The organism is Labrenzia sp. THAF82 (assembly GCF_009363435.1).
Lineage (GTDB): Bacteria > Pseudomonadota > Alphaproteobacteria > Rhizobiales > Stappiaceae > Roseibium > Roseibium porphyridii.
The window spans coordinates 4,765,555-4,823,225 of sequence record NZ_CP045354.1 but is presented as its reverse complement, the minus strand read 5'-3'; the positions used below and the strand labels follow the sequence as shown (position 1 = coordinate 4,823,225).

Sequence of the window (57,671 nt, the reverse complement as noted above, 5' to 3'; positions counted from 1 at the left end):
CCTCGGCCAACGGTCTGACCTCGACAACGCAAACTGACAGCGACGGCGATGGTGAGATCGACACCACGGCGGAAACGAAAACCGTCTTCAACGCTGACGGCTCTTCCACCACGACCAGCCGGGACTGGCATGACGACGGCACTTTGCGGTCCAGCTATGCCGAGACCGTCAGCGCCGATGGCCGCACCATCGTCGAGACTTTTGACTTTGACGGCAACTCCGTCACCGACAAGACCGTCGTGAGTGAAGTCGCAGCAGACGGCGGCCGGGAGGTGACCGAAACTGGCTTTGGCGCAAACGGCGTTCAAAAGCGCATTGTCACCAAGACCTCGTCCGATGGATTGACGACAACGGTGCTGCGCGATGGTGTGAGTGAGGTTCTGTCCCGTTCCGCTGTCGGCAACGGCAGCTATGACTGGGACAATGGTGTCAGGGCCTCGTCTTCGAAGGCCCATATTTTTGTCACCCACAAGATCGACGGCCAGGGCCTTGAAACCTGGGAGATGACCTCCACACAGAACGGCGTTGCCACCACGCATAGCGAGCGCTTTGACATGGCGGCCAAAGACCGGCTGCTGGCGGAAGCAGCCCGTCTTTATGATGCTGTTCTTGACCGGGCGATGGACAACTCGGAAATCGAGGTTCTGGTTCAATACGCGTCCAACAGCCAGCTGAATCTCACCGCTCTGGCAAATGCTTTGCTGTCATCGGGCGAATACGCTGCGCGCTATGGCAGCTTGAGCGACACGGGCTTCATTGCCCGGGCCTATCAGAACACCTTTGGCCGCGAACCGACACTTGGGGAACTGGGCGAGCACCTTGCTGAGCTTACCTCCGGCACCAGCCGCGCCGTTCTCATCGCTGGGCTCTCTGAAAGCGCCGAACACATCGTTGTCGGAAACGGCCACGGCAAGACAAACAACTATGACGTCTTCCTGCTGCCGATCGTCAAGGAAGACGATCTCATCGCCTCGTTCGGTGTCGAAGGGTTCGACCTGAACACAAGTGATGACAGTGCTCTTGTCGGCACAAACGCAAGCCAGACCTTGAACATTGGCAGTCACGAGGCCGTCTTCGGCCTGGGTGGCAATGATTCTTTGAACGGAGGCAATGGATCCGACATTCTGGTGGGCGGCACCGGCAATGACGGCCTGCGCGGCGGTGCTGGAGATGATGTCTACATCGTCAACCGCGACGAGGGCGATGATGTCATCATTGACACGGGCAGCGGTACCAACGGCGACACGCTGGTCTTCGGCGAAGGCATAGACATCGAAGATCTGAACATGATCCGCTCCGGCGATCATTTGCGGATCGAGTTCCATGCGGAAAGTGCGGCTGAAGCTGCAGCGGCCGCTGCCAGAGGGTTGGCCCCTCTGACTGGTTCGGTCACCATTCGATACTGGTTCTCCGACAACAATCTTCGCGTCGAACGCCTTGCTTTCGACAACGGTGAAAGCTACTGGATCGGGCACATCTCCTCATTCTCGTCCGAACCCGGTGTCAACTACAACATGTGGCGCCGCCGATCCGACAGCAACGACACCTTCACCGCAGACCCCGGCCACGACATCATCCTCGGGGCAGGCGGGAATGACACGCTCAATGGCTCAGACGGAAATGACGTGCTGCTGGGTGGAAAAGGTGATGATCGCCTCTATGGGGGGGATGGGAATGACTACCTGAAAGGTGACAAAGGCAACGACACATTGCGCGGAGGTGCCGGTCGCGACGAGATGTATGGCGGTGCCGGCAATGACACCATTTACTATGGGGATGGCGACTACTTCTGGACCGATGGCATAGCACGTGACGTCGGTGGAGTTGGACGCGACAAACTAATCATCGAGACGGGTTCTCACTTCAGCACAAACGGGCTTTCGTGGTATGGCATCGAAAGTTTCCAGGGTGCAGAAAAGAATGACCGGGTCGTCGGCAATGACGGCTCCGTAGACTATTGGATGCATGGCGGTTCCGGCGATGACTACCTGAAAGGTCACAATGGCAACGACACATTGCGCGGAGGTGCCGGACGCGACGAGATGTATGGCGGTGCCGGCAATGACACCATTTACTATGGGGATGGTGACTACTTCTGGACCGATGGCATAGCGCGCGACATTGGTGGAGCTGGACGCGACAAACTTATCATTGAGGCTGGGTCTCACTTCAGTACAGACGGGCTTTCATGGTATGGCTTCGAAAGTTTCCAGGGTGCAGAAAAGAATGACAGGGTCATCGGGAATGATGGTTCCGCAGACTACTGGATGCACGGTGGCGCTGGAAATGATGTTCTCGTCGGGAACAGCGGCGACGATACGCTTATCGGAGGCGCAGGAAGCGATACGCTTACTGGTGGTGCAGGCAATGACACCATTTACTATGGTTACGGCGATATCGTCAAAATCGCAGGCACCAACAATGCACGTGACGTTGGTGGTGCCGGAATAGACACGATGATTGTCGAGGCTGGTTCGCATTTCCAGACGGGCGGTCTGTCCTGGTATGGTTTCGAACGCTTCATTGGAGCTGAGAAAGACGACACCGTCCATGGGAACTATTCAAATGTCGACTATTACCTAAACGGTGGTGCCGGAAATGATGTTCTCGTCGGGAACAGCGGCGACGATACGCTTATCGGAGGCGCAGGAAGCGATACGCTTACTGGTGGTGCAGGCAATGACACCATTTACTATGGTTACGGCGATATCGTCAAAATCGCAGGCACCAACAATGCTCGTGACGTTGGTGGTGCCGGAATAGACACGATGATTGTCGAGGCCGGTTCGCATTTCCAGACGGGCGGTCTGTCCTGGTATGGTTTCGAACGTTTCATTGGAGCTGAGAAAGACGACACCGTCCATGGGAACCATTCAGATGTCGACTACTATTTTGACGGCGGTGCCGGTGATGATTTGTTCAAGGGCAATGCAGGTAACGACACATTTATCGGCGGTCTCGGCAATGATATCCTTACTGGCGGAACAGGCTCAGACACCTTCGTCTTCAATGATGCCAGTGGCAATGATTACATTACCGATTTCACGGACGGCGAGGACCTAATCCGAATTGAGAGTGGTGCCACTTCATTCGCCGATCTTATTCTGGAAGCTGTGGGCTCAGACGCCCATATTCTTTTTGGAACAACTGAAATCTCCATGAAAAGCGTGCAACTGTCATCACTTGATCAGGATGACTTCCTATTCGTCTAAGCTGCTGATTAAGATCACAGGCTCCGCCGCACTATTAGTTCGGCGGGGCAGATTTTTTTGCTGAAAAACAAACCAAAAAGACAACGCTCTTCTTGCCGAAACAGCGCAAGAAGCAGCTGATGCGGCTGCGCGCGGTCTTGCTCCTCTAACCGGTTCCATCGTTCTAGCAGACTTCTTCTAGCAAGAAGGCGACCGCCTCGAACGTCTCTCTTTTGCCAATGGCGAAAGCTACTGGCTCGCTGATATCTCCTCATTCTCGTCCGAACCCGGCGTCAACTACAACATTTGGCGCCGCCGATCCGACAGCAACGACACCTTCACCGCAGATCCAGGCCACGTCATCATCCTCGGGGCAGGCGGAAACGACACGCTCTATGGCTCAGATGGAAATGACGTGCTGCTGGGGGGAGAGGGAGATGATCAGCTCTATGGAGGCGGCGGAGATGACGTTCTCAAGGGCATCGGCGGCATAGACACATTCATCTTCTCTGACGACAGCAGTAATGACCATATAACCGACTATACAAACGGTGAGGATCTCATTCAGATCGAAAACGGTGCCACGGCGTTCGCCGACCTGTCGATCTCGGTTTCCGGATCGGACGCCTTGATTCAGTTTGGTGGCACAACGATTACTCTCGATGGCGTGTCGGTGCTCGACTTGGATCAAGGAGACTTCCTGTTTAGCTGAGGAAGTTGGTTTAGTGTCTTGACCAATTGCGCCTGGACCTCACGGGGGTTCAGGTGGCAATTTGGTCGGTCTCGCCAAGAGGCTCGATTGCATGCGTAAAGGCGCGGTGCTGATTGGGAGTTGGTCTATTGCGGTCGCCGGCTGCGTTGTAGCTTGGAACTCGCTTCCAAACACTGACTTTGCCGGATCCAAGGTATCTCTGGTTCGATGACAATCTTCCCGCACCATCAGTTTACGTCGGAGAGCCGGAAATCGTCACGTTGCAAAGAGTGTTGCCGGGCCATTGGAGTTCTAGTCGTCTGACCTGGCAAATTTTGTAATAGGAACTTTTGGTTTTCCGAGGAGCCAATGAATCGAAGGCACGAAGGAGCTCGTTGTCAATTGCAAGAGGGAACAGAGTAGCTTCTCTTTGCGTTGGCAACGAGGTTTTAGCGGTCTATGCCGGGTATCTTGACCGACGCACCTTCAGGCCTACACGGTGCAAAGGTGATCGCCAGCGAAAAACTGCTATCCTTCCTCTCGTCGGCAATGTGAGCTTGTTGCAGACCTTAGAAAAGGCCAGCAACTCGATATAGATCCGGAGGTATTCGAGTTGGAACAAACCCTGCACAAAACTGTATGGGTTTTGTTCGAGAAATGCCGCATACAGGCGTTTGTTCCTTGCATGTTCTTGCAAGAAGTTGCACGGCGCTAGATTGGAAGTTTACGCTAAGTGTTTATTTTATTTGGGTTTTAATGGTGCTGCCGGAGAGATTTGAACTCTCGACCTCTCCCTTACCAAGGGAGTGCTCTACCCCTGAGCTACGGCAGCGTGTGCGCGTCAAACTGGACGGGCTGTGCGTCTGGGAGATCTTTGAAAGATCCACATGAGAAAAGACGCAGTTTTTGTTGCCGATCAGCGGTGCCGACCGGAATGAGGGCGCTTTTGCCATAAGAGTATCGGGGACGCAAGCTGTGTTTTGGTTTTTTTTCCGTGCCTTCGCCAGCAGTGCTGAACTACGCCCATGCAGGGCTTAAAGGGCACTAGAACGCCTGCTTTTGAGAACGCCAAACGGCTGTGGATATTTATCAATAGCGCGACGGCTCAGATCGCTGCACACGGGCTGGTTACAGCCCTGAGCATTGAAAGCGTTCGGAGGTGTAAGAAAGGCTGAATTGTTGTCCGCTAACGAAAGCCCGTCTTTGCAGACAGCCCGGCTGTTGGTAAAAGGTGTGACTACTGAAATGCGCAGGCGGGCCTCGTCCATGGATAAAAAAGATCAGCAAGGTGAGGGTGTTACGACCGGCAAGGCGCACTCATCCAATGAGAAGGCCAAAAGCGGTCAGGCCGGATCGGCAAAGGCCAGGGAAGACCGTCTTGCTGAAGCGCTGAGGGCCAATCTGCGCAGGCGCAAAAACGCTGCCAAATCCCGTAAGGAAGACTGATTGGCTGCAAGAAGACCGCTTGAGGTCTTTCTGCTTGCCGGAAATTGCCTGATCAAAGACAGGCCACTGCCTTGCATGGGCCATAAGTTGTGTATAGATGGCGGTTTGAATGTGAGTTTGAGGCTGCGCCCATGAGTTTGCTACAGGCGCGCGACTATCAGCCGTTTTTCGTTATACGAGGGTTCGGAAACAAATGGACAGTATCAAGGTTGTCGGCGGTTCGGAGCTGAATGGTGTCATTCCGATTTCAGGAGCCAAAAATGCCACTTTGCCGTTGATGATCGCATCGCTGCTGACAGATGAAACCCTGACCTTGAACAATGTGCCCCGTCTTCGTGATGTGGCGCAGTTGATGCAAATCCTGTCCAATCATGGTGTCGATTATTCGGTCAACGGCAAACGCAGCGGCCAGGACGAGCTTGCCGGCCAGACGCTGAATCTAACGGCCCGAGAGATTGTCGACACGACCGCGCCCTATGAGCTTGTTTCCAAAATGCGCGCCAGTTTCTGGGTGATCGGACCATTGGTGGCCCGGTGCCATGAGGCACGAGTGTCTTTGCCGGGCGGTTGCGCGATCGGAACCAGGCCGGTGGATTTCTTCATTGACGGCCTCAGCGCGCTCGGAGCGGATATCGAAATTGAAGGCGGTTATGTCGTGGTCAAGGCGCCGGGCGGTCTCAAGGGCGCGCGCGTTGATTTTCCAAAAGTTTCGGTCGGGGCAACACACACCATTATGATGGCGGCGACCCTTGCAAAGGGCGAGACTGAAATCGTCAATGCCGCCCGTGAACCGGAAGTGGTTGATCTTGCCAAGTGTCTGAAGGCGATGGGAGCCAAGATCGAAGGCGAGGGAACATCAACCATCCGCATCCAGGGTGTGCCGCGTCTGCATGGTGCGCATCATTCAGTCGTTCCCGACAGGATCGAGACCGGAACCTATGCCATGGCCGTTGCTATGACGGGCGGTGACGTGCTGCTGCAAGGAGCCCGGACGGATTTGCTGGAAAGCGCGCTCGATACTCTGCGCCAGTCCGGCGCCGAGATTGAACAGACCCCCGATGGGATCAAGGTCTATCGCAATGGCAACGGCATTCAGCCCGTCGACATCACCACCGAACCTTTTCCGGGGTTCCCGACGGACTTGCAGGCCCAGTTCATGGCGTTGATGACGCGGGCAGGCGGCTCGAGCCGTATCACGGAAACCATTTTTGAAAATCGCTTCATGCATGTGCAAGAGCTGGCGCGTCTCGGTGCGCAGATCCAGGTTGACGGACGCACGGCAACAATCGAAGGCGTTTCAACGTTGCGCGGAGCGCCGGTGATGGCGACCGATCTGCGGGCGTCGGTGTCACTTGTAATTGCGGGCCTTGCCGCGGAAGGTGAGACCACCGTCAATCGCGTCTATCATCTCGATCGTGGTTTCGAACGGCTCGAAGACAAGCTGACGCGCTGCGGCGCGACGATCGAGCGGATTTCCGGCTAGGACACCGTCTTAATCCTTTACGGTGCGCCGCTCAATCACACGTCCGCGTGAGGCAAAGGAGGGCCCGGGTCCTCCGATGCCGCTGGTCATGATCGCCTCTGCGATCGGGCTGAGCGCGGCTTCGTCTGACGTCCAGGTAACGAGAAAATTCGCTCCGACGCCACCGGTCGTATCATTGATCGGAATGAGCACGGTTCTGGATTGCAGCGGCCCTAGAACAAACGGCTCCTCCAACATGGCGCGGATCAGTTCGCCGCCTTCTCCATGATAATCGACGCTTTGCAATGTGATGGTCGTCTTCGGATCGACGTTGTGAACAGCAAGCGTGGACGCCAGGAGGTCGGAACGGTTGGGATAGGAAAAGATCCGGGAATAGGCCGGAACATAGATTGTCTCACCCAATGCTCTTTCGGCGATGTCCTGAGCCTGAACAGTGGACTGAAGAGGCCAGTGGGTCAGTGCAACAAGAAAGATAAGTCGTTTCAGCATCGGTTTTCTCGCAATCCCTCAAGCGGGCGACAGATCGATGCACTTTCCGAAATGCTTGCCCTGATTGCAAGGGATCGGCGAGAGTAGCTGCCGATCGCAATTGTTGTCGAATGAAAACCAGGGAGACATCAGCGGATGGGAGCACAGGCAATCCGGTTTCTAATCCAGGTGGCGTTTGCCATGGCCGGACTAGTCGCTGTCGTGTTGGTTGCGCCGCCCTATGGCGCATCTCTCGGGCTTTTTCTACTGGTGTTTGGTCTGTGGCTCGGCAGGCGCGTTTTCAAGCGGATCGCGACATTGGATGAGGTCAAGGCCGATCTGCGTGATCGCGTGGATGATGGACCGTAAAGGTGCCGGGCGTGCCGGCAATAGGATTCAACATTGCCAAATCCTTCATTCCCCATTAGGTCAACAGCCTTGGGATCAGGGCCAGTCCGCCTTATATGCGGGAAGCCAAAACACACACTCGACCGGATCAGAAACCGAGCACTATGGATCAGCTGAAACTTGCCGCACTCGACCAGGAAGACCTTGAGGTTCTTTCGGCCCATTTACAGGATGCCATCCTGACGGTTGCCGACATCCGATTTCTGCCGAAGGAAAAGAAGGCTGTCTTTATCTTGAACAGGTTTGTTTGGGACAAGGAGGCGGACAAACGCTCCAAGGAGCACGAACGCCGACGCTCGGCGCTGGCCATCGCGCAGGTCACGGCCATGAAAGCGCAAAACATCCAGCAAGATGCCAAAGGAGCCGTGATGGAATTGCTCGCGGTGACGTTTGAAGCCGGTGATGAGCCGTCTGGACGTATTCAACTGGCATTTGCAGGCGGTGCCAGTCTTGTCCTGGATGTGGAATGTATCGAAGCGCAGCTGTCTGATCTCGGCGCTGCCTGGTCGACGCCGAACCTGCCACAGCACGATCTGAGCTGACGGGCTTCTATAGACCGAACTTGTATTTTCCCCGGACCTGATGGAGACACCGCGTGGTTCTGCGCCTTACAACTGCCGACACCGGATTTGACGATGACTTCAAGGCCCTTCTGGCTGGAAAGCGTGAAGTGTCGGAAGACGTCGACCATATCGTCCGGGATATTCTGGAAAGTGTTCGCCAGAACGGCGACAAAGCAGTGCTGGACTATACCAGAAAGTTCGACCGTCTCGATGCTGGAACCATGGCCGAGCTCACGGTCAGCGAAGCGGAAATTGATGCCGCAATGGCCGAAGTTCCAGCCGAAACGCTAAACGCGCTTCAGCTGGCCTATGAGCGCATTTATGCCCATCACGCCCGTCAAATGCCGGAAGATGACCGCTATACCGATGCTATTGGCGTGGAGCTGGGTTCGCTTTGGACCGCCGTTGAAGCCGTGGGTGTCTATGTGCCAGGTGGTCTTGCAAGTTATCCGAGCTCTGTTCTGATGAATGTCGTTCCGGCCAAAGTTGCCGGTGTCGACCGGATTGTTATGGTGGTTCCAAGCCCGGACGGCATTCTCAATCCGCTGGTTCTGGCAGCAGCCAAGATCGCCGGCGTGAGCGAGATCTATCGAATCGGCGGTGCTCAGGCGGTCGCGGCGCTGGCATATGGTACGGAAACGATCTCGCCTGTTGCTAAGATCGTCGGCCCGGGCAACGCCTTTGTCGCAGCGGCAAAGCGCCGTGTGTTCGGAACAGTTGGCATCGATATGATAGCCGGCCCATCGGAAGTCTTGATTGTTGCTGATGGCGGCAACAATGCCGACTGGCTGGCGGCGGATTTGCTTGCCCAAGCTGAACACGACACCGCAGCTCAGTCGCTGTTGATTACTGATAGCGCCGATCTTGCGGACGAAGTTGAAAAGGCCGTTGAATCACAACTGAAAACCCTGCCGCGCGAGGACGTGGCGCGTGCAAGCTGGCAGGATTTCGGGGCAATTATCCTCGTGCCGGATCTGGATGCCGCCATGCCATTGGCGAACCGGATTGCGCCTGAGCACCTGGAGCTTGCCGTCAGCGACCCGGAAGCGCTGTTGAAAAAAGTACGCAATGCAGGTGCCGTATTTCTGGGCCATTACACTCCTGAGGCGATTGGCGATTATGTCGGTGGATCGAACCACGTTCTGCCGACGGCACGTTCCGCGCGCTTTTCCTCAGGTTTATCGGTTCTGGAATTCGTGAAACGAACCTCGATCCTGAAGTGCAATCCGGACAATTTGCGAGCGCTCGGCCCCGCTGCCATCGCGCTTGGTGAATCTGAGGGGTTGTCGGCGCACGCTCGCTCTGTTTCCATCAGGCTGAACCTTTAACCGGAGTCGAAAGAGGCCTTTCGAAGATGAGCGACCCGCAATCCGAGACAGATCAGCAGACTGCCGGTGGCAGGCTTGTGGATGTGGTCCTGGATGAAGCCTCGATTGCCCGTTCAACGCCGGAAGTCGAACACGATCGTGCCGTTGCGATCTACGACTTGATTGAAGAAAACTCCTTCCAGCCGGTTGGTCACCCGCCGGTAAAGTATGTGCTCAAGCTCGGTGTGGTCGAAAAGAAGCTCGTCTTTCAAGTGACCACCGAAGATGAACACGCTGTCGTCACGCATGTTCTGTCGCTTTCGCCTTTGCGCAAGATCGTCAAGGACTACGATCTGATTTGCCAGAGCTATTACGAAGCGATCCGCCATGCGACGCCCAGCCAGATCGAGGCCATCGATATGGGGCGGCGAGGGGTCCACAACGAGGGCTCAGCCATATTGATGGAACGTCTTCACGGCAAGATCGAACTGGATACGCAAACAGCAAGACGATTGTTCACGCTCGTCTACGCGCTGCATTGGAAGGGATAGGGTGTAAGGCGACAAATATGAACCAATTGATGGTGGTCGGCAGTAGATTTGGAAAAGCGCATTGCGCAGCGCCGTATGGTGCAGGCAACGGGTGCGTGGCGTTCAAAAGCTGTCATTGCTGCTGCCGCCAGGCAGGTCAATTGGTTCATATTTGCCGTCTTGCGCTCTAGTCGCGATGACAGGGCCGGGCCTTCGTCCGACTGCGGTCCTATTTGCTTGCAGCATGAATGCCGTACGTTCCCCGATGGCAGAAGCGCTGGCAAAGCAATTGTTTCCGAACCAGATTTATGTGCGTTCCGCCGGTGTGCGTCCTGGCAAGATCGATCCCTTTGTTGATGCCGTCATGGCTGAAATCGGGATCGACATGAGCCAGCATCAGCCAAAGACCTTCGATGATTTGGACGAGTCCGGATTCGATCTTGTTTTGACGCTCGCTCCGGAGGCCCACCACAAGGCGCTGGAACTGACCCGCACAGATGCGGTTGAAGTTGAGTATTGGCCGACAATGGACCCCACCGTGGCAACCGGTAGCCGGGAGCAGATCCTGAATGAATACCGCGCGGTGCGGGATCAGTTGAGCATGCGCATCAAGAAGCGGCTCGACTGGGCACCACCGCCAGGTGATTGACAAGCGGTTCCCGGAACGCGCTATGCTTCAACTTAGGAAAATCGAACAGCGCCAAAGTACGTTCCGGGGAGGATCAATGATGATTGTTCGGCTGGTTGCCTTTGTTTGGATAGCGTTTTTTATGGGTGGAGCTGCATTGGCTCAGGACAACCCAATTCTCAATCGTTTGAACACCTATATTGCCGCTTACAATGCGAAGGATGCCGAGGCGATCTCAGCCTATTATACCGAAAAGGCAGCCTTGCTGCCGCCCCAAAGCAGAGCGCTTGTCGGACGCGCGCCCATAGCCGCGCATTTTGCCAACGCCTTTAACAACGGCGTCACCGAACTGGAATACAATGTTTTGGAAATCGATCAGACAGGACCGGACACGGCAGTCGAGGTCGCAGAAACAAAGGTCAAGCTGGGTACCAAGACAATTTCAGGCAGATCGATGCATGTCTGGAAAAAAGTGGATGGTGTCTGGTTCATTCACCGCGACATGTACCATGTCCTTGGCATTGCGCAGTAGTCACTCGGACTGAAATGTCTTGCGAAAGTTCAAAGTCTGGCGTGTCGAGGCACTATGGAATTGCCCCTGAGTTGCGGCTTTGCCTCGTCCGGAAGAACATTTGAACAACTCGATTATGCCCCTTGGAAGCTTTCTTTGATTAGGGTGGAAAGAAAGGTTCACTTTCTGGCACTAATCCGTTAGTTTCCCCGGCACCCGCGGGCAGGGCCCGCTTCATTCAGGATATCAAATGGCCAAAGAAGAAGCTCTGGAGTTTCCGGGCGTCGTAACAGAACTGTTGCCGAATGCGACGTTCCGCGTAAAACTTGAAAATGATCATGAAATTATCGCCCACACTGCCGGGCGTATGCGCAAGAACCGCATTCGCGTTCTTGCAGGCGACAAAGTTCTTGTCGAAATGACCCCTTATGATCTGACCAAGGGGCGGATCACCTACCGCTTCAAGTAAGTGGTTGTTTGAAGGTGACATCGGCTATCAGGCACGCGCATTCATGAACACCGCCCCTCAGTTGATCCTGGCCTCCGCATCGCCGCGACGTCTCGCGCTTCTGCAGCAGATCGGTTTGGAACCGGATCACCTTCTGCCGGCCGACATCGACGAGACGCCGAAAAAGCACGAAACGCCGCGCAGTCTTGCATTGCGCCTGGCTCGGGCCAAGGCAGAGACCGTCCGGCAGACCGCAGATGGGTCGGATGAGCTGCGGGACAGCGTTGTTCTGGCGGCCGACACAGTCGTTGCTGTGGGGCGCCGCGCGCTGCCAAAAGCCGAACTGACGGATCAGGCGCTTATGTGCCTGTCTCTACTTTCAGGCCGTGGTCATCGGGTCTTTACGGCGGTCGCCGTGGCTGAAACCACAGGTAAGGTGCGCTCCAAGCTGGTGGAGACCCGCGTTCGCTTCAAACGTTTGTCTCGAAAGGACATGGACGAATACCTTTCTTCCGGCGAATGGCGCGGCAAGGCCGGCGGTTATGCCATCCAGGGGTTGGCGGGAAGCTTTGTCGTCAAGCTTGTTGGTTCTTACCCGGCAGTTGTCGGTCTTCCGCTTGTGGAAACGGCCGGGCTCCTGAGTTCTGCCGGCTACCCTGTTCATCAGGGCTGGGCCACAGCAGCAGCGTAAGGTCATTCCCGGGAGCGCGTGGATAAGGGCAAGCAGAGGTATCATGACCGACAGCCAGAAACCTGAACGGCGAATGCGCCCGTGCCCGATCTGCTCGAAACTCTCGACCCCGGGAAATTATCCATTTTGCTCGGATCGCTGTGCCAAGATTGATCTCAATCGCTGGTTCACCGAAGGCTATACGATTCCCGTCGTCGAGACCGACGACATCGATGAGAGCGACCTGCCCGGAGATTAGGCAGGCGTTCGTTCAAATTGGTATTTATTCGGCTAATTTTCTTGCTTCTTGCGCACACGATGTCACTTGCAGACGTCACAAAACTGCACCAAGATCCGTCTACACCAACTAACCCGGTCGACTCGTCGCCGGTTGTGGCGCCCTCGTAAGAACGAAATAGGGGAGTGCCTAGCCAAGGCATTGGGAAACGGTACCGGGAGGTGAGGGAGACGGCCTATGGGTCAGTTCCTGCACAACAACCAATCCAAAGGGCGAGGGTCCGATGAAAAGAACAATCCTGAGCGCTGCGGTGCTGTCACTTACGACCGCGCTTTCCACAGCGGCTTATGCCGAGTATTCACTTACGGTTTTGCATCTGAACGATTTGCACTCGCGCATCGAGTCCATCAACAAATACGATTCCACCTGCGACGCTGAATCCGAGACGGAAGGCAAGTGTTTCGGTGGTATCGCACGTATCAAATCGAAACTCGACGAACGCCGTGCCGCATTGGACAGCGAAGGCAAGAACGTTCTTGTCGTCGATGCCGGGGACCAGTTCCAAGGGTCGTTGTTCTATACGACCTACAAGGGCGAGGCTGCCGTTGAGTTTCTGAATGGCATGGACATCGATGTGATGGCAGTGGGCAACCACGAATTTGACGATGGTCCTGAAGCCCTCGCCAACTTCATTGACAAGGCCGAGTTTCCGATCCTGTCGGGCAACATCGATGTCAATGCCGACGCCGCACTCAAAGGAAAGGTTCCAGGTGTCCTGATCGTGGAGAAGGGCGGCGAGAAAGTCGGCATCGTTTCGGCACTTGCCGAAGACACTGTCGATACGTCGTCACCAGGCGCAGGTGTCCGTTTCATTCAGGCCGAAGATTACCTGAAGGGTGCTGTCGAGGGTCTTGAAGCAGCCGGCGTCAACAAGATCATTGCTGTCACCCATATGGGTCTGCCGCGCGACATGGAGATCGCAGCAGCCGTGCCGGGAATTGATCTCATCGTTGGCGGACACTCCCACACGCTTCTGTCGAACACTCAGGAAGGCGCTGCAGGTCCTTACCCTGTCATCGTTCAGAATCCGGACGGAAAAGACGTGCCGATTGTCCAAGCTTATGCTTATGGCAAATTCCTGGGTGAGATCGATCTGACCTGGGATGACGATGGCAATCTTATCAAGGCGGAAGGGGAACCGATCCTGCTGGATGCTTCTGTGGAGCCCGATGAGGCGTTCCTGGCCAGGGTTGCAGAATTTGCAGCACCGATTGAAGAACTGAAGGCCAAGGTGATTGGTGCGACCGATGCGCCGATTGATGGCGATCGTGGATCCTGCCGTTCCGGCGAGTGTCAGATGGGCAATCTGGTCGCCGATGCAATGCTCGATAGAGTGAAGGACCAGGGCGTTCAGATCGCCATCCAGAATGGTGGCGGACTTCGCGCGTCAATCGATGGTGGCGAAGTGACAATGGGCGAAGTTCTGACCGTTCTGCCGTTCCAGAACACACTTGCAACGTTCCAGTTGAAAGGCGCTGACGTCATTGCAGCGCTCGAGAATGGTGTGTCCCAAGTTGAAGACGGAAAGGGCCGTTTTCCGCAGGTTGCCGGCTTGAAATACTCCTGGACGCGCAAGAAGGCACCAGGTGAGGGCCGTATTCTTGTCGTGGAAGTCATGGAAGATGGTGCATGGGCACCGATTGACCCGGAAAAGGTCTATGGCGTTGTTTCCAATAACTATATGCGCGGCGGCGGCGATGGCTACAAGGTGTTCGCTGAAAACGGCATGAATGCTTACGACTACGGGCCTGGGCTTGAAGTCGTGGTTGCTGATTTCATTGCCGAACGCAATGGATACACACCTTTCACCGATGGTCGTATTACTGAGCAATAAGGTTCGGGAAACTAAAAATTGAGCGCGCCGGAAACGGCGCGCTTTTTCTTTGTGCTACTTAAAGCGCGCAGTGTTGCATTGCGGTCATTGCCCAAAACCCCAGGGAATTCTAGTATATTCGCGCGTTTCGACGGGATTTCGAGGCAGTCGAATCTGAACTATTAATTTTTGTTGGTGAGCGTACTCCGCTGGTTTTTGGCAGGAGATGAGTATTTGGCAGGCGTAAGACACACGAGTTGCGTAAAGTTCTGCGCGCCCGTTCTGGGAGCGCTTGTCTTCGCGATTTTTGTCTTGCTTACAACCGGTTTGGCGCTTGCACAAACTGCTGCCGATGACGGCCAGACCCAGACTCAAACCCAGGCACCTGAAACGCTGGCCGCCCGTCAGCAAATGCTGCTTGAGGTCATGCTGGCATCGCCGGACGACCTTGATACAGCCTTTGAATATGCAATGGTTTCCTCGTTGCTCGGCGACTATGAGGCCGCCATTTCCACGCTCGAGCGCATGCTGATTTATGCGCCGGGTTTGCCGCGGGTACAGCTTGAGCTTGGGGTGCTGTATTTTCGGCTGGGTTCGAGGGAAACGGCGAAATTCTACTTTCAGGAAGCGATAAATTCGCCAAATGTTCCAGCTGAGGTGGAAGCCCGGGTCCAGGCCTACCTGACGACCATCTCAGATCAGGAAGACCCGGCCGATTTCCGGGCGGCGGTCGTCACCGGTGTTCGCTACCAGACGAATGCCAATGCAGCACCAGGCAGCCGCCGTGTGGACCTGAACGGTGGAACATTCCTTCTTGACGACACAGCAACAGGTCAGGCGGACACCAACGCCTTCCTGGCTGGGCGTGTTCAAGGATCATATGACCTTGGATTGCAGGGAGATCTTCTGGAGGCGGATCTGATTTTCTACAGCGCCCGTTACGCTGATATCGTTCGCCTCGACACAGCACTGGCGGAACTGACCCTTGGACCATCCATCAATCTGGAGCGGATCGATTGGGACAACAGCAGGCTGAGCCTGTATGCGGTCGCGGCTGGCGTTCGGCTGAACCATGCCAATTACAACGGCGCATTGGGTTTCGGCGCTCGCATTGTATCCGAAGTCACGCCGACGATGCTTTTGGATGCCAAGGCCGAATGGCGGCGCAGATGGTACAATGACACGGCTGAGTTTCCGACGGTTTCAGATAGGAATGGCTCCTTCTGGCGCCTGGCAGCAACCTTGTCCCGCAAGATGTCACCGGCGGTCACAGTGAGGGCGCTGTTGCTGGCTGATTTCGAAGAGACCAAACAGGAATGGACACAAAGCTGGGAGATGGGCGGGGGTATCGGCGCGACTGTTCAGTTCGCTTCGCCGATCGAAAAGCTGCGCCAACCCTGGTCCTTGGACCTGGAGGCAGGGTACATCTATCGGTCGTACGAGGGGCCAGATCCGTTGGTTGACCCGGTCTTGGCCCAGGAAGATCAGGAAGGCTGGCTCAGGGCAGGCCTGTCCGTTCCCCTTCGCAATGATTTTGCCATCGGTTTTACCGGTGAATTCCGCCGCCAGCATTCCAACTATGATCTTGCAACCTATTCCAACACGTCCGCGTTGATATCGCTGACGAAGACCTTCTAGAGACACCCATGGTCACACCCTTGAAGCATAAAGCAAAATCCATCGCTGATCGCCTGCCTTGTCTGGTAATGGCGTTGCTTGCTGTTGGAGTTGGGATCTCGTGTGCACAGGCTACTGAGGTCGGAGTTGCTGCCGCTGTCAATTCAGATGCCTTTGGCACACCACCGGGCGGTGCGCGAAGCACCAAGGTTCTGGGCGACAACGTCATCTACAATGAAAGGATCGAAACAAGCGGATCCGGGCTTGTTCAGGTTCTGCTGGTCGATGGGTCGACATTCACGGTTGGCGCCAATTCCAACCTTGTGATTGACGAATTTGTCTATGACCCGAATGCGGGGACCGGAAAGCTGGTATCTTCGTTCGGCAAGGGTGTGGCGCGTTTTGTCGGCGGCAAGCTCAGCAAGAAGCGCGGTGGCGTGACGGTAAAGACACCCGTTGGTACCATTGGCATCCGCGGCGGTATCGCCAATATCAATCTGGCCAGCAATCCGCCGGTCTTTTCTCTGCTTTTTGGCAAGGATCTCACTTTCACGTCTCCGAGTGGACAAAGATCCCGCATCCACCAGGCGGGTTACTCCATGGAGATCGGTTCCGGCGGGTCCACGCGGATCCGGCGCAGCACACAATCCGATCTTGGAAACGTGCAAACGGCATTGACCAACAGTCGTCAGCGTGGCGGCACTAGAAACTCGCCAACTGATGGTCAAATCGTCCAGTCTGGCCTATCCCGTGTAATCTCCGGTCTTCAGAATGTAGCCACAACACCCAGATCAAAACCGACTTCGGCGACCGGAAATAGAATAGAGCAAACTGTGAATGGATTGATCCAGACACAGATCCTGTCGCAGTCGCAGAACACCCAAAGCATCGAACAGGAAGAAAGCACCGTTACTACCGACCGCGCGCGGATCCTGCGCGCTGGCAATAAGTTCGGCAGTATAGCAGCGCTCAATCTTGCTCCCGGCACGCTTGGAGTTGTCGGTGGGACAAGTGGTTTCGATGAGGTGGTCATCTTTACACAGGACCCAGATACCAGCGGAAATTCCTATAGGCTCTGGAGCGGAACCGCAGACGGAACGTCCATTTATGTCTTTGATCCTGACACCAGCGTGAATGAGTTCTACACGCAATCGGTCAACTCAAATGGCGACGTCATCGAGAACTTCAGCACCAGCAATATTCCGGACGCACCGTCCCTTTCGGGCACGATTGTTCAAAATGCGCGTGGACAGCGCATTACTGGAGACGGTTTCGGCTTTTTTGCCCATTTCGTGGCAACCGAAGCCGGTTCGGATCCAACGTTTAATTATGGCGGGACAGACTATTTCTACGGTCTTTATGGGTCAGCGACCGACTTTGACAACTTCAACGGTTCCGACGCAGAAAAACTCCGAACCTATACACTTCACGGAGACATTCTGACTGCCTTTCAGTTGTCTTCGGAAGATAATTTCGGAAACATTCAGGCAGCGACGTCTCAAGCTCTGTTTCTCAATCCCTCCATTGCGGAAAATCTGGGAACAAGCTTCCTGAGTTCGGTGAAAAGCAGTGGTCTGAAGGTGTTGGAAGGCTCATCAGACACGCTTGAAGGTGCTAGGTATCTGGCTGCGTCTATGTATGTTTCCAGCGGAACCACTGCTCAAAAGTCTTTCGTCTCCCTAAGTCTCGGCGATATTGAAAACGAAGGCGGTACCTTGGTGCTGGGTGGTGAGCGCCGTGGTGGCCACCGAACCGATGCGGAAAACAGCGCCGGACTTTATGGCGGCTCGATAGAGAGCATAGAAGGGGGCACTGGCGGAACAATCTTCGGAAGCAACGCCGATTATTTGGTGCTCGGCCCCGGAAACCTGGAAGAGGATGGGACCCACACTGACGGCTATGTCCAGGTGCCCACCGGCATTCAGTCGACTGATCAACTGAGCGCCACGATGCATGTTGCCGAGTTGTCGAGCGAAGTGGATGTATCCACGCTGGACAGAACCAGCAAGACACTAACGGGACACGCGGCCGGCGTTCTTGAATCCAACGTCAACTATTCCGCAGGGGTCGACCCGGTCATATATGCCAGCAACTCACTGGGCGACTTCGAGATCAGCTTCGACAGTCAAAATGGCTCGCTCTATGCCACGCTGAAGGTAAAGGACGTCGCCAATCTGGATGACGAGGTCGACCGGTATCAATTCGCTTTTGGTGAGCAATCGGGTTCTGGTCAATCTGTCTACGTCGATGCGGATACGTTCGCGGCGATTGAAACCTCCGGCGGATCTGACAACACAATCCTGACCGACTCTGAGGTGTTCGTATCGCCAAAATCCGGAACGACACCAAACAATTACCTGATCTCAAACACCCTGGTTAATGGGGCGGATAATGCCCTGTTTGTCGACAAAACCAAATGCACCTGTGACTTTCTCGAATGGGGGTATTGGGGCAGCAAGATGGAAGCAGACGATGCCAGTCTTGCCGGTGGTGAAAGGTTCGACACATTTCATATGGGCACATGGGTTGCAGGTGATGTAACCAATTCCATCGACCTTCCGACCAGCGGAAGCGCAACATATGTGGGGCATGCTGTGGGCAGTGTTGCGGACGGCACGAGACAATACCTTGCTGCGGGTGATTTCAACATGTCGCTGGATTTCACCTATCGCACCGGAACCGCGACAATCAGCAATTTCGACAGCAGAACCATGAGTGCCACACTGTCGGAGACCAGTGTCACCAGCGGAAACCTGTTCGAAGGCACGCTTTCCGGAACCGGCGGCCTGTCTGGCGATATCAATACGTCTCTTGTAAGAGGACCCAATTCCAACCATCAGGGCGTCATTGGTGACTTTCATGCCACCCAGGGAAACTGGTCGGCAGCAGGCATTGTTGCAGGGGAGAAGCAATAGCGTCAGTGTGCGGTTTGCAGTCGTTGTTCTGCCGATGAAAAGTGTATGTTTTACAGAGGCTTGATTTGAAAATCACTTATCCCCAAAAGGCATGCCCGAAGGTGGCAAAAAACTTTGCCGTGGTGCTGGACAAGGTTTGAACGAGCCTCTATAAGGACCGGGCTTTCGACGAACGGGGTCCTGCTCCGATCAGTTAGTAAGGCGCGCCCAGATAGCTCAGTTGGTAGAGCAGCGGATTGAAAATCCGCGTGTCGGTGGTTCGATTCCGCCTCTGGGCACCACTCCCTTCTTTCCCAAGAATGTGAAATCCTTCCGATGTTCTAAAAATTTGAACGTCTGAGGCGGCGCATCCGTATCTTCGTTTCGGGCAACGAAAAACGCCCCTCCCAAGTTGGGAGGGGCGTCGTTGCATTGCCGGCCTCTTCTTCTTGTTGTTGTTCTACGCGAACAGGTCATCCCGGATCTGAAGGTCGCTCAACTGGTCGTCCAGGATCATGAAATCCGAAATAACACCGTCAAAATGGTTGTTGGCCCAACCTATTTCGCCCGCTGGGCTGCCCCAGCCATTGGAGCCGACCATCAGATATTCCTTGTTGCCGAGCCAGTCGGACTGGAAGTCTTCGTTACTCGCCACCTCAACACCATCAACAAACAGAAACGCTCCGTCATCGCCAAATTTGAAGGCAAAGTCGTGATCTTTTCCGGCCTCGACAACATCCTTGGCTTTCAGCCAGATCTCACTGTTCTCATTTTGGAAGCGGACTTTGACATCACCTCCATCCGTTACCCAGGCGGTCAGATGACCGCCGGTGCCGTTGCCCTTGGCATCCTTGGAAAAGAGAGCATCCCAACCTGATATGGAGTTCGCGTTGAACGAAAAGGCAATGGTTCCTTCTTCGAGCTCCATGTTCTTGTTGTGCGAAACCGCAATCTGCCCGTCTCTGCTTCCGTCAAGAGCAATGTCTCCCGCGATTGCAAAGACAGGGCTCATGCCTTGGGGGAGGGGCAGGTCGGCTTTGCCTGGGAGGTTGTCGGGCGGAGCGATCGGTCCTTTATCGGTGCCCATCTCGATCGGCTTGAGGGCTTCATCGAGATCTTCGATGGACCTGACGATGCCATAGGCGGGTTTGGCCGTTGTGGAGATGTCGGCCTTTGTGACGAGATCGCCGAAGACCTTGATGGTGCCCAGATCGTCATTGTTGTGCGCACCGCCGCCATTGCCCTGGTCTGAATAGACGCTGATCAGGGAATGATCGACCACACCGTCCCCATCGCTGTCGCCATAGGTGATGGAGCGGATCTTTGTGGTGTGGCCTTCAAGGACGATCCTGTCGCCTTCCGCCTTTGAGAAGTCGGCAATGACTTCATCGCCCAGCATATCGACCCAGTGGTCATGGATGTTGGCGTTTTCTCCTGCAACCCCGTGCCAGCGGATGGAACCGTCATCTTGTGTGTGCTCCTCGATGAAGCGCTTCTTGGCGTTGATGAGGGTCTGGAAGTAGAAGACGTCTGCTCCGGTTCCGCCGATCATGAGATCGTCCGCCGGGATCGGCTGGTCAGGATAGAGCTTGCCGTTGGTGAGTTCCTTGTACGGATCGCCTTCATCCCTGTCCGGGTCTTCCGCAACCGGACCCTCGCGTCCGTCGGAGCGGGAGATCAGAAGGTCGTTGCCGGCCCCACCATTGAGAATGTCCTCACCGTGGCCGCCATCCAGAACATCATTGCCGTCGCCGCCATTGAGCTCGTCATTGCCGTATCCGCCCTGGAGGATGTCGTTGCCGCCCTTGCCGTTGACGATGTCATTGCCAAGACCGGCGTCGATTGCGTCTGCGTCCTCGGTTCCCTCCAGCGTCTCTCCGGCATCGGTTCCGGTTTGTGTGGCAGCTGCAGCTGTCATCTCACCGTGATGGTTGAAGCCATAGGCCATGGCGAGGGCCTTGGCCTCGTCGGAACCGTGATGGAGCTGCTGGAAGGCGGGCATCAGGTCGTCCTGTGCCAGGGCTGCCAGTGCATCTGCTTCAAACGCGGCATCGACTTCACCGGCCAGGGCCGCCATGTCGGAACCTGCGATCTGTTCGTTGAAGACCATGACATTTGCGATGGTGCCCTTGAACTGCTGGTGAGCCGTCTGAGCATCATCCTTGCGCCAGGCACCTGACGCGCCGACCAGGAAGGCGCGTTCGTTCATGTCCATGCCCTGTTTGAACTCCGGCTCTGCTGCCCACAGCTTGCCGTTGACATAGACGTTGAGGCCATCCTCGCCGAAGGAAACGGCCAGGTGATAGTCCTTGTTGGCCGACAGCTGGAGGTCCGGGACCTTCAGGTGTTCTGTCTTGTCATCGGACTGCTGGCGGACAACCAGACGTCCGTTCTGGATCCAGACGGTGAGGTGTCCGCCATCGTCATAGCCGTTGCCGTCCTTGGAAAAGAGCGCCTTGGAACCGGAGACGGTCTCTGCATTGAACGTGAGCGCTATCGTGCCCGCCGCAAGGCTCAGACTGTCCGGATTGCCCGCATCAAGATAATCGCCCTTCTCACCGGAGAAGCTGTTGTCTCCTGCGATTGCAAAGACGGGGTTCATGCCCTGGGGGAGGGGCAGGTCGGCCTTGCCTGGGAGGTTGTCGGGCGGAGCGATCGGTCCTTTATCGGTGCCCATCTCGATCGGCTTGAGGGCTTCATCGAGATCTTCGATGGACCTGACGATGCCATAGGCGGGTTTGGCCGTTGTGGAGATGTCGGCCTTTGTGACGAGATCGCCGAAGACCTTGATGGTGCCCAGATCGTCATTGTTGTGCGCACCGCCGCCATTGCCCTGGTCTGAATAGACGCTGATCAGGGAATGATCGACCACACCGTCCCCATCGCTGTCGCCATAGGTGATGGAGCGGATCTTTGTCGTGTGGCCTTCAAGGACGATCCTGTCGCCTTCCGCCTTTGAGAAGTCGGCAATGACTTCATCGCCCAGCATATCGACCCAGTGGTCATGGATGTTGGCGTTTTCTCCTGCAACCCCGTGCCAGCGGATGGAACCGTCATCTTGTGTGTGCTCCTCGATGAAGCGCTTCTTGGCGTTGATGAGGGTCTGGAAGTAGAAGACGTCTGCTCCGGTTCCGCCGATCATGAGATCGTCCGCCGGGATCGGCTGGTCAGGATAGAGCTTGCCGTTGGTGAGTTCCTTGTACGGATCGCCTTCATCCCTGTCCGGGTCTTCCGCAACCGGACCCTCGCGTCCGTCGGAGCGGGAGATCAGAAGGTCGTTGCCGGCCCCACCATTGAGAATGTCCTCACCGTGGCCGCCATCCAGAACATCATTGCCGTCGCCGCCATTGAGCTCGTCATTGCCGTATCCGCCCTGGAGGATGTCGTTGCCGCCCTTGCCGTTGACGATGTCATTGCCAAGACCGGCGTCGATTGCGTCTGCGTCCTCGGTTCCCTCCAGCGTCTCTCCGGCATCGGTTCCGGTTTGTGCGGCAGCTGCAGCTGTCATCTCACCGTGATGGTTGAAGCCATAGGCCATGGCGAGGGCCTTGGCCTCGTCGGAACCGTGATGGAGCTGCTGGAAGGCGGGCATCAGGTCGTCCTGTGCCAGGGCCGCCATGTCGGAGCCCGCGATCTGTTCGTTGAAGACCATGACATTTGCGATGGTGCCCTTGAACTGCTGGTGAGCCGTCTGGGCATCATCCTTGCGCCAGGCACCTGACGCGCCGACCAGGAAGGCGCGTTCGTTCATGTCCATGCCCTGCTTGAACTCCGGCTCTGCTGCCCACAGCTTGCCGTTGACATAGACGTTGAGGCCATCCTCGCCGAAGGAAACGGCCAGGTGATAGTCCTTGTTGGCCGACAGCTGGAGGTCCGGGACCTTCAGGTATTCTGTCTTGTCATCGGACTGCTGACGGACAACCAGACGTCCGTTCTGGATCCAGACGGTGAGGTGTCCGCCATCGTCATAGCCGTTGCCGTCCTTGGAAAAGAGCGCCTTGGAACCGGAGACGGTCTCTGCATTGAACGTGAGTGCTATCGTGCCCGCCGCAAGGCTCAGACTGTCCGGATTGCCCGCATCAAGATAATCGCCCTTCTCACCGGAAAAAGTTCTGCTTTCTGACACTTCAAAGACTGGGGAACCGATATTGGAAACTGTGTTTGCGTGCACTAACCTGCCCTCCTGTTAGGCAAAACAAATCTGTTCGCCGACCGGACGGTCGGCGTTGAAATTCCTTGTGTCTAAGCGATTAAATTCAGCGGATTATTTTTATGGCTTTAATGTATTCGGGCTAATTGGGCGAAAAATGCGGTGAAATAAGGCGAAATATTTACAATAATTAGAAAATAATTGGATCAAAGTAACTTAAGTAATGATCGTATTTGCATAAGTTTTGATAATGCGTTGTAAATAATGCGAAATTTAGATTGAGCATCGATATTTAACTGCGCTGATTAAGCTGTTTTAGAAAGCGAAAGTACTTTGAAACGGGGTGGTGCTGTTGTATTTTGTATAAATCTTTTTTTGTAGAATTTTTGTTTTGAGCTTAGCTTTCGCGAAGCAAAAATGGTTGTGTTCCGGTTGTGAGGTCGGGGTGTTTTGGGCCACCAGTATTAAGGGATGTGCGAGGCGCTTCTGAACCAGAAGTAGGTTGCCGATTTGGTATGTCGGGCGACTGCTGCAGATCAACGATTCAGATCAAACAGCGCCGGAGTTCTCAGGGATACCTTTCTTGCCCGGTTACAGCCCGTAAAACCTCTCGGGCGACGATTTGGGCAGCTGGTGTCAAAACCTGGCCTTTTCGCATCAAGAATGAGTAGGTCTGAACGGACAGCGATACGCTGCATTCCAATATCGTCACCGTGCCAGGGGAGCCATCCGGCCGGGCGGCAAAGCTGTTTGCCACGGATCTCGCAACAGGAGCCACAGCGTTGGTCTGTTGCACGGTCGCCAGAGTGAACAGGAATGAGGATGTGGTCAGGACACGAGACGGCAAAGCCAGGCCTTTGTCGCGCAGCGCCTGTTCGGCGGTCGCTCTGATCGGCGAGCCGACCGGTGGGAGAACCCAGTCAAAACCAAGAAACGCCTCAAGCTCCAAGGGGAACTGACTGCGGGTGAGGGGATGCTCAATACGGCCGACCATGAGAGCCGGCTCGCGCAGCAGAGGTTTTTCCTCAAAGAGCGAAGGGTCCAGCTCTGAAGGTACACGGCTGAACGAAAAGTCCAGCCGACCATCTTCAAGCATCGGTGCAAGCGTGTTGCTGGGCCCGACCTCGACAGAAATGGAAATGTCGGGGTAACTGAGGCGTATGTGGCGCAGAGCCGGCAGAACATATTCAATTGCAGGCCCTGTGACCGAACCGATTGTCACATGGCCGCTCTGACCCGATTTGTGCTCGTCGATATCTCGACCAGCATCCGCGAATTCCTGAAGAATGCGGACACAGCGTTCCGCGAGTTTGCGGCCAACATCGGTCAACTCGATTCCGCGCCCCGAACGCACATAGATCTCTGCTTCGGCAATCCGTTCAACCTCGGCAATGAGACGAGAGGCGGCCGGTTGTGTCATGCCGAGTGCAATGGCGGCATCTGTAAGGCGCGACTGATTGGACAGCTCTGACAGCAGGCGCAAATGAGACATTTTCAAACCGCGCCGCAACAGATCCAGTGTCATTCGAAAGATCACTCCGATATATATCAATTTTGGTATGAAAGAATAACGAATAATAATTTGACGGTCATGTGATTTTTCTCACATCTACAAAGCCGGTCATTCGTTCTGGGGACCGAAACAGAGTGCGGTCGGCTGGCGTCCGACCCGGGAGGAGAAAGATGCATTTCATATCAAAGGCACTGGTCGCTGCAGCAGCTGCCGCTACCGTGATGTCCGGCGTCGCGCTGGCGCAGGACAAAGGGTCCATAGGCATCGCAATGCCGACCAAGTCTTCGGCGCGGTGGATTTCGGACGGAAATTCGATGGTCGAACAATTCACGAAGGCAGGCTATTCCGCTGACCTGCAATATGCTGAGGACGATATTCCGAACCAGTTGGCACAGATCGAAAACATGATCACCAAAGGTGTGGACGTGCTGGTGATTGCGGCGATCGACGGGACGACCCTGTCCAATGCCCTGGAAAATGCAGCTGCGACCGGTATCAAGGTTATCGCCTATGACCGCCTGATCCGCGACAGCGGTGATGTCGACTACTACGCAACATTCGACAACTTCAAGGTCGGCGTGCAGCAAGCGACGTCTCTTGTCGGCGGGCTGAAAGACCGCTTCGGCGATGGCCCCTACAATGTTGAACTCTTCGGCGGGTCACCGGACGACAACAATGCTTATTTCTTTTACGACGGCGCTATGTCCGTGCTGCAGCCACTGATCGATGACGGAACGGTTGTTATCCAGTCCGGCCAGATGGGCATGGACACGGTCGGAACCCTGCGTTGGGACGGTGCTGTCGCACAGGCCCGCATGGACAACTTGTTGTCCGCCCACTACACGGACACAACCCTGCATGGCGCACTGAGCCCTTATGACGGCTTGTCGATTGGTATTCTGTCGTCGCTGAAAGGTGTCGGCTACGGTTCCGGCGATCAGCAAATGCCAATCGTAACCGGACAGGATGCCGAAGTGCCTTCGGTGAAGTCCATTCTGGCAGGTGAGCAATACTCAACCGTTTTCAAGGACACCCGCGAACTTGCACGCGTGACAGTGGGCATGGTGGATGCACTGCTTGATGGCGGCGAGCCGGAAATCAACGACACCAAAACCTACGACAACGGTGTCAAGGTGGTGCCGTCCTATCTCCTGGAACCGGTCGCGGTCGATGCGGGCAATTGGGAAGATGTGCTGATCGGCAGCGGTTACTACACCGAAGACCAGATCAAATAATCACCTAAGGATACAGCAACCAAGTCGCCCGCGAGCTTGTGTTCGCGGGCGGGTTTGCCACGTAATTTGGAGACCGGAGGCGATGGCACTCCTTTCCATGCAAAATATCAGCAAGGCCTTTCCAGGTGTGAAGGCGCTTGACCAGGTCAGTCTCGACGTTCAGGCCGGTGAGATTCACGCTATCGTCGGGGAAAATGGTGCGGGCAAATCGACCCTGATGAAGGTTCTCTCAGGTGTATATCCCTATGGTCAGTATGACGGTGAGATCGTTTATAGCGGGCAGCCTGCCCGGTTCGGAGGGATCTCCGATAGTGAAAAACAAGGCATCATCATCATCCACCAGGAACTGGCTCTGGTGCCGGAGCTTTCCATCGCAGAAAACATCTTTCTCGGAAACGAATGCGCCTCCAGAGGCGTAATCGACTGGCGCCGGACAAACAGACGTACCGAGGAACTGCTCAAAAAAGTCGGTCTGAGCGAAGCCCCCACGACCAGGGTCGACAATATCGGTGTCGGCAAACAGCAACTGGTCGAGATTGCCAAGGCGCTATCCAAGGATGTGAAGCTGCTCATTCTGGATGAGCCGACGGCGGCACTTCAGGAAAATGACAGTCGCAAACTGCTCGATCTGATGATCGAGCTGAAGGCCCAGGGTGTGACGAGCATTATCATTTCACACAAGCTCAATGAAGTTCGATATGTCGCTGACAGCGTCACGGTCATCCGGGATGGCCAGACGGTTTCAAATCTGGATGCAGCGGCGGGCCTCAGCGAGGACGAGATCGTTCGGGACATGGTTGGGCGGGACATGACACATCGGTTTCCGGATCACAACCGGACGCCCGGACAACGCCTTTTCGAAGTTAAGAACTGGAACGTCTGGCATCCCGAACATGCCGAACGACAGATTATCAAGAACGCTTCGTTCAATGTTCGGGCCGGCGAAGTGGTCGGGATTGCCGGCCTGATGGGCTCTGGTCGCACAGAGCTTGCCATGTCGATTTTCGGCCGGTCCTATGGCCGCAATATTTCAGGATCTGTCGAGTTACATGGCAACGAGATTGACGTCAGTTCGGTCGACCGTGCCATTGCAGCGGGTGTCTCTTATGTCACGGAAGATCGAAAAGCGTTGGGTCTTGTGCTGGATGAAACGATCCGTTTCAACACAACGCTTGCTAATCTGAAGGGCGTGTCCACCGGATCCATCCTGAAGCGCAACGAGGAAACCGGTGTTGCTGAAAAGTACCGCGAAGTTCTGGCGATCCGTACACCGTCTGTCTTTCAAAAAACGGTCAATTTGTCAGGGGGCAATCAGCAGAAGGTGGTTCTGGCGAAGTGGCTCTTCACTTCGCCTGAAGTTCTGATCCTTGATGAACCGACACGAGGCATAGACGTCGGTGCAAAATACGAGATCTACACGATCATCAACGACCTCGCCGCGGACGGGAAGGGCGTGATCATGATCTCGTCTGAAATGCCTGAACTGCTCGGAATGTGCGATCGAATTTACGTCATGAATGAAGGGGCTCTGGTGGGCGAACTTAACGCCGGCCAGGCAAGCCAGGAGCGAATCATGTCGCTCATTGTCAACGAATAGCGAGCAATACCTATGGATCTGGCAAAGAACGATAGCCAATCGAAAACGACGGTGGAAACCAAGGGCATCGGCGAATACCTGTCTTCTCATCTCAGACAATATGGTCTGCTGTTCGCGCTGATCGCCGTGATGGTGTTCTTTCAGATCGTTACGGACGGCACATTGCTGCGCGCAGTGAACATCACCAACCTGCTGCTGCAGAACTCCTACATCATCATTATGGCGCTCGGCATGCTGGTCGTGATCGTGTCCGGCAATATCGATCTTTCGGTGGGGTCTGTCATGGGGTTCATCGGTGCTCTTGCAGCCGTGATGATCGTCAACTTTGAGCAGCCCATTTTCCTTACTATTCTGACGTGTCTTGTCGCTGGCGGCCTCATTGGTGCGGCTCAAGGCTACTGGGTTGCCTATTGGAAGATTCCGTCCTTTATCGTCACACTTGCAGGAATGTTGGTTTTTCGGGGACTTTCGCTCTGGCTTTTGCAGGGGCAGTCGGTCGGACCGTTTCCCAAGGAATTCCAAATCATCGCAACCGGGTTTGTCCCTGACATCTTTCCGGCCGCACTTGGTCAGGGGTTGGCTGATCTCTTCGGAGCCCGGCAGGTCAATGTACTGGCACTCACCACCGGACTTGTCGCTGCAGCTCTCGTCGTTTGGCTTGGTCTGCGGCAACGAGCACAGAACAAGATTTATGGCATTGAAGATGAGCCCAAGAGTTTCTTCATTGCGCGGAATGTGATCGTCGCGGCGGCGCTCATTTTCGTGATGTATAAACTGTCCCTGTTCCGGGGGCTGCCCAACGTCTTGATCACGATGGGTGTTTTGACGATCATCTATGCCTTCATCACAGAAACCACCACTGTGGGCCGGCGTATCTATGCGCTCGGAGGCAATCAGAAAGCTGCCAAACTGTCCGGTATCAAGACCGAACGGCTTACCTTTCTGGCCTTTACCAACATGGGTGTACTGGCGGCAGCTGCAGGTTTGGTATTTGCCGCGCGGCTCAACACGGCAACACCCAAGGCAGGTTTTGCGCTGGAACTGGATGTGATTGCAGCTGTCTTTATCGGCGGTGCATCGATGTCAGGCGGCGTCGGCACCATTGTCGGCGCAGTGGTCGGCGCTTTTCTGATGGGTGTACTCAACAACGGCATGTCGATCATGGGGATCGGGATTGATTATCAGCAGATGATCAAGGGCCTCGTGCTGCTCGCTGCCGTCATCTTCGATGTCTACAACAAAAACAAGCAGGGATAGGTGATGCTGATTTCGCAAATTAGGGACGATTCAGGTGAAATCGCCGTTGTCGTCCGAAACGGCAGCGAAGCCTCGATCCTGAAAGGCGTGTCTTCAAGTTACGATCTGGTGAAAGAGGCAATTGGTCGTGAGCAGAGCCTGACTGCGTGCATCAGGTCACATGAACTGGGTTCTGCTGTCGACCTTGAAAAGCTTGCCGAAGAAAACCGGTTGCTGCTGCCGATCCATCATCCGGACGCTGCGCACATGCATCTGACCGGCACGGGTTTGACGCATCTTGGCTCTGCCTCAACCCGGGATGCCATGCACAACAAGGCGAAAGCGGATCCCGACACTCTTACAGATTCCATGAAAATGTTTCACATGGGACTGGAAGCTGGACGGCCAACGCCTGGCAATGTGGGTGTTCAACCCGAGTGGTTCTACAAGGGCAATGGCAGTGCAGCTGTCGCACCGGGGGACGATCTGATCAGCCCCGGCTTCAGCGAGGATGGAGGTGAGGAACCGGAAATCGCCGGCATTTATGTCATTGCAGATGACGGCACGCCTTACCGGGTCGGTTTTGCGCTCGCGAACGAATTCTCTGACCACGTCATGGAGCGGCAGAACTACCTTTATCTGGCGCACTCCAAACTGCGGCCCGCGTCCTTCGGTCCGGAGTTGCTGGTCGGGCCTTTGCCGGAAACTGTTCAGGGGACGAGCCGGATTTTGCGCAATGGCAGTGTCCTTTGGGAAAAGCCGTTCTTGTCAGGCGAGGCGAACATGTCTCACACGTTGGCCAATCTGGAACATCATCACTTCAAATACGAGCTGTTTTGTCAGCCTGGTGATGTTCATGTGCACATGTTCGGCACAGCAACGCTTTCATTTGCCGATGGTGTTTCATGCAAGGAAGGCGACGAGGTTGAGATTTCAGCGCCAGGCTTTGGTGTTCCACTCAAAAACCGTCTTGCCTTTCGCGCAGATGAAAATGCGGCCACGCTCGTGAAAGTTCTCTAGTCAATGGTTTTCCAACCCGCAAAGTGGCCGCGCAAATTACGTTCGGCCGAATGGTTCGGTGGCACGAGCCGTGATCATATCTATCACCGCAGCTGGATGAAAAATCAGGGCCTGCCTGATGACCTTTTCGATGGTCGTCCGGTGATTGGCATCTGCAATACCTGGTCGCAATTGACACCCTGCAACGCGCATTTGCGGGACCTGGCAGAACGGGTCAAACACGGGATCTACGAAGCAGGTGGGTTTCCCGTCGAATTTCCTGTCTTTTCGACAGGCGAAAGCACGTTGAGGCCAACGGCCATGATGTTTCGCAATCTGGCCAGTATGGACGTTGAAGAGGCTATCCGTGGTGCGCCCCTGGACGGGGTTGTCCTGCTTGTGGGATGCGACAAGACTACGCCGTCACTGATGATGGGGGCAGCGTCCGTTGATTTGCCCGCCATTGTTGTCACTGGTGGCCCCATGCTGAACGGCTGGTTCCAGGGAGAACGCGTCGGATCCGGAACGCATTTGTGGAAGTTTTCAGAAGCGGTCAAAGCCGGTGAGATGACTTCGGAAGAATTTCTGGAGGCGGAAACGGCCATGAGCCGGTCACCTGGAACATGCAACACCATGGGAACGGCATCGTCCATGGCCTCCATGGCTGAAGCCCTTGGTATGGCATTGTCCGGGAATGCTGCGATCCCTGCAGTTGACAGTCGCCGCCGGGTGATGGCGCATTTGTCCGGGCGCAGGATCGTGCAAATGGTCAAAGATGACCTGAAACCGTCGGACATTCTGACGCGTGAAGCATTTGAAAACGCCATCCGTACAAATGGCGCAATAGGCGGATCAACCAACGCTGTGATCCACCTGCTTGCCATTGCAGGGCGTGTCGGGCTGGATTTGTCGCTGGAGGACTGGGACCGCTTCGGCAAGGACATTCCGACAATCGTCAACCTGATGCCGTCCGGCAAATACCTGATGGAAGAGTTTTTCTATGCAGGCGGTCTACCCGTCGTCCTCAAGCGTCTTGGGGACGCGGACCTGCTCAACAAGGATGCGATCACAGTTGCCGGCGAACCGATTTGGAACCAGGTGAAAAACGCCCGAAACTGGAATGAAGACGTCATCCTGCCAGTTGACCGCGCCCTTACATCGCAAGGCGGCATTGCCGTTCTGAAAGGCAACCTGGCCCCAAGCGGAGCGGTCCTGAAACCTTCCGCAGCATCTCCGCACCTGATGCAGCACAGAGGCAGGGCCGTGGTGTTTGAAGATATCGATGACTACAAGGCAAAGATAAACGACGAAGCTCTCGACATCGATGAAACCTGCATCATGGTTCTCAAGAACTGTGGTCCGAAGGGATATCCCGGCATGTCCGAGGTTGGCAATATGGGGCTCCCACCCAAGGTTTTGAAAAAAGGGATCACGGATATGGTGCGCATATCCGATGCTCGTATGTCCGGGACAGCATATGGAACCGTCGTGTTGCACACATCGCCCGAGGCTGCCGCCGGAGGCCCGCTTGCCGTCGTGCGCTCGGGAGATATGATCGAACTGGATGTTCCAAAACGCCGATTGCATCTGGACATATCCGAGGTTGAGCTAGTAGACAGGTTGGCCGCTTGGACGCCGTCGCATCATGTTCCGGAAAGTGGCTACGCTCGCCTGTTTCATGACCATGTCGAAGGGGCTGATACAGGCGCTGACTTTGATTTTCTGAAGGGGTGCCGCGGTTCCGCGGTGCCGAAGGACTCCCACTAATGGCAGAAAAACTGGCGCTGGTTGGCATAGGCAAGATTGCTCGGGATCAGCACATTCCGTCAATTGAAAGCAACCCGGACTGGTCGCTGCAGGCCGCAGTCAGCAGACATGCCTCGATTGACGGCCTAGATCACTATGAAGCTCTTGACGAGCTTCTTGATAGCAGGCCCGACATCACCACGATCTCCCTGGCCATTCCACCTCAGCCCCGTTTTGAATATGCGGCTCAGGCGCTGAAGGCAGGCAAGAACGTGATGCTGGAAAAGCCGCCGGGGCAAAGCCTTGCAGAGTGCTATACGCTTGAGAACCTGGCAAAGGAACATGGTGTTTCGATTTTCGCGACTTGGCACTCACGCTACGCCGATTGCGTGCCTGACCTGAAATCATGGCTGTCCAGCCGCGTCATCCGAAAACTGCTGATCACCTGGAAAGAAGATGTCCGTCGCTGGCATCCTGGTCAGGAGTGGATCTGGGAGCCAGGTGGCATGGGTGTCTTTGATCCGGGCATCAATGCTCTGTCGATCCTGACTGAAATTTTGCCGTATCCGGTTCATTTGTCCGAGGCCACGCTTGAGTTTCCGGAAAACAGGTCGACACCGATCGCAGCGGACCTGACCTTCGTTGATCCCACGGGTGCGGACATGAGCGCGGTTTTTGACTGGAGAGAAGACGGACCGCAGAATTGGGATATCGATGTGGAAACCGATCAGGGCCGTGCAAGGCTTTCAGAAGGCGGTGCGAAGCTTGAAATTGACGGTACCCTGGTGAAACAAGGTGCAGACCACGAATATGCCAATCTTTATGCCCGCATGGCAGAGCTGGTCAAACACGGTAAAAGCGACATGGATCTTTCGCCTATGATCCATGTCTGCGACGCGTTCTCATTGGGCCGCAGGCTCACCACCGACGCCTTTCATTATTGATCAGTTACAAAACCAAAAGGTTTGACATGACTTTTATGCCCCACGGAAAGCAACTCGTTGCAGGTCAATGGGTTGCGAGCGACGCCTCGTTCCAGTCGCAGCCTGCGCAGGGAACGCCTCACAGCTATTCCACTGGATCGGCTGCACAGGTGGATGCCGCCTGCCGCGCGGCCGAGGAAGCTTTCTGGAGTTTCGGATACTCTTCGCGTGAGGACCGGGCCAGGTTCCTGAATGCAATTGCAGATGAAATCGAGGCGCGGGCTGAAGCCATCACCGAGATCGGGACATCCGAGACAGGGCTCCCCGAAGCACGCCTTAATGGAGAGCGTGGCCGCACAACGGGTCAGCTTCGCCTGTTCGCCGCGCATATTCTCAAAGGTGACTACCTGGACCGGCACCACGACGAAGCACTTCCTGATCGTCAACCATTGCCGCGCCCAGATCTTAAACTGGTGCAAAGACCGATCGGGCCGATCGCGGTTTTCGGAGCATCCAATTTTCCTCTGGCCTTTTCGACTGCGGGTGGTGACACGGCGTCTGCTTTCGCAGCAGGTTGTCCCGTTGTGGTCAGGGGGCATCCGGCGCATCCTGGAACGGGCGAAATTGTCGCTGAAGCGATTTCTGCTGCCGTCAAATCCTGCGACCTGCATCCTGGCGTGTTTTCCTTTATCCAGGGCGATGGTTACGAAGTCGGGCAGGCGTTGGTGCAGCATCCATTGATCTGTGCCGTCGGATTTACAGGTTCCTTGCGGGGCGGTCGCGCATTGTTTGATCTTTGTGCTCAGCGCCCGGTTCCAATCCCGTTCTTCGGCGAACTTGGATCCGTCAATCCGATGTTCCTGCTGCCCGCGGCGCTTTCGGGCAAAGGCGAGGCCATTGCAAAGGGCTGGGCTGGGTCCTTGACGATGGGGGCTGGTCAATTCTGCACCAATCCGGGTCTTGTCATCCTTGTTGACGGTCCTGACGCAGATGCATTTGCCCAAGCTGCGACAGCGGCTCTCAAAGAGGTTGGCAAGCAGACCATGTTGACCGATGGTATTGCAGCTGCATTCCGGTCAGGCAGTCAGCTTGTTGCCGATACCACAGGCATCCGGGAGCTGATCGGCACCAGCTGTGATACCCGCGAAGCCTCTCCCTATCTCTTTGAAACGACAGGCGAAGCCTGGTTGGAAAACGAACAGCTCGGCGAAGAGGTATTTGGCCCGCTTGGCATTATCGTGCGCGTGAAAGACGAAGCGCAGATGATTGAGATTGCCAAGAGCCTTGATGGCCAGTTGACCTGCACGCTGCATTTGGAAGAGGGCGACACCGCGCTTGCTCGCACCTTGATGCCAGTCCTAGAGCGCAAGGCGGGCCGCGTCCTGGCAAACGGATTTCCGACAGGTGTTGAGGTCGCTGATGCCATGGTTCATGGCGGTCCTTATCCGGCATCGACGAATTTCGGCGCAACCTCGGTCGGTACGCTGGCAATTCGCAGGTTCCTGCGGCCGGTTTGCTATCAGAACCTTCCCGATGCGCTGATGCCGGAAAGCTGATCCGAAACGTCGAATTTGAAAAAAACGCCCGAGACACATGCTCGGGCGTTTTTCATTTGAGACGCTTGTAGCATTTAGCCGTCGAGTTTGACCCAGGCGGCATTGCGTGATGACGACTTTACGCAGGCATCTATAAAACGAACGCCGGCCAGGCCGTCTTCCACATTCGGCACGAGAGAGGAGAGATCTTCCCCGCGTTGATGCGCACGGATGACATCCGCCGCGTCCTTATAAAGGTTGGCAAAGCCTTCCAGATAGCCCTCAGGGTGTCCTGGTGGAATACGGGTTGAAGGCCCGATACTTTCCGACATGCCTGCACCGCCACGGGTGATAATCCGTTTCGGTTCGCCAAATGGTGTCAGGTAAAGATAGTTCGGGTTTTCCTGATGCCACTCCAGGCCGCCTTTGTCGCCATAAACGCGGATCTTGAGATTGTTCTCATTTCCCGGAGCGACCTGCGAACACCACAGCATGCCTCGAGCGCCGCTCGCGTAGCGAAGCATGACGTGGCCATTGTCGTCCACCTGGCGTCCCGGTACGAAGGATTGGAGATCGGCGGCGAGGCTTTCAGCCAGCTGACCGGTGATGAAGCTTGCCAGATTGTAGGCATGTGTTCCGATGTCGCCGGTCGAGCCGCCCAGCCCGGTCCGTGCCGGATCGGTTCTCCACTCGGCCTGCTTGTTGTCTTGTTCGATCGTAAGCCAGTCTTGAGGGTATTCGACCTGGATGACGCGAATTGTGCCAAGCTCGCCACTTTGAACGAGTTCACGCGCCTGACGGACCATAGGATAGCCGGTATAGTTGTGCGTCAGGAAAAACAGGGCACTCGAGCTCTCCGCTGCCTTGACCAGTTTCTTGGCGTCGGCAAGCGTAGACGTGAGCGGCTTGTCACAGATGACATGAATGCCGCGTTTCAAAAACTCCCTGGCGGCCGGATAATGCACATGGTTGGGCGTCACAATCGCGACGGCCTCGATGCCGTCCTTCAGTCGTGCTTCCCGTTTGGCCATATCGGCAAAGGATGCATAGGTCCTATCTTTTTTCAGACCGAGAGCCTGTCCGGATTCAAGCGCTTTTTCCGGGGTTGAGGAAAGGGCACCGGCAACCAGCTCATAGGCACCGTCGATCCTGGAGGCAATCCGGTGGACTGCTCCGATAAAGGCGTCTTTGCCACCTCCCACCATGCCGAGGCGGATCGGGCGTGTTTGCGCGGTGTCTGTTCCTTCAATGGCCATCCTGGTCCTCCAGTTTGTTCTACAAGCACCTGATCAGGCGCTTCATAAATCGATTGAATACTCTTTACAAAGAAACGCCGCCGGGAGGAAGCGCGCCGACGCCATCACGGAGAAGATCATTGAATTCGCCATAAATGACTGGTCCGGTAAGACGGCGTGCGGCAATGCATTGCGTGTTCTGACTAACCTATTCCAAGCATTTTTCGGTTGGCCGCGTCATCGGTGCCTCCGTCGGCGAAATCGTCGAAAGCCTTTTCGGTGACGCGGATAATGTGGTCCTTGACGAATTGCGCGCCTTCCCGTGCACCGTCTTCGGGGTGTTTCAGGCAGCATTCCCATTCGACAACGGCCCAGCCGTCAAAGTCATTTGCGGCCATCTTGGAAAAGACTGCACCGAAATCGACTTGACCGTCACCGAGAGAGCGGAACCGACCCGCACGATCGACCCATGGCTGATAACCGCTATAAACACCTTGCCGTCCGGTTGGGTTGAACTCGGCGTCCTTTACATGGAACATGCCGATCCTGTCCTTGTAGATGTCGATGTTGTCCAGGTAGTCGAGGCATTGCAGCACGTAATGCGACGGGTCGTAGAGCATTTTGCATCGGTTATGATTGCTCACCCGTTCAAGGAACATTTCGAACGTGATACCGTCATGCAGGTCTTCACCCGGGTGAATTTCATAGCAAACGTCGACACCCATATCTTCGGCATAGTCGAGAATGGGACGCCACCGTTTTGCAAGCTCGTCGAAAGCTGTTTCAACCAGACCGGCAGGGCGCTGTGGCCAGGGGTAGAGATAGGGCCATGCCAGCGCGCCGGAGAAGGTTGCGTGTGCCGAAATGCCGAGATTGTGGCTGGCGGTGAGGGCCATTTTTACCTGATCGACAGCCCAGGCCTGCCTGGCGGCTGGATTGCCGCGCACATGGGCAGCGGCGAAACCGTCAAAGGCATCGTCATAGGCAGGATGTACGGCAACCAGTTGGCCTTGAAGATGGGTCGAGAGTTCCGTGATCTCAACTCCGTTGTCCTTCGCTGTTCCAGCAAATTCTTCGCAATAGGTCTTTGAACTAGCTGCCCTTTCCAGATCGATAAGGCGTCCGTCCCAACTCGGGACCTGTACACCGAGATAGCCGCAATCCGCAGCCCATTTCGTGATTGAATCCCAGGAATTGAATGGTGCTTCGTCCCCGGCAAACTGGGCTAGAAACAGTGCTGGACCCTTGATGGTTTTCATTTTCGCTTCTCCAGAGTAGGGACAAAAATGGGCCGGGACCCCATCGCAAGATCCCGACCCAAGTGGCTACTTGTTCCTTAGAACGGTGAGTCCGGGAAATAGTAGCTTTCTGCGTTGTCTTTGGTGATCAGGGTCGCACCGAGAATGTAGCGACCGGCTACAGGACCGTTGGATTTGAATGCCTGAACAGTTGCATCCATGGCCGTTGCGATCATCGCAGGCGGATAAAGCACGTCGACCGGGATCAGTGTTTCACCATCCATGATGCCCTTGATGATTTCCTTCATGCCGGCACCGCCGACAACAAACATGCCATCACCATCGCGTCCGGCCTGTTTGAGCGCGGCCACAACACCGATTGCGATATCGTCGTCCTGAGCCCAAACCGCATCGATATCCGGGAAGCGGGACAGGAAGTCCTGCATCACTTCAAAGCCGTCGTCGCGGTTCCAGTTCGCATGTTTGTGGTCCAGAACGTTGATGCCGGAACCCTCGATTTCGGCCATGAACGCATCAAAACGCTCATTGTCGATCACGGTCGGTATACCGCGCAGGACAACAATGTTGTCGCCGTCTTTCAAACGGGTCTTCATGTATTGAGCCGAAACCCGGCCGAGTTCCGGGTTATTGCCGGCGACGTAAAGATCCTCAATGCCGGGCTGGCTGAGGCCACGGTCGACGACAGTGATCCAGGCACCGGATTTCTTGACGTTGAGGACCGGGTCGGTAAGCGGCTCGGATTCAAAGGGCAGAACCACCAGTGCATCGATCTGATGCACGGACACAAGGTCTTCCAGGGCGCTGGCTTGTGCTTCCGGGTCGGGAGAGTTGACCAGGATAAGGTCGACATCCGGATAGAGCTCTTCGAGCCTCTTTTCAGCCTGTTCCGCGTGCCAGTTCATGCCCGCAGCCCAGGCATGGGTCGGTGTCGGATAGCTGACGCCGATCTTGATTTTCTCGTCGGCGACTGCGGAGCCTGCAAAGGCAAGCATCCCTGTCAGTGCCATTGCTCCCAAGGCTTTCTTCATAAGCATGGTTTCCTCCTCCAATGCCTTTCACTTGGACGCACCTCTCCCGTCCGGTGCGAACCGGTCTTTAAATTGGGGACGGGACCCTATTCCGTTGAGTTCAGCGCATCTACCTACTTGCTCTTGCCAAGTTTCCAGTCGCTGCGCTGCAGTAGAACCGCAACGATGATGATCAAGCCCTGCATGGTTCCATTCAGGTAGTTCGAGATCAGATCGGTGAAGTTCAAAATGTTGCCGATGGTCGTCAGGATCAAAGCGCCGAGGATCGTGCCACCAATGCGGCCGTATCCGCCCTTCAGAACCGTGCCCCCGATGATCACAGCCGCAATTGCTTCCAGTTCCCAAAGAACGCCGGTTGAGGCAGAAGCAGATCCAAGCCGGGGAACATAGATGATCGTTGCGAAGGAAACGCACAGTCCCTGAATGACATAGGTAAGCGTCTTCACACGGTCGACATTGATCGCGGAATAGCGGGCAACGGCTTCGTTTGATCCGATCGCCGTGCAGTAGCGCCCGAATGCGGTCCGGTTCAACAGCAGCCAGCCGCAGATCGCCACTCCGATGAACACCCAGACCGGGTAGGGCAGACCAAGAAAACTGTCATAGTAGACGGGCCGATAGGTGCCGCGGATATCAAAGTTGAGCGACAAGGTCCCGCCATCGGCGAAGTAGGTCACGAGCGAGCGATAGATGCCCATCGTGCCAAGGGTGACAATGAACGCTTCGATCTTGCCTTTGGTTGTCAGGGCGCCGTTGATCCAACCGGCACCTATTCCGAGCACGACAGCGCAGCCGCAGCCCAGCAGAACCGTTGCGACACCGGTACCCATCGTATCGACCGCGTTGTTCATGATGATGATCATGACGCCGGAAATCGCCGCGGCCATCGAGCCGACCGAGAGGTCGATACCACCGGCCGTGATGACGAAGGTTGCACCGACCGCGATGATGCCGATGAAGGCAGAACGGGTCAGAAGGTTGGTCAGGTTGCCTTCGCTCACGAAAGACGGGTTCAGCAGAAAGCCGATGATACACAGGATCAGAAGGGCCAAAGCCGGTCCGATCGTCTTGAAATCGATGGAAGACCGCTTGGCAGTCGTCTCGGTCGATGAGGTGACCATGGTCAATGAAGTTCCTCCCGTTTCAGCCCGGCGGCGTAACGCATGATTTCGTTTTCGTTGATGTGATCACCGGTCAGAACGCCCGTAATGCCGCCTTCGCGCATCACCACCACCCGGTGGCAGATGCCGATAATCTCGGGCATTTCGGAGGAAATGACGACGACCGAAACGCCTTCGGCGGCGAGTGCTGCGATGAAATGATAGATCTGCTGCTTGGTCCCGACATCGATGCCGCGCGTTGGCTCGTCGATGACGACGATCTTTGGATCGCACTCCATGATCTTGGCGAGCAGCAGTTTCTGCTGGTTACCGCCGGACAGTTTGCCGACGGTGATATCGTTGTCCTTGGCCCTAACGTCGAAACGGCGGATCGCGCGTTCAAGCGCTTCTTCTTCACGTTTGCGGTCGATGGCAAAATTCTTCACGAATTTCGGGAGCGCGAAGAGGGTCAGATTCGGCTGCATCTTCTTGTCGAGCAACAGCCCCTTTTCCTTCCTGTCCTTGGTCAGATAGGCAAGTCCGGCATCTCGTGCACCGGCCACTGTCATCGTGCCGACATCCCGTCCGAACAGCCTGATTGTTCCACTTTCGATCGGGGCAAGTCCGCAAACCGCTTCAAAAACAGCGGTTCGACCTGACCCGATCAGGCCTGAAAAACCCAGGATTTCACCTTTGCGAAGCCCGAAGCTGACCCCGCTCACGCCCGTTGCAACAAGGTTGTCGACTTCCAGAACCAGTTCTGCGTCGACATCCGCCTCCAGCATCGGGGGATAGAGGTCTGACAGTTCACGCCCCACCATCATCTGAGCCATCAGATCCGGCGTCAGATCCTGCGCATGTCGCGTGTCGATCCATTGACCGTCCCGCAAGATGGTGATCCGATCCGAGATTGCCTTGACTTCATTCAGCTTGTGGGAAACGAACACGATGCCAACGCCGCTTTCCTTAAGCTTCGTAACTTGCCGGAAGAAGACTTCCGTTTCTTCTTCGGTCAGCACCGCGGTCGGCTCATCCATAATCAGAATGCGGGCGTTGCGGCTGACAGCCTTGACGATTTCAACCATTTGCTTCTGCGCGATCGTCAGGTCGGAAATACGGTCGACCGGAGAAATATCCAAGCCGATTTCATCGAGATAGCCCTGTACGGTTGCGCGCATTGCTGCCTTGTCGAGCAAGCCCCTGGATTTGACCTCTCGCCCGAGAAAGACGTTCTCTTCGACCGTCATCTGCTCGGCAAGATTCAGTTCCTGGTGAATGAGCACAATGCCGAGCGATTCGGCTGCGCCATTTGGAGGCAGGTCTGTCTTTTTTCCATCGAGCCGGATCTGACCGGAGGTAGGGTCGTGGAAACCGGACAAGATCTTCATGAGTGTCGATTTGCCGGCGCCGTTTTCGCCGATCAGCGCATGCACTTCTCCCGGGCGCACATCCATGCTCACGCTGAACAGGACCGGCACCGGACCGAAGGATTTGCTGATGTTGACAGCTTCGATGATCGCCGCTTGTGCGGTCGTTTCCATCTGCATTTATGTCTTCCTCCCAAGCGCCGACATGTTTCCTCCACACTGGCGCCATGTTTGGTATGTAAACGTTTTCACGATTGATGTAAACCTTTACATTGCATGTTGTAAACCTTTTCATCAGAGCCAATGCGCTTTATACAGCGTAGAGGGCGTGTAGATTCATGAACTTATTGGGTGCTCGCGCTGCAACATGTCTGGATCAATAAATGAGCGAACCGCTGGAGCGGCCGGCCACAATTGAAGATGTTGCAAAACTTGCGGGCGTGTCGATTGCCACCGTCAGCAGGGCTCTGCGCTCGCCCGAGAAGGTTGCCGAAAGCACGCGGAAAAAGGTAACCGCCGCGATTGCGCGCACGGGCTACACCGCCAATGCCATGGCGCAGAACCTGCGTATGCAACGTTCGCAGATGGTTCTGGTCCTGGCCTCTTCGATTGCAGATCCGAATTTTGCTGGCATTTTGACCGGCCTGGAGAAGGCTGCGGCGGACAGAGGCTATGGCGTCCTGATCGGTAACACGGAAGGCACCACCGGCATAGAGCAGACCTACATGCGATTCTTGTCGACCGGTATGGCGGATGGACTGGTGCTTTTGACTGGCCATATTCCCGTTGCCGGCGAACCGCAGACGCCACTGAGCTCATTGCCGGCTGTTGTTGCAACGGAACGGCCCTTGGCGCACTCAGATATCAGTTATGTCGGTGTGGATGACGTTGCCGCCTCAAAAATGGCGACGGAATATTTGATCTCGCTCGGCCACCGGAAGATCGTATTCATCTCCGGAGGACCTGCAGACATTCGAAGTGATCTGAGGCATTCCGGCTACCGCCAGGGACTGAAAGAGACACCGGACGCGCCGAGAGACTGGCGTGTTGAAGGAGACGGAACGGCAGAAAGCGGCCGTGCCGCCGTCGAGCGCCTTTTCATCAAGGATGACCTGCCTACAGCGTTCTTCTGCTTTAACGACAACACCGCAATCGGCGTCATTTCCGCCCTGCAGCTGCGTGGTTACAACGTTCCGGAAGACTTCTCGGTTCTGGGGTTTGACGATATTCCCTTTGCCAACAATTTCACGCCGGGACTGACGACCATTCGCCAGCCTCGTCATCATATCGGCGAAAAGGCCATGACAATCCTCCTGGATCGCTTGGCAAACAGGTCGCTTGAAACCAGGTCGCATCTTTTGCATGGGGACCTGATCGTCCGGGAAAGCTGCGCGGGTGTCAGCAAACGGGCCAGATAGGCCTGAAAGGTCCGTTGTGCGGTATCAGTACACCGTGACCTTTATGCGCTGACACGATCCTTTGCCGGAGCAAGTTCTGCAATTCCTGTCAGCACTTGGTTGGTCACGGCTTTGGTGCCCATGTCTCCACCAAATTCCATCGGTCTCAAGGCGTTTTGTTCAAATGACTCATCGACGGATGAATTGATCAGGTCTGCAGCATCTGCGAGATGAGAATTTCCAAGTTTCTCGGCCAGATAGTCCAGCATCAGGGCTGCGCTCAGGATTGCTGCCAATGGATTGGCCTTGTCCTGCCCCATAATGTCGGGCGCGCTTCCGTGGGCTGGCTGAAACAGGCCGGTCGTCTCTCCGATCTCACCGCAGGCTGCCATTCCCATGCCGCCAACAAGGCCACCTGCAAGGTCGGACAGGATGTCACCGAACATGTTCTCCATCACCAGCACATCGAATTCCCAGGGCTTGCGGACCAGGTCTAGCGCTTGTGCATCAACGTAGTTGTAGCCGACAGGAACGTCAGGATAGGTCTCTTTCACTTCATTGAAAATCTGGCGGAAGAAAGCGAGCGATGTGAAGACATTGGCCTTGTCGACGCAGGTGAGGGTGCCGTTCTTGCCTTTGGCTCTGCGTTTGCGTGCCAGATTGAAAGCAAAATGATGCAGTTTTGTTGTCGTCTTGCGCGTAACGCGAAGGACGTCCTGAACTTCGTCGTTGTTGGCAACAAGCGTGCGCTTGTGGGCGGCAGCCGAATAAAAAAGGCCTTCTGTTGACTCCCGCAGGATAATCAGATCGATACCCGCCGCGCGCGGATCTGCCAGCCGTTGCGGTGCATTCGGATAGGCCTTGACCGGACGCACTCCGGCAAACAGCTCAAAGCGATCGCGCAGCCGCAGGTGCGGAGAGATTTCCGTCCCATCGGCGTGACGGATCGAAGGCATGCCGATAGCGCCGAGAAAAATGGCGTCGGCCTCGCCCGCACGCACTTCACCATCTGGTTCAATGTCGGTTCCGGTTTCCTGAAAATAGCCGGCTCCGGCCAGGATCTCGTCATAGACCGGTAATGCCTGGCCTGTTTTCTGCAGAGCAGCTTCCATGACAGCCATGGCCGCTTCTGCAACATCGACGCCGATCCCGTCACCTTTAATCAGTGCTATTTTCATCGGTAACTTCCTCAATTCCAATCAACGTCAAAACGCTCAACCACCTGGCCAATCTGATCCGGTGTGAGAGATATGGCTCCGGTTCCGCGCAAAAGCAGTGCCAGCCGGGCCGTGGCTTCCAACTCTTCCATTGCGTAAACTGCGGCGGTCAGATCCTTGCCGGCCACCACGGGGCCGTGATTGGCAAGCAGGACTGCCGATCGTTTTCCCGCCAGACCTCGCACCGCTTCGCCCATCGCCGGGTCGCCTGGCACAAAGAAGGGCAACAGTTTCACCTTGCCGAGCTGCATGATCCCGTAAGGTGTCAATGTCGGCAGGACGTTTTCCGGATCGATGTCCGGCAAAAGTGTGAGCGCGACCGAATGACAGGAATGAAGATGAACAACCGCACCGGTGTTGCTGCGGGTCTCATAAAAGGCGGTATGAAGCGGGATTTCCTTTGTCGGCTTGTCGCCTGACAAAAGGTCGCCCTTTTCGGACACATGACTGATCCGTGCCGGATCCAGAAACCCCATGGAAGACCCTGTTGGTGTGACCAGCAGGGTGCCGTCGGACAGCCGCAGCGAGATATTGCCCGTCGATCCGTGTGTCAAACCACGGTCAAACATGGATTTCGCCACAAGACAGACCTGCTCACGTGCCGAGGCGATTTCGCTCATACCCGGCCCTCCAGAACAGAAAGCGCTTCGGAAAAGAATTCAGGTCCGCCGAAATTGCCTGACTTCAGGGCAAGGGCGAGGGGGCGTCCGGCAACCTTCAATGCGGGAACGCCCGCTGCGATCTTGGGACCGATCTCAAGCGTGTCTGCCTGGAGGCCCGAGACAACAGCTCCTGAGGTCTCTCCTCCGGCAACCACGATCCTTTTGACCCCTTCATGCGACAAGGCAGCAGCAAGGTTGGCAAAGACTTTCTCGATTGCATCCGCACTTTTCTCACGGCCGTATTTGTCCTGTGCGGCGGCAACGATTGCAGGATCTGCTGAAGAATAAAGAAGGGGAGCGGTATCCTGACGGATCGCCCACTCGACGACCTCCTGCAGCGACAGCCTTTGAGACATGATGTCGTCTGCATTCAGTTCGCGCGACGGCGCACTGGCCTTGTAGGCAGCCACTTGGCCGCGAGTGGCTGCTGAACAGGAGCCGGACAGGACAACGGCCTTGCCGGAGACCCCTGCCCAGGAAGACGTTTCAGGTTGAAACCCGAAGTTCTGTGGCAGGCCAAGGGCGATGCCCGAACCGCCGGTCAGAAGTTTCCGTGACGCCGCGGCGCGGCCGAAAGTCATCAGGTCTTCGTTGCGGACAGCATCGACGACGACCATGGCCTTGCCGGCCTTTGAAGCGCTTTGGATTACGGCATCCGGACCGGCCCAGACGTCGGAAACAGAGATGTGCTTCACGGATCGCGAAGTTTGCCGTGCGAGCACACGCCGAATGTCGGGATCGGTCATGGGCGTCAGCGGATGGTGCTGCATACCGCTTTCGCTCAAAAGAACGTCCTTGACGAAGAGATGCCCCTGATAGACTGAGCGTCCGTTTTCGGGAAATGCCGGGCAGACCAGAACAGTGTCTTCACCAAGCCGATCCGCCAATGCTTCGGTTACCGGGCCAATATTGCCTGCGTCGGTGGAATCGAAAGTCGAGCAAACCTTGAAAATGATTTGCTGGCAGCCCTGGCTCAACAGCCAGTCACAGGCTTCCAGCGATATTGCAACGGCATCAGCGGCCGCAATGGTGCGTGACTTGAGACCGACAACTCCTGCCTCGATATGATCGTCAATGCTGTGCTCCGGGACACCGACGAATTGTGCGGTCGGCATGCCACCTTCAGACAGCATCAGCGCGATGTCGGATGCGCCGGTAAAATCGTCGGCAATGACACCAAGCTTCATGGCAGGAACACCTTTTCCGGGCCCCGGTCGAGGCGAACGATGTGGTCCGGACCGTGGGAAGGAAACAATTTGCGCACGAGTGGGTCATGCCCGGGAATGACGAGCTCCTTCGAGCTGGCAAGACGCTGAATGGTCTTGAACCCGTTAAGCATGTCGCCAAGGTTGACCACGATCGGAAAGGGTTTTTCCTCCAGGAAGTTTTCATAATAGTGAGACGCGTCGGAGGCGAGGCACAACCAGCCGGCTTCGGTCAGGACGCGCACGACCTGCAGTCCGTCACTATGCCCTCCGGTCCGGTGAACCGTCACACCTTCGCGAACTTCGCCGTCCCCCTCATGAAAGATGACCCGTCCCGAATAAAGCCTTTGAACGGCTTCGCAGATATGGTCAGCCGTGAAGGGCGCGTTCAAGGTTCCATGGCACATGCAGGGGCCTGTGGCATATGCCATTTCTGCCGCCTGGAGATGAATTGTGGCGTTTGGGAAATGCCGCAGGCCGCCTGCATGATCGTAGTGAAGATGCGTCACGATGATGGTTGTCACGTCTTCAGGCACGATGCCAAGCGGCGCCAGTGCCTCAGCCGGGTTCAGCCGAATGGGCCGGCCGCGCCGATCGCCTTCTTCCTGGTCGTATCCGGTGTCGACCAGCAGGATTTCGTCACGCTGACGCAGCACCCAGATGAAATAGTCCATGTCGTGGGGCTGATTGTGATTGTCATCGAACAGAAAACTGTCCTTGCGCGTCCTGGCATTCCGGTCGGCATATTTGACTGCGAAGACTTCCCAGGGGGTCATGCGTCCACCTTCTGAAATGTCTTGACGGATTTTTCGGCAATCATGTCGGAGACCCTGGCATCGAAGTCCTTGAAATGGTCGGTCGCAAGATGAAACTGGAATGCAGCAACATCTTCATAGATTTCATAAAGGAAAACCTCACCCGGCAGATCCGGATCGGTGCAGACATCAAACTGTCTGCACCCTGGTTCGTCTTTCACCGAGGTTTGTGCATTTGCGATCATCAGGGGCATGAAGGCATTCATTTGCCCGTCCTTGATGCGAAACAGCACGGTTACTGCAAACATCGTTTCAACTCCTCCTCACCGGAACAGATGCACCATACTCATTGAGACGGCCGGTATGTAGGTGACTGCAAGGAGCGCGATGATAGCCGCGATGTAAAGATGTGCCATTTTTCTGGCAATCGAGAGCACGCCAACACCGGAAATCCGCGAGGCAACGTAGAGCGTTGCACCCACCGGCGGTGTGAACAGGCCCACGGCAACGTTACAGGTCATGATCACGCCAAGATGCACCGGGTCGACGCCAAAGGCCTTGGCCGTTGGCAGGAACAAAGGTGCGGTCAGCAGGATGGCGGGAACCGGGTCAAGCACGAGGCCCAGAATGAGCAGCACGATGTTGACCAGCAACAGGAACATCCACGGGCCGGAGGAGAACTCCTGAACGAAGGCAACCAGGATCTGGGGCATCTGTTCCAGGGTTATCAGCCAGCCGAGCACGGTGGTTGCACCGATCACGACCATCACCACCGAACTGGTAACGAAGGAATCGATCAAAAGGCGCGGCAGATCCCTGATCTTGAAGTCGCGATAGACGACTGTCGTCACGAATAGACCATAGACAACGGCGAGAGCTGCAGCCTCCGTCGGCGTGACCCAGCCGGTGAAGATACCACCAAGGATCAGGATCGGCATGAAAAGGGCAGGGGCCGTGCCGATAAAGGACGATGTCAACTCCTTCAGCGTTGTTGTTCGCCCGCCCGGATCGCAATTGGTCGTTTTGCCCACGTAGTAGCAAACTGCCATGAAGAGCGCGCCGAACAAGACGCCGGGGATCATGCCGCCAAGGAAGAGATCCGCGACGGATACGTTGCCGACAAAACCGTAGATGAGCATGGGAATGGACGGTGGAATGATGATGCCGATGGTTCCCGCAGCTGCGACGAGGCCCGCTGCAAACGCCGTGTTGTAACCCTCTCGCGACATGTTCTTGATCATCACCGAGCCGATGGCTGCAGAATCTGCAATTGCCGAGCCGGAAATGCCGCCGAAGATCATGGAAGCGCCAACGACGACCATGCCGAGCCCACCCGCCATGAAGCCGAAAGCTGCGCGGGCAAAGCCGATGATGCGCAGGCCAACGCCGCCGCGGCTCATCATTTCGCCAGCCACGATGAAAAGCGGAATGGCCAGGAAGTGGTTCGGTTCCACACCGCCGATGAAATTGAGGAACAGCGCCTGAAGCGGATATCCAAGATCAAAGACGATGATCGGCAGAACGGCGGTGAGCAGAATAGCCCAAACAAGCGGAATACCGATGAAGACAGAGGTCAGGAAGACCGCCACTACAAAGATCAGTATCATTAAAGGGCCTCCCCGCCGTCAGAATGGGATGCATGAGGCACGACAGGGTTTCTAATGTCGAACACCATGTTGAACAGATGGAAGATCAGCGTCAGCGCCATGCCGGCGGGCATGGAGGCATAAAGCAGTCCGACCGGCCAGTAGAGCACTGTGGTCTTCTGCGCCCAGGTATGAACGGAAATGTTGTACCCGGTGTAGATCAGGCTGATCAAAAGAATCGCGATGACGACGTCGATCGCAATCGACAAAATGCGCTGACCGAGCATTGGAACCAGTTTTTCGACAATCTCGGTAACGCGCATATGTGCACCGCGTGCAATGGCCGCCGCGCAGCCGAAAAAGGTGCTCCACAGCAGCAGAAAGCTGGTGACTTCCAGAGACCATGCCAGGTCAAACCCGGCAAATCCGCGAAGGGAAGCGTTGCAGAACACCAGTGTGACGATCGCAAATCCGCCAAGCGCCAGGCAAAAATCGACCATATGGCTGAGCCAGCGCAGCACAGCCGGATAATGCTCTCGGTAATCCAAGGCTCTTCTCTTTTAGGAAAGGGCCGGGACCCTGAGAGTCCCGGCTAGTTGTCGCCCGAAGTGCTTGATCAGTTCTGGGCGGGGAGTGCTTCGCGGATCGCAGCCGCGTCGGCCAGGATCTTGTCGACAGCTTCGTCGCCGTAAACGTCCTTGGCTTTTGAATAAACCGACTGGACGGCATCGCGGAACGGTCCGATTTCCGGAACGCTGACCGTTGCACCTTCTTCGGTCATCTCGGCAAGCTGGCTCTCAACAGAGCTCTTGACGAGGTTGCGGCTGAAAGTTGCGGATTCCGCAGCAGCTTTCAACACGGCTTCCTTGTCTTCATCAGAGAAGGACTGCCAGGTCTTTTCCGCAATTGTCAAAGGCAGCGGGCTATAGACGTGACGCGTCAGCGTGATGTTCGGCGCAACTTCATAAAAGCGGAGCGACTTGATCGTATCGACCGGGTTTTCCTGGCCGTTGACGATGCCCTGCTGAATGGAGAGGTAAACATCAGTGATCGGCATAACCACTGTCTGGAAACCGATGGCTTCCATCGACCAGCGGATCATGTCGTTCGGAAAGACGCGCATTTTCATGGATTCCGCGTCGGTCGGAGACGCCAGCGGCTCATTGGTCGTGAAGCTGCGGAAGCCGGCTTCCCAGGTGCTCAGGACACGGAAACCCTTTTCGGGAAGTTTCGCGAACTCACCCTGCAACCACTCGGAATTGTCGTAAAGTTCCCAGCCCTGCTCGTAGGTATCGACCAGAAACGGCATGGCCGTCAGGTTCAGGGTTGGCATATGGGTCGCATAGGAACCTGTTGCGGACACGGTAAAGTCTAGACCGCCCAATTGCAGCAGCTCGATCGCCTTCGGATCGTTGGCGAGCTGCCCGGACGGGAAGATCTGAACTTCGTAACGGCCGTCCGTGTATTCAGCAACCTTTTCAGCGAACAGTTCTGCCGCCGCCTGGCGGGAACCGCCCGGATTGTCGGTGTGGCTGAAACGCAGGGTTTCCACAGCATGTGCGCCACCCATACCGGCAGCAAGGATTGCCGCGCTCAGCAACAGACGGCTCAAACTCTTCTTATCAAGCATTTCGGTCTCCTCCCACGGCCGCTCCAAAAGGCCGTATCGATTTACACATTCGATTGCGTATACGTAAATCAATCCCTTGTCAACTTGGGAAATGTCGACTATCAAAAATCCAACAATGAACGCGCTGATCTTGTTTGATCGGCGAAAGCCGGCTCTGATCGACGAGACTGCCAGTAGGCGGCGCACTCAGACATCGGGTGTCAGCCGGCGGGAGGAAGCAATTGACAAGAAACGGTGGTGAAGCCTTGCGTGTTGCCTGCCTTGGCGCAGGCTACTTTGCTCAATTTCATTATGATGCCTGGCGACGGAACGCGCGCGTCCGCCTGGTGGGCTCCTGCGACCGGGACCGGGAAAAAGCCAAGGCCACGGGTCTGACCGCCTTTGGCGATCTGGAGCACATGCTCAAGATGGCCAACCCGGATCTGCTCGATATCATCACGCCGCCACCGACGCACTTCGAGGCCATCAAGCTGGCAATCGCAAAGGGTGTGAAGGCGATAATCTGTCAAAAGCCGTTCTGCACTTCTCTGGAAGAAGCAAAAGAGGCAACTGAACTGGCCGAGGCCACCGGTGTTACGGTTGTTGTCCACGAAAACTTCCGCTTTCAACCCTGGTATAGAACCATCCATCAGGCACTTGACGATCGTCTGATCGGAGACGTTCTACAGGTCACATTCCGGCTGAGAACAGGAGACGGGCAAGGGCCGCGCGCCTATCTCGATCGTCAGCCCTATTTTCAGAAAATGCCGAAACTGCTCATTCATGAAACCGGTGTTCACTGGGTCGACACTTTCCGGTATCTGCTTGGTGAGCCGGAGGCTGTGTATGCCGATTTGCGCCGTCTCAATCCGGCAATCAAGGGCGAAGATGCAGGCTATTTCGTCTTTGATTATGCCAATGGAGTTCGCGCACTCTTCGATGGCAACCGTCTTTTGGATCACGCTGCCGAAAACTGCCGCACGACACTTGGAGAAGCTCTGATTGAGGGGACCGAAGGGACTCTGACCTTGTCGGGCGATGGGTCTGTAAGACTACGCCACTTTGGCGATGTGAAGCCAAGCATTCTCCTGGCTGCTCAGAACTGGAATGGCTTTGGCGGCGATTGCGTGAAGAATCTGATAGACCATGTTGTCGACGGTGTGTTGGACGGAATGCCGCTTGAAAATGAGGCGCGCGCGTATTTGAAGGTGATCGCGATCGAACAGGCGATCTACGAATCGAACCGCCTGGGGACGAAAATCCGGGAGTTTGCCCATGCTTGAGGCGCCAAAACCAAAAACGATCACCACCCAGGCGATGGAAAAGATCCGTCAATTGATTTTCGACGGTGAATTGGCAGCTGGCTCCGATCATTTGGAAAGCGAATTGGCGGATCGCCTGGGCATGTCCCGGACACCTGTACGTGAAGCAACGCTGATGCTTGCCCAGCAGGGGCTTTTGGAAGTGCGGCCCCGCAAGGGCGTAAGGATCTCGACCCTGTCGCTGAGAGACATGGAAGAGATCTATGCTGTGCTGACGGAACTTGAGAGCCTGTCCGCGGAACAAGCCGCTGACAAGGGATACTCTGATGAAGATCTCAGTGCACTGAAGCAATCGATCGAGGCCATGGAAGAAGCGCTGGGACGTGAAGATCGTGAAGCCTGGGCAATCGCGGATGACGCTTTTCACGACGAGCTCGTGAGATTGGGCGGCAATTCACGCGTGGAATCCATCGTGTCCATGATGGCGAACCAGGTCCGCCGAGCCCGCGCCATGACGCTCTATATTCGTCCCCTTCCGGTCAAGTCCAACGAAGACCACAGGGCTGTCTACGCCGCGATCAAGAAGGGCTATGCCAACGAGGCGCGTGAACGTCACAGAAGTCACCGGCAACACGCCCGTGAAGTACTGATCGAGCTGTTGAAAAAACACAAACTGTTTCAGCTTTAGGCCCGCGCAGTATTGCCTCTGGTGCTGCAAGGGGCCCTTAGGGCACGGTTACCCGCCTTGCCAGACCTTGATGGCCTCAACCGGGTATACAAGCATCAGGACGTTCAGGGTCAGATTGTCCCGAATGACCCAAAGTGCCAGCAGTTCAAAAGCGATGGCAGTCAGAATGGTCACCCAAACCGGCATGCGCGCTGCAAAGAAGAACCCGGCAAGCATCCAAACAATATCGAAGACGGAATTCAGAACACTGTCGCCGGTATATCCGACGGCAATGGTTGCTTCGCGGTAGCGATCGATAATCCAGGGGCTGTTCTCTGCGATTTCCCAGGCCGCCTCGATCAGGATCGCACCAAGCGCCCGCTCTGCAACAGAGTTGCGACGGAAGAGCAGCCACAGCAGCCAGTAAAAGATAAAACCGTGAATGATGTGGGAGAACGTGTACCAGTCGGCAATATGCTGCGAGGAACCGGCGACATCGTCCGCCGGTGTCCAAAAGAGGACATAGCCGCACTCGCAAATGGGAATGCGCCCCATGGCCAGAAGAATGGCTGCGGTGACGGCGGTCATTGCGATCCCGATGATCAGGCATTTGGTTCGGCTCACGCGTTTCTCCCCGGTGCAACTTGGTCGACAATGAATCAAGACTGGAAATTTTGCCGGATTCTCTCTATGAACTTGCGCCAACGAAACATCAATCCTTCCGGCCCCATTGATTGAAGTTGCGCCCCGGTTTCAACCGATGCGTTTGCGCAGCCTCGCCGGACAAGGCATTCAGGAGTTCTTTATGTCCAGCCTCAACGGCAAGGCACCGTTTCAGGACCGTCGCACGTTTGCGATCATTTCCCACCCGGATGCCGGTAAGACGACCTTGACCGAAAAGCTGCTGTTGTCCGGTGGTGCGATCCGCGCTGCGGGGCAGGTGAGGGCACGCGGTGAACGGCGCCGGGCACGGTCAGACTGGATGAAGATCGAGCAGGAACGCGGCATCTCGGTTTCGTCATCCGTCATGACGTTTGAGCGCAAGGGAATTGTCTACAACCTGCTCGATACACCAGGACACGAGGACTTCTCGGAAGACACCTATCGCACCCTGACGGCTGTTGATGCTGCGATCATGGTGATCGATGCCGCAAAAGGCATTGAGACCCAGACCCGAAAGCTGTTCGAAGTCTGTCGCTTGCGCGATATCCCGATCATCACTTTCGTCAACAAGATCGACCGTGAAGGCCGCCACGCACTTGAGATCCTCGATGAGGTGCAGGAAGCGCTCGCGCTGGACGTGAGCCCGCAGACCTGGCCGGTGGGCATGGGATCGGATTTCTTTGGCGTTTATGACTGGCAGAAAAAGAAATTCCATACGTCGGAGGGCGAGCGCGGTGGTGCTTTTGCCCAAACGAAGGAAGTCTCGGGTCTTGATGACGGCGCTTTGACCGACGTCGTCTTTGATCGGATCATGGAAGAGCTGACGGAAAACGTTGAACTCGGTGCAGAAGGCTACGCCGAATTCGACCAGGAAAGCTTTCTGGAAGGTCATTTGACCCCTGTCTTTTTCGGCTCCGCTTTGCGCGACTACGGCATTGAGGAAATTCTCGACTTCATCGCGGACTTTGCTCCGGCACCCCATTCCCAACCTGCCACCGGCGGGCGCACGATCATGCCGGCAGAAGACAAGGTCACGGGTTTCGTCTTCAAGGTACAGGCCAATATGGATCCCAAACACAGGGACCGGATTGCCTTTGTGAGGTTGTGTTCAGGCACGTTCAAGCGCGGCATGAAGCTGAAACATGTGCGAGCCAACAAACAGATCGCAGTGTCAGCACCGATCTTCTTCTTTGCCGAGGAGCGTGAGATCGCGGATCTTGCCTATCCTGGCGACGTGATCGGGGTTCCCAACCATGGCCAGCTGCGTGTCGGCGACACGTTAACCGAAGGCGAGAATATCCACGTCACCGGCTTGCCTGCCTTTGCTCCGGAAATTCTGCGTCGTGTGCGCCTTTCCGACACGATGCGTGTCAAGCAGATGCGCCAGGGCCTTCAGGATCTGGCAGAGGAAGGCCTTGTGCAGATCTTCAAGCCGGACCTCGGTTCAAACTGGATTGTTGGCGTCGTGGGCGCGCTGCAGCTCGATGTCGTGGTCGACAGGCTTAAGGCGGAATACGGGACAGAAATCGGCTTTGAAACCGTGCCGTATTCCACGGCACGCTGGATCGAAACCGACGGTCAGACCTTGCAGAAGATCATTGAGGGACACCGCATGTCAGTCGCAAATGACCGTGATGACAAGCCGGTGTTTCTCTTCAAGAATGCCTGGGAAATCGGACACGTTACCGAGAAGTTCCCTGATGTCACTTTTCGTGAGACACGGGAAATTGTGCACGAAGCCTGAAGGGGCTCATTTATCTGCCTCTTTTTTTGCCGAAGGTGCTTCCGGTTCTGCTGCGCGGCTGTGCAACGGAGTAAGGCTAACGAGATCGACGATGGCGTTGCGATCAAGTGCTTCGCTATCGTCATTGCCCAGGAGCAAAGCAAGCAGTTTGGCGTCGCCTTTGATGCGCTCAACCTCAGCCAGAGTTGCGTCTTCTGAATCGGGGAGTTCAGCCGCAACCCCCTTGTTTTTCATGAGCTTCTTGTATGCCTGTTTGGGGTTCTGCTCACTGAGCAGGTCCGTCAAGGACGGATAAGAGGCCAATAGCCGCCAGGTTTTTGGCCACTCGGTCATGATCACAATCCAGCGGGCAAGCTGTAGCCAGCGTTCATCGTCAGGCGGCAAGTCGCGTTGTCGGAACGCGACTGCGTTATACATCGTCACGCCATTGATGATGCGTTTGATCTGGCGCGGGTTCGCCGGAAGGTGATCGGCCAAGGGTTCGAGCCGATGGGAGATTTCCGCCTCAACCTCCTCGTCGGAGGCCGCGTGGATTGTGAATTCGTCCTTAAACCAGTCATCGAAGGCTTCGGTGTTTTCAAGAGCGCTCTTCAAGTCCGCGGTCGGGGCGGCCTTGGAATCAGAGGTGTTGCTGAAATCCGTAGCGGTCGATGCGGTTGTAGCTGCGCTGCGGACCTGTGCCTTGAGAGCTTCGCTGTCCAGCACTGGTGCGGCAGGTTGTTGAACCGCTTGTTGAAAGAAGACGCGCAAGTTTTGCGTTGTTTCGCTGGAGAAAGTCTTGGTCTGCTCGGTGTCCAGATTGGCTCTGGAGCCCAGGAGCAGGCGCCGGACATAATCCTTTTGCCTGTCCGGGATAAGGCCAGGCAGGATAAAGGACATCTGGATTGCCTTTTCAACGAAACGCGCACCGAAAGTCTGTTCGGGACCGACACTTACCTTGTTCATGTCCTTGTGATGGACTTCGAAGGCGCGCTCGATCCAGTCACGGTCACCAAGAATGACAAAGACGACGCGGGGACTGCGCAAGAGCGTCTGCATACCGCGCACGAGGTCGACAATGAATTCCGGGCTGCAACGATCGAGATCGTCAACCACCACGAGAACGGGACGTTTCAGCCGCTTCATTGTCTTGTAGAAATGCCGACGGAAACGCTCAAACGGGTCGCCATTGCCAAGAGACAGACGCTCGGCAAGTGTGTCGGTGCCTGGTCGAATGGACTCTGTAAAGCAGGCTCCGATCCCCCAGAGAAAACTCAGCCCCGTCAACGCCGTCAGCATGAGACCAATGCCGTCTGCAATGCCGAAACCCTTGTCCGATCCGACGCTGAACATGAGACTGCTCTGGCCTTTGGCATTGGTGTTGAGTTCCAGAATGCCGAAAAAATAGAGCAGCCAGAAAAGCAGCAGACTGACGACCCCCGTTGAGATCAGGGCCACGATTTTCGGGCTTGTCAGGCGCCAGAAAATTTCCGGTAGCCAAAGCCGCAAGCGCAGATACTGACGCAGCCACCAGTCGGGTTTGCGAGCCGGTTCTCCATCGACGGTTTCAGGATCCCAGCCTTCATAAATTACGGAATCAAAACAACGCTTGCGCACGGATTGGTAAAAGACCCACCAGGGCGGTGTGACATGCTGTGCCTGCCAGGCATTGAAAGGCACCACTATCCAGGGTCTGCGCGCGCTGGATGGCCAATTTCGGCCATCTCCGGTGGTGGAGCCGTCCTTTGGCAACGGGTCGCTGAGGAAGACTGTGGTCAGGTCTGCATCGCCGTATCTTCTGGTCAGAAACGAATTCTTGCCGTGCCGATATCCGGTAGGGTTGAGCACTCTTGCAAGGAAGTTGGCAAAGGTCGTTTTGCCACCGCCCCAGGGCGCGTCCAGGTGCAGGACAAATCCAGCGCGTGTGTTGGTGCGTGACCGGTCTCCGGAAAAACCCTCCGCCTGCTCAACTGAATCCGGTTCGTTGCCGCCGCTTAGTTCCGCTGCGCCCGCACCTGTCCAATATGCCGAAGAATAGAGCGGACGACGGGGAAACTCCGTCGGTTCTTTCGCTTCCTGCCACATGGCGTCGTTGAGCCGGCACCAGATCAGATGCAGCCGTCTGGCCAGCGCAATGGCCAGAATGCCTCTGCCAAGATCGTCGCGTTCCGTCTCGGCGTCATCGGGTGCGAAACTTGTTTCAGATTCGACAAGAGCATCTCCTTGCCCGGTTCCCGTGGCTGTTTGATCGGCCTGCGTTTGAGAATTCGATCCTGCCGCATCGGATTGCATTCGGCTGGATTGAGCAACTGCTTGAATTTGGCTGTCATTGAACAATGGCGCGCGGTTTTGTGTCCGCAGAAATGCGTCGAGTTGAAGAGCCTGGCTTTCTGGCAAAGCCAGAACTGCACCTTGCCAGTTTTTCCGCGTTATACCTGATGCCGCGATAACGGATTTCCGCGAGATCAGGCGCGTCTGATCGAACTCGTGGACTTCTGTCTCAAACCTTCGTTGACCGTCATTGCTCGTTTGTGTTCCAAGCTCCGTCGATGTGACGCGGCCCGTGCCGACCAGTCCCCCGTTCGAACGTGTTCGCCAATAAATGACCGGATCATTGGTCTGCATCTCCGTCGGAAGTGCCTTTGCGGTCTTCCAGGGTAAGGTTTCACCTGTGTTGAGCACATCCGGAGCGGAGGTCCAGTCCTCCGGATTGAACTGCAGGATCCAGACCCGGGGCAGGGTGGCGGTCTCTTCGGTTTCACTTTGTCCGCTGGTGTCCACCTCGGACGAGACTTCGGCCTCGGTCTGCTGCTCATTGCTAGATAAGCGGGTTTCCTCTCCAGAAGAACGACTATGCAGTTCGTTCATGCGGGCCTCAACGGCCTCTGGCCCGTCCTTGTCGAAAAGCTCCTGTAGGTTCGCGATTTCAGGGTTGACTGCGCTTGCGCCATCCGTCCACATCGGGTCGGGCAAGGCGATGCGTGCAATCTCCAGTGTCAGGTCACGCAGTTGCTGGCCTGCAAGGCGTTTCTCATACCAAAGTGTCCAGACGTCCCAGTCAGCACCGCCTTCCAGGAGCCGCGCCTTGAGCTCTTCCCACATTTTGAGGACATCATCTGGCATGTATGCGTCCGGCCAGAGAGCGCTTTGCACAAGAGCGTCAGCAGGAAGCCCCTCATAGAGTTGCAGAACGTCCTTTTCATAGGCTGAGCCGTTATAGTCGCTGTCAATGTAGACTGCGTTCAATGTGGCACGGATTGCCAGCGTCCGGATCGCGTCATCCTGCGTTTCATTGAAACGCGGATCGACAGAACCCTTCGTTGTTTCCGGTGAGGCGAATGCAGAATCTGCGCTCTGATATCCACTCACGACAGCCGGGTTTTCGCTTGACGTAACCTGACTGACAGAAGTGAGGCCTGAAGCGCGAATGAACTCGCCGCCGGAGCAGACAAAGGCAAACACAGCGTTGTTTTGGCGAAAAGTTTTCAGGATTGCCGCATCGGCAGTCTCGTCGTTTTCGAGGTGCAAAAGGAGAAGCGGCAATGCGCGCAGGGAACAACGCAGCGCAATAGCCGCCGCAACGCTTCGGGGCTGTTTTGAAAGCCAAGCCTCAAACTCAGTGAGATCAAATTCCTGTTGTCGCGCAGTCACGTGATCACTCCCCCAAACTTCAGCTTAAACGGGAGACACTGTCTCGAGCAACCATCGAAAGTGGCTGCTGCCATGGCGCAATCTGGCAAGGCGACACTTGCTGGCCGGATTTATCGCACATCATTTACACCGAAAGACGCCTTTGAGACACTTGGTACAAACAGGAGATTTCGTTGATTGAACAACCGCTTGAAATCATCCTCGATCTGCCTTGCTGGTCTGGGCCGATAGACCCTGAGCCACTTTCCGGTGGGATCACCAATACGAGCTATAAGGTGAAGGACGGCGGGCGCACGTTCGTTGCCCGGATTGGCGGTGATATCCCGGTGCACCAGATCATGCGCTTCAACGACATCGCGGCCAGCCGTGCTGCCTTCGATGCCGGTCTGTCGCCTGCGGTGCACTATGCACAGGACAATGCCATCGTGTTGGACTTCATCGAGGGGCGCACGCTTGCGGTCGATGACCTGCAAGATCCCATGATGTTGCAGCGTGCGGTCGACCTGTTGCGCCGTTGTCATCACGACGTGCCCCGGTTTTTGAAAGGGCCGGTCATGGCCTTCTGGGTGTTCCACATTTTGCGCAACTATGACCGGATCTTGCGCGATGACGGGAGCAGATATGTCCCAATGTTGCCGGAGTTGCAGTGGCAGGCGAGCCACCTGGAAGAAACCATCGGCTTGATCCAGATGGTCTTCAGCCACAATGATCTACTGGCGGCCAATCTGATCGATGACGGCATTCGTCTTTGGTTGATTGACTGGGACTATGCCGGTTTCAATTCGCCACTGTTCGACCTTGCTGGGCTTGCGTCGAACAATTCTCTCTCACCGGAACAGGAAGCGCTTGCACTTGAGATCTACTATGGCCACTCGCCGGACGGACTGCTTGTGCGGCGTTACCACGCGATGAAATGCGCCGCACTTATGAGAGAGGCGATGTGGTCCATGGTGTCAGAGCATCATTCTGAAATCGACTTCGACTTCGCGGCCTATGCCGAGGAAAATCTGAGCCGGTACCAGACGGCTTTTCGAACATTTGAGGGACTCTAGAGAAATGCGGGGCCCTGGACAAAAGACTGCCAGGCGCGGCGTTGGCCCAGCCTTAGAATGACCAAAACGCTGACATTTGCTTGACATAGCAGCCCGGCAAGGTGCCAAACTGTAGTGCATGAATTGATTTCGACATTATCAGGCAGGGAAAGCGCCGCCAATGTTGACAGTGCCGGGACTTGCGGCCGACGCGCTCGGCGATTTTTTGACTGCCTACGTGCAGCGCCGGTTCGGCAAGTCCGATCCTGAACTGGCTGAACTGGTGCCCTCCATTGCCCGTATCGCCATGGAATGCATTGGCAACAGCGATGCGCTCTACCACAATATTGAACA

At 55.8% G+C, this 57,671-nt stretch carries 47 protein-coding genes, 2 tRNA genes and 1 pseudogene (2 of these 50 only partly in view); 31 read left to right on the top strand and 19 right to left on the bottom strand.

Annotated elements, in window-relative coordinates; all coding sequences use genetic code 11:
* The 3 genes and pseudogenes from FIV00_RS22175 to FIV00_RS30480 all read left to right on the top strand — a co-directional run.
* On the top strand, positions 1–3,212 hold the end of the coding sequence (locus FIV00_RS22175) for a DUF4214 domain-containing protein (RefSeq protein WP_173006101.1). 5,053 nt of this gene lie to the left of the window's left edge; only the last 3,212 of its 8,265 coding nucleotides appear in the window; its start codon lies off the left edge, out of view; its stop codon occupies positions 3,210–3,212.
* Positions 3,213–3,456: 244 nt separating this feature from the next.
* A pseudogene (locus FIV00_RS30575) lies at positions 3,457–3,567 on the top strand (hypothetical protein); the annotation flags it as partial.
* Between the two features lie 39 nt (positions 3,568–3,606).
* Positions 3,607–3,903: a hypothetical protein gene (locus FIV00_RS30480; protein ID WP_152502792.1), complete on the top strand. Its 297-nt coding sequence runs from the start codon at positions 3,607–3,609 to the stop codon at positions 3,901–3,903.
* A 736-nt stretch (positions 3,904–4,639) separates the two neighbouring features.
* Here FIV00_RS30480 and FIV00_RS22165 read toward each other — a convergent pair.
* Positions 4,640–4,714: transfer RNA gene (locus tag FIV00_RS22165), tRNA-Thr, on the bottom strand.
* Between the two features lie 434 nt (positions 4,715–5,148).
* On the opposite strand from FIV00_RS22165, the gene FIV00_RS22160 reads away from it, so the two are divergent.
* Together FIV00_RS22160 and murA are read left to right on the top strand one after the other, a co-directional pair.
* A complete protein-coding gene (locus FIV00_RS22160; RefSeq protein WP_152502791.1) occupies positions 5,149–5,328 on the top strand; it encodes a hypothetical protein in 180 nt (59 codons plus the stop codon).
* A 193-nt stretch (positions 5,329–5,521) separates the two neighbouring features.
* Entirely contained in the window at positions 5,522–6,811 is a 1,290-nt protein-coding gene (murA, locus tag FIV00_RS22155) for a UDP-N-acetylglucosamine 1-carboxyvinyltransferase (RefSeq protein ID WP_152502790.1), read from the top strand.
* Positions 6,812–6,820: 9 nt separating this feature from the next.
* Here the strand turns inward: murA and FIV00_RS22150 are convergent, their stop codons facing one another.
* On the bottom strand, positions 6,821–7,300 hold the full coding sequence (locus FIV00_RS22150; RefSeq protein WP_152502789.1) for a DUF3124 domain-containing protein: 480 nt from the start codon (positions 7,298–7,300) through the stop codon (positions 6,821–6,823).
* A gap of 135 nt (positions 7,301–7,435) precedes the next feature.
* On the opposite strand from FIV00_RS22150, the gene FIV00_RS22145 reads away from it, so the two are divergent.
* The 13 genes from FIV00_RS22145 to FIV00_RS22085 all read left to right on the top strand — a co-directional run bounded on the left by FIV00_RS22145 (position 7,436) and on the right by FIV00_RS22085 (position 19,268).
* Positions 7,436–7,648, top strand: coding sequence for a hypothetical protein (locus FIV00_RS22145; protein ID WP_152502788.1), 213 nt, complete (start codon positions 7,436–7,438; stop codon positions 7,646–7,648).
* Positions 7,649–7,791: 143 nt separating this feature from the next.
* Positions 7,792–8,229 carry a DUF2948 family protein gene (locus FIV00_RS22140; RefSeq protein ID WP_152502787.1) on the top strand — a complete coding sequence of 146 codons (438 nt, stop codon included), beginning with the start codon at positions 7,792–7,794 and terminating at the stop codon, positions 8,227–8,229.
* Positions 8,230–8,282: 53 nt separating this feature from the next.
* Positions 8,283–9,578: a histidinol dehydrogenase gene (gene hisD, locus FIV00_RS22135; RefSeq protein WP_152502786.1), complete on the top strand. Its 1,296-nt coding sequence runs from the start codon at positions 8,283–8,285 to the stop codon at positions 9,576–9,578.
* Positions 9,579–9,604: 26 nt separating this feature from the next.
* Positions 9,605–10,108, top strand: a complete 504-nt coding sequence (locus FIV00_RS22130) for a UPF0262 family protein (protein ID WP_152502785.1) — start codon at positions 9,605–9,607, stop codon at positions 10,106–10,108.
* A 223-nt stretch (positions 10,109–10,331) separates the two neighbouring features.
* Positions 10,332–10,736 carry an arsenate reductase ArsC gene (locus FIV00_RS22125; RefSeq protein WP_371419543.1) on the top strand — a complete coding sequence of 135 codons (405 nt, stop codon included), beginning with the start codon at positions 10,332–10,334 and terminating at the stop codon, positions 10,734–10,736.
* A gap of 76 nt (positions 10,737–10,812) precedes the next feature.
* Complete coding sequence (locus tag FIV00_RS22120) at positions 10,813–11,247, top strand: SgcJ/EcaC family oxidoreductase (protein WP_173006100.1); 435 nt, start codon at positions 10,813–10,815, stop codon at positions 11,245–11,247.
* A gap of 229 nt (positions 11,248–11,476) precedes the next feature.
* The gene (gene infA / locus FIV00_RS22115) at positions 11,477–11,695 is read left to right on the top strand and encodes a translation initiation factor IF-1 (RefSeq protein ID WP_006939340.1); all 219 of its coding nucleotides are present in this window, start codon (positions 11,477–11,479) and stop codon (positions 11,693–11,695) included.
* A gap of 43 nt (positions 11,696–11,738) precedes the next feature.
* On the top strand, positions 11,739–12,365 hold the full coding sequence (locus tag FIV00_RS22110; protein WP_152502783.1) for a Maf-like protein: 627 nt from the start codon (positions 11,739–11,741) through the stop codon (positions 12,363–12,365).
* Between the two features lie 43 nt (positions 12,366–12,408).
* Positions 12,409–12,603 (top strand): DNA gyrase inhibitor YacG, encoded by a 195-nt coding sequence (gene yacG, locus FIV00_RS22105; RefSeq protein WP_152502782.1) that lies wholly within the window; start codon positions 12,409–12,411, stop codon positions 12,601–12,603.
* 262 nt (positions 12,604–12,865) lie between these two features.
* Positions 12,866–14,476: a bifunctional UDP-sugar hydrolase/5'-nucleotidase gene (locus FIV00_RS22100; protein ID WP_152502781.1), complete on the top strand. Its 1,611-nt coding sequence runs from the start codon at positions 12,866–12,868 to the stop codon at positions 14,474–14,476.
* 213 nt (positions 14,477–14,689) lie between these two features.
* Positions 14,690–16,093, top strand: coding sequence for a hypothetical protein (locus tag FIV00_RS22095; protein WP_152502780.1), 1,404 nt, complete (start codon positions 14,690–14,692; stop codon positions 16,091–16,093).
* 8 nt (positions 16,094–16,101) lie between these two features.
* Positions 16,102–18,987, top strand: a complete 2,886-nt coding sequence (locus tag FIV00_RS22090; protein WP_152502779.1) for a FecR domain-containing protein — start codon at positions 16,102–16,104, stop codon at positions 18,985–18,987.
* Between the two features lie 205 nt (positions 18,988–19,192).
* A tRNA-Phe gene (locus FIV00_RS22085) sits at positions 19,193–19,268 on the top strand.
* Positions 19,269–19,426: 158 nt separating this feature from the next.
* Here the strand turns inward: FIV00_RS22085 and FIV00_RS30335 are convergent.
* Together FIV00_RS30335 and FIV00_RS22060 are read right to left on the bottom strand one after the other, a co-directional pair.
* Positions 19,427–23,137 carry a LamG-like jellyroll fold domain-containing protein gene (locus FIV00_RS30335; protein WP_247649269.1) on the bottom strand — a complete coding sequence of 1,237 codons (3,711 nt, stop codon included), beginning with the start codon at positions 23,135–23,137 and terminating at the stop codon, positions 19,427–19,429.
* Positions 23,138–23,684: 547 nt separating this feature from the next.
* Positions 23,685–24,641 (bottom strand): LysR substrate-binding domain-containing protein, encoded by a 957-nt coding sequence (locus FIV00_RS22060; protein WP_152502778.1) that lies wholly within the window; start codon positions 24,639–24,641, stop codon positions 23,685–23,687.
* 158 nt (positions 24,642–24,799) lie between these two features.
* On the opposite strand from FIV00_RS22060, the gene chvE reads away from it, so the two are divergent.
* From chvE to FIV00_RS22025, 7 genes are all read left to right on the top strand, one after another.
* The gene (gene chvE / locus FIV00_RS22055) at positions 24,800–25,864 is read left to right on the top strand and encodes a multiple monosaccharide ABC transporter substrate-binding protein (RefSeq protein ID WP_152502777.1); all 1,065 of its coding nucleotides are present in this window, start codon (positions 24,800–24,802) and stop codon (positions 25,862–25,864) included.
* 82 nt (positions 25,865–25,946) lie between these two features.
* The gene (mmsA, locus tag FIV00_RS22050; protein ID WP_152502776.1) at positions 25,947–27,461 is read left to right on the top strand and encodes a multiple monosaccharide ABC transporter ATP-binding protein; all 1,515 of its coding nucleotides are present in this window, start codon (positions 25,947–25,949) and stop codon (positions 27,459–27,461) included.
* Between the two features lie 12 nt (positions 27,462–27,473).
* Positions 27,474–28,718 (top strand): multiple monosaccharide ABC transporter permease, encoded by a 1,245-nt coding sequence (gene mmsB, locus FIV00_RS22045; RefSeq protein ID WP_152502775.1) that lies wholly within the window; start codon positions 27,474–27,476, stop codon positions 28,716–28,718.
* A gap of 3 nt (positions 28,719–28,721) precedes the next feature.
* A complete protein-coding gene (gene araD1 / locus FIV00_RS22040) occupies positions 28,722–29,717 on the top strand; it encodes an AraD1 family protein (RefSeq protein WP_152502774.1) in 996 nt (331 codons plus the stop codon).
* Between the two features lie 3 nt (positions 29,718–29,720).
* Positions 29,721–31,463: an L-arabinonate dehydratase gene (araD, locus tag FIV00_RS22035; protein ID WP_152502773.1), complete on the top strand. Its 1,743-nt coding sequence runs from the start codon at positions 29,721–29,723 to the stop codon at positions 31,461–31,463.
* Positions 31,463–32,386, top strand: coding sequence for a Gfo/Idh/MocA family protein (locus FIV00_RS22030; protein ID WP_152502772.1), 924 nt, complete (start codon positions 31,463–31,465; stop codon positions 32,384–32,386). Before araD ends, FIV00_RS22030 begins: the two co-directional genes overlap by 1 nt.
* A gap of 26 nt (positions 32,387–32,412) precedes the next feature.
* On the top strand, positions 32,413–33,921 hold the full coding sequence (locus tag FIV00_RS22025) for an aldehyde dehydrogenase (NADP(+)) (RefSeq protein ID WP_152502771.1): 1,509 nt from the start codon (positions 32,413–32,415) through the stop codon (positions 33,919–33,921).
* Positions 33,922–33,995: 74 nt separating this feature from the next.
* Here the strand turns inward: FIV00_RS22025 and FIV00_RS22020 are convergent, their stop codons facing one another.
* From FIV00_RS22020 to FIV00_RS22000, 5 genes are all read right to left on the bottom strand, one after another.
* Positions 33,996–35,156, bottom strand: a complete 1,161-nt coding sequence (locus tag FIV00_RS22020; protein ID WP_152502770.1) for a Gfo/Idh/MocA family protein — start codon at positions 35,154–35,156, stop codon at positions 33,996–33,998.
* Between the two features lie 182 nt (positions 35,157–35,338).
* Positions 35,339–36,394, bottom strand: a complete 1,056-nt coding sequence (locus tag FIV00_RS22015; RefSeq protein WP_152502769.1) for a sugar phosphate isomerase/epimerase — start codon at positions 36,392–36,394, stop codon at positions 35,339–35,341.
* A 77-nt stretch (positions 36,395–36,471) separates the two neighbouring features.
* A complete protein-coding gene (locus tag FIV00_RS22010; protein ID WP_152502768.1) occupies positions 36,472–37,428 on the bottom strand; it encodes a substrate-binding domain-containing protein in 957 nt (318 codons plus the stop codon).
* A gap of 107 nt (positions 37,429–37,535) precedes the next feature.
* Positions 37,536–38,543: an ABC transporter permease gene (locus tag FIV00_RS22005; protein WP_152504383.1), complete on the bottom strand. Its 1,008-nt coding sequence runs from the start codon at positions 38,541–38,543 to the stop codon at positions 37,536–37,538.
* A gap of 2 nt (positions 38,544–38,545) precedes the next feature.
* Positions 38,546–40,069 carry a sugar ABC transporter ATP-binding protein gene (locus FIV00_RS22000; RefSeq protein ID WP_152502767.1) on the bottom strand — a complete coding sequence of 508 codons (1,524 nt, stop codon included), beginning with the start codon at positions 40,067–40,069 and terminating at the stop codon, positions 38,546–38,548.
* Between the two features lie 203 nt (positions 40,070–40,272).
* On the opposite strand from FIV00_RS22000, the gene FIV00_RS21995 reads away from it, so the two are divergent.
* The gene (locus tag FIV00_RS21995; protein ID WP_152502766.1) at positions 40,273–41,307 is read left to right on the top strand and encodes a LacI family DNA-binding transcriptional regulator; all 1,035 of its coding nucleotides are present in this window, start codon (positions 40,273–40,275) and stop codon (positions 41,305–41,307) included.
* 41 nt (positions 41,308–41,348) lie between these two features.
* Here the strand turns inward: FIV00_RS21995 and FIV00_RS21990 are convergent, their stop codons facing one another.
* The 8 genes from FIV00_RS21990 to FIV00_RS21955 form a co-directional block, all read right to left on the bottom strand.
* Positions 41,349–42,464, bottom strand: a complete 1,116-nt coding sequence (locus FIV00_RS21990; protein ID WP_152502765.1) for an isocitrate/isopropylmalate dehydrogenase family protein — start codon at positions 42,462–42,464, stop codon at positions 41,349–41,351.
* A gap of 11 nt (positions 42,465–42,475) precedes the next feature.
* On the bottom strand, positions 42,476–43,123 hold the full coding sequence (gene otnC, locus FIV00_RS21985; protein WP_152502764.1) for a 3-oxo-tetronate 4-phosphate decarboxylase: 648 nt from the start codon (positions 43,121–43,123) through the stop codon (positions 42,476–42,478).
* A complete protein-coding gene (otnK, locus tag FIV00_RS21980; protein ID WP_152502763.1) occupies positions 43,120–44,352 on the bottom strand; it encodes a 3-oxo-tetronate kinase in 1,233 nt (410 codons plus the stop codon). The genes otnC and otnK overlap by 4 nt, the downstream gene beginning before the upstream one ends.
* Positions 44,349–45,146 carry an N-acyl homoserine lactonase family protein gene (locus tag FIV00_RS21975; protein ID WP_152502762.1) on the bottom strand — a complete coding sequence of 266 codons (798 nt, stop codon included), beginning with the start codon at positions 45,144–45,146 and terminating at the stop codon, positions 44,349–44,351. Before FIV00_RS21975 ends, otnK begins: the two co-directional genes overlap by 4 nt.
* Positions 45,143–45,433 carry a putative quinol monooxygenase gene (locus FIV00_RS21970; protein ID WP_152502761.1) on the bottom strand — a complete coding sequence of 97 codons (291 nt, stop codon included), beginning with the start codon at positions 45,431–45,433 and terminating at the stop codon, positions 45,143–45,145. Before FIV00_RS21970 ends, FIV00_RS21975 begins: the two co-directional genes overlap by 4 nt.
* 15 nt (positions 45,434–45,448) lie before the next feature.
* Positions 45,449–46,732 (bottom strand): TRAP transporter large permease, encoded by a 1,284-nt coding sequence (locus tag FIV00_RS21965; RefSeq protein ID WP_152502760.1) that lies wholly within the window; start codon positions 46,730–46,732, stop codon positions 45,449–45,451.
* Positions 46,732–47,259: a TRAP transporter small permease gene (locus FIV00_RS21960; protein ID WP_209006663.1), complete on the bottom strand. Its 528-nt coding sequence runs from the start codon at positions 47,257–47,259 to the stop codon at positions 46,732–46,734. The genes FIV00_RS21965 and FIV00_RS21960 overlap by 1 nt, the downstream gene beginning before the upstream one ends.
* Positions 47,260–47,327: 68 nt before the next feature.
* Positions 47,328–48,341 carry a TRAP transporter substrate-binding protein gene (locus tag FIV00_RS21955; protein WP_152502759.1) on the bottom strand — a complete coding sequence of 338 codons (1,014 nt, stop codon included), beginning with the start codon at positions 48,339–48,341 and terminating at the stop codon, positions 47,328–47,330.
* 221 nt (positions 48,342–48,562) lie between these two features.
* On the opposite strand from FIV00_RS21955, the gene FIV00_RS21950 reads away from it, so the two are divergent.
* Complete coding sequence (locus FIV00_RS21950; RefSeq protein WP_152502758.1) at positions 48,563–49,603, top strand: Gfo/Idh/MocA family protein; 1,041 nt, start codon at positions 48,563–48,565, stop codon at positions 49,601–49,603.
* A complete protein-coding gene (locus FIV00_RS21945; protein ID WP_152502757.1) occupies positions 49,596–50,270 on the top strand; it encodes a GntR family transcriptional regulator in 675 nt (224 codons plus the stop codon). The genes FIV00_RS21950 and FIV00_RS21945 overlap by 8 nt, the downstream gene beginning before the upstream one ends.
* A 48-nt stretch (positions 50,271–50,318) precedes the next feature.
* Here the strand turns inward: FIV00_RS21945 and FIV00_RS21940 are convergent, their stop codons facing one another.
* Entirely contained in the window at positions 50,319–50,837 is a 519-nt protein-coding gene (locus FIV00_RS21940) for a DUF2585 domain-containing protein (protein ID WP_209007069.1), read from the bottom strand.
* Positions 50,838–51,054: 217 nt separating this feature from the next.
* On the opposite strand from FIV00_RS21940, the gene FIV00_RS21935 reads away from it, so the two are divergent.
* Positions 51,055–52,656: a peptide chain release factor 3 gene (locus tag FIV00_RS21935; RefSeq protein ID WP_152502755.1), complete on the top strand. Its 1,602-nt coding sequence runs from the start codon at positions 51,055–51,057 to the stop codon at positions 52,654–52,656.
* 6 nt (positions 52,657–52,662) lie between these two features.
* Here the strand turns inward: FIV00_RS21935 and FIV00_RS21930 are convergent, their stop codons facing one another.
* Positions 52,663–56,286, bottom strand: coding sequence for a P-loop NTPase fold protein (locus tag FIV00_RS21930; RefSeq protein WP_152502754.1), 3,624 nt, complete (start codon positions 56,284–56,286; stop codon positions 52,663–52,665).
* 173 nt (positions 56,287–56,459) lie between these two features.
* Between FIV00_RS21930 and FIV00_RS21925 the strand changes: the two genes are divergently transcribed.
* Positions 56,460–57,338, top strand: a complete 879-nt coding sequence (locus tag FIV00_RS21925; RefSeq protein WP_247649268.1) for a choline kinase family protein — start codon at positions 56,460–56,462, stop codon at positions 57,336–57,338.
* A 160-nt stretch (positions 57,339–57,498) separates the two neighbouring features.
* On the top strand, positions 57,499–57,671 hold the beginning of the coding sequence (locus tag FIV00_RS21920) for a metal-dependent phosphohydrolase (protein WP_152502753.1). Its footprint extends 673 nt past the window's final position; the window shows 173 of its 846 coding nt (coding positions 1–173); it begins with the start codon at positions 57,499–57,501; the stop codon falls past the right edge of the window.

Coding starts and splice junctions, on each gene's coding strand:
- infA (WP_006939340.1), top strand. CDS start 11,477: ATGGCCAAAGAAGAAGCTCTGGAGTTTCCGGGCGTCGTAACAGAACTG.
- FIV00_RS22140 (WP_152502787.1), top strand. CDS start 7,792: ATGGATCAGCTGAAACTTGCCGCACTCGACCAGGAAGACCTTGAGGTT.
- FIV00_RS22090 (WP_152502779.1), top strand. CDS start 16,102: ATGGTCACACCCTTGAAGCATAAAGCAAAATCCATCGCTGATCGCCTG.
- murA (WP_152502790.1), top strand. CDS start 5,522: ATGGACAGTATCAAGGTTGTCGGCGGTTCGGAGCTGAATGGTGTCATT.
- FIV00_RS22100 (WP_152502781.1), top strand. CDS start 12,866: ATGAAAAGAACAATCCTGAGCGCTGCGGTGCTGTCACTTACGACCGCG.
- FIV00_RS21970 (WP_152502761.1), bottom strand. CDS start 45,433: ATGTTTGCAGTAACCGTGCTGTTTCGCATCAAGGACGGGCAAATGAAT.
- FIV00_RS22025 (WP_152502771.1), top strand. CDS start 32,413: ATGACTTTTATGCCCCACGGAAAGCAACTCGTTGCAGGTCAATGGGTT.
- FIV00_RS21975 (WP_152502762.1), bottom strand. CDS start 45,146: ATGACCCCCTGGGAAGTCTTCGCAGTCAAATATGCCGACCGGAATGCC.
- FIV00_RS22030 (WP_152502772.1), top strand. CDS start 31,463: ATGGCAGAAAAACTGGCGCTGGTTGGCATAGGCAAGATTGCTCGGGAT.
- FIV00_RS21945 (WP_152502757.1), top strand. CDS start 49,596: ATGCTTGAGGCGCCAAAACCAAAAACGATCACCACCCAGGCGATGGAA.
- otnK (WP_152502763.1), bottom strand. CDS start 44,352: ATGAAGCTTGGTGTCATTGCCGACGATTTTACCGGCGCATCCGACATC.
- FIV00_RS22150 (WP_152502789.1), bottom strand. CDS start 7,300: ATGCTGAAACGACTTATCTTTCTTGTTGCACTGACCCACTGGCCTCTT.
- FIV00_RS22110 (WP_152502783.1), top strand. CDS start 11,739: ATGAACACCGCCCCTCAGTTGATCCTGGCCTCCGCATCGCCGCGACGT.
- FIV00_RS22015 (WP_152502769.1), bottom strand. CDS start 36,394: ATGAAAACCATCAAGGGTCCAGCACTGTTTCTAGCCCAGTTTGCCGGG.
- FIV00_RS21990 (WP_152502765.1), bottom strand. CDS start 42,464: ATGAAAATAGCACTGATTAAAGGTGACGGGATCGGCGTCGATGTTGCA.
- FIV00_RS22130 (WP_152502785.1), top strand. CDS start 9,605: ATGAGCGACCCGCAATCCGAGACAGATCAGCAGACTGCCGGTGGCAGG.
- FIV00_RS21995 (WP_152502766.1), top strand. CDS start 40,273: ATGAGCGAACCGCTGGAGCGGCCGGCCACAATTGAAGATGTTGCAAAA.
- otnC (WP_152502764.1), bottom strand. CDS start 43,123: ATGAGCGAAATCGCCTCGGCACGTGAGCAGGTCTGTCTTGTGGCGAAA.
- FIV00_RS21965 (WP_152502760.1), bottom strand. CDS start 46,732: ATGATACTGATCTTTGTAGTGGCGGTCTTCCTGACCTCTGTCTTCATC.
- yacG (WP_152502782.1), top strand. CDS start 12,409: ATGACCGACAGCCAGAAACCTGAACGGCGAATGCGCCCGTGCCCGATC.
- FIV00_RS22145 (WP_152502788.1), top strand. CDS start 7,436: ATGGGAGCACAGGCAATCCGGTTTCTAATCCAGGTGGCGTTTGCCATG.
- araD (WP_152502773.1), top strand. CDS start 29,721: ATGGTTTTCCAACCCGCAAAGTGGCCGCGCAAATTACGTTCGGCCGAA.
- FIV00_RS22060 (WP_152502778.1), bottom strand. CDS start 24,641: ATGACACTGGATCTGTTGCGGCGCGGTTTGAAAATGTCTCATTTGCGC.
- FIV00_RS22010 (WP_152502768.1), bottom strand. CDS start 37,428: ATGCTTATGAAGAAAGCCTTGGGAGCAATGGCACTGACAGGGATGCTT.
- FIV00_RS22000 (WP_152502767.1), bottom strand. CDS start 40,069: ATGCAGATGGAAACGACCGCACAAGCGGCGATCATCGAAGCTGTCAAC.
- FIV00_RS21955 (WP_152502759.1), bottom strand. CDS start 48,341: ATGCTTGATAAGAAGAGTTTGAGCCGTCTGTTGCTGAGCGCGGCAATC.
- FIV00_RS22005 (WP_152504383.1), bottom strand. CDS start 38,543: ATGGTCACCTCATCGACCGAGACGACTGCCAAGCGGTCTTCCATCGAT.
- mmsB (WP_152502775.1), top strand. CDS start 27,474: ATGGATCTGGCAAAGAACGATAGCCAATCGAAAACGACGGTGGAAACC.
- FIV00_RS22120 (WP_173006100.1), top strand. CDS start 10,813: ATGATGATTGTTCGGCTGGTTGCCTTTGTTTGGATAGCGTTTTTTATG.
- chvE (WP_152502777.1), top strand. CDS start 24,800: ATGCATTTCATATCAAAGGCACTGGTCGCTGCAGCAGCTGCCGCTACC.
- FIV00_RS21940 (WP_209007069.1), bottom strand. CDS start 50,837: ATGACCGCCGTCACCGCAGCCATTCTTCTGGCCATGGGGCGCATTCCC.
- araD1 (WP_152502774.1), top strand. CDS start 28,722: ATGCTGATTTCGCAAATTAGGGACGATTCAGGTGAAATCGCCGTTGTC.
- mmsA (WP_152502776.1), top strand. CDS start 25,947: ATGGCACTCCTTTCCATGCAAAATATCAGCAAGGCCTTTCCAGGTGTG.
- FIV00_RS22020 (WP_152502770.1), bottom strand. CDS start 35,156: ATGGCCATTGAAGGAACAGACACCGCGCAAACACGCCCGATCCGCCTC.
- FIV00_RS22125 (WP_371419543.1), top strand. CDS start 10,332: ATGAATGCCGTACGTTCCCCGATGGCAGAAGCGCTGGCAAAGCAATTG.
- FIV00_RS21935 (WP_152502755.1), top strand. CDS start 51,055: ATGTCCAGCCTCAACGGCAAGGCACCGTTTCAGGACCGTCGCACGTTT.
- FIV00_RS22160 (WP_152502791.1), top strand. CDS start 5,149: ATGGATAAAAAAGATCAGCAAGGTGAGGGTGTTACGACCGGCAAGGCG.